The sequence below is a fragment of the Actinomadura terrae genome, assembly GCF_022751215.1.
GTDB lineage: Bacteria > Actinomycetota > Actinomycetes > Streptosporangiales > Streptosporangiaceae > Spirillospora > Spirillospora terrae.
The window spans coordinates 396,680-452,701 of sequence record NZ_JAICDG010000003.1 but is presented as its reverse complement, the minus strand read 5'-3'; the positions used below and the strand labels follow the sequence as shown (position 1 = coordinate 452,701).

At 70.9% G+C, this 56,022-nt stretch carries 55 protein-coding genes and 2 pseudogenes (2 of these 57 only partly in view); 34 read left to right on the top strand and 23 right to left on the bottom strand.

Annotated elements, in window-relative coordinates:
* Nucleotides 1-1,065, bottom strand: partial view of a sulfatase family protein gene (locus K2F47_RS21960; RefSeq protein WP_242906683.1) — the 5' portion only. 321 nt of this gene lie to the left of the window's left edge; the window shows 1,065 of its 1,386 coding nt (coding positions 1-1,065); the start codon lies at nt 1,063-1,065; the stop codon falls past the left edge of the window.
* A gap of 313 nt (nt 1,066-1,378) precedes the next feature.
* Between K2F47_RS21960 and K2F47_RS21955 the strand changes: the two genes are divergently transcribed.
* Nucleotides 1,379-3,313 (top strand): Xaa-Pro dipeptidyl-peptidase, encoded by a 1,935-nt coding sequence (locus K2F47_RS21955; RefSeq protein ID WP_242906682.1) that lies wholly within the window; start codon nt 1,379-1,381, stop codon nt 3,311-3,313.
* A 54-nt stretch (nt 3,314-3,367) separates the two neighbouring features.
* Here K2F47_RS21955 and K2F47_RS21950 read toward each other — a convergent pair whose 3' ends face one another.
* Nucleotides 3,368-4,450, bottom strand: a complete 1,083-nt coding sequence (locus K2F47_RS21950) for a DNA polymerase domain-containing protein (RefSeq protein ID WP_242906681.1) — start codon at nt 4,448-4,450, stop codon at nt 3,368-3,370.
* Between the two features lie 53 nt (nt 4,451-4,503).
* Between K2F47_RS21950 and msrB the strand changes: the two genes are divergently transcribed.
* Nucleotides 4,504-4,905: a peptide-methionine (R)-S-oxide reductase MsrB gene (msrB, locus tag K2F47_RS21945; RefSeq protein ID WP_242906680.1), complete on the top strand. Its 402-nt coding sequence runs from the start codon at nt 4,504-4,506 to the stop codon at nt 4,903-4,905.
* The gene (locus K2F47_RS21940) at nt 4,788-5,516 is read left to right on the top strand and encodes a TIGR04222 domain-containing membrane protein (protein ID WP_308198439.1); all 729 of its coding nucleotides are present in this window, start codon (nt 4,788-4,790) and stop codon (nt 5,514-5,516) included. The genes msrB and K2F47_RS21940 overlap by 118 nt, the downstream gene beginning before the upstream one ends.
* Before the next feature lie 312 nt (nt 5,517-5,828).
* Here the strand turns inward: K2F47_RS21940 and K2F47_RS21935 are convergent, their stop codons facing one another.
* The 4 genes from K2F47_RS21935 to hemE all read right to left on the bottom strand — a co-directional run bounded on the left by K2F47_RS21935 (nt 5,829) and on the right by hemE (nt 9,794).
* Complete coding sequence (locus K2F47_RS21935) at nt 5,829-6,440, bottom strand: hypothetical protein (RefSeq protein WP_242906678.1); 612 nt, start codon at nt 6,438-6,440, stop codon at nt 5,829-5,831.
* A gap of 31 nt (nt 6,441-6,471) precedes the next feature.
* Entirely contained in the window at nt 6,472-7,176 is a 705-nt protein-coding gene (hemQ, locus tag K2F47_RS21930; RefSeq protein WP_242906677.1) for a hydrogen peroxide-dependent heme synthase, read from the bottom strand.
* Complete coding sequence (gene hemG / locus K2F47_RS21925; protein WP_242906675.1) at nt 7,127-8,602, bottom strand: protoporphyrinogen oxidase; 1,476 nt, start codon at nt 8,600-8,602, stop codon at nt 7,127-7,129. The genes hemQ and hemG overlap by 50 nt, the downstream gene beginning before the upstream one ends.
* 103 nt (nt 8,603-8,705) lie before the next feature.
* Nucleotides 8,706-9,794, bottom strand: a complete 1,089-nt coding sequence (hemE, locus tag K2F47_RS21920; protein ID WP_272497288.1) for a uroporphyrinogen decarboxylase — start codon at nt 9,792-9,794, stop codon at nt 8,706-8,708.
* Between the two features lie 213 nt (nt 9,795-10,007).
* Here hemE and K2F47_RS21915 point away from each other — a divergent pair, with 213 nt between their 5' ends.
* From K2F47_RS21915 to efeU, 4 genes are all read left to right on the top strand, one after another.
* Complete coding sequence (locus tag K2F47_RS21915) at nt 10,008-10,268, top strand: hypothetical protein (RefSeq protein ID WP_242906673.1); 261 nt, start codon at nt 10,008-10,010, stop codon at nt 10,266-10,268.
* Nucleotides 10,269-10,401: 133 nt separating this feature from the next.
* A complete protein-coding gene (locus K2F47_RS21910) occupies nt 10,402-10,974 on the top strand; it encodes a DUF3000 domain-containing protein (protein WP_242906671.1) in 573 nt (190 codons plus the stop codon).
* Nucleotides 10,975-11,140: 166 nt separating this feature from the next.
* Nucleotides 11,141-12,391 (top strand): HRDC domain-containing protein, encoded by a 1,251-nt coding sequence (locus K2F47_RS21905; protein ID WP_242907520.1) that lies wholly within the window; start codon nt 11,141-11,143, stop codon nt 12,389-12,391.
* A 132-nt stretch (nt 12,392-12,523) separates the two neighbouring features.
* Nucleotides 12,524-13,384, top strand: a complete 861-nt coding sequence (gene efeU / locus K2F47_RS21900) for an iron uptake transporter permease EfeU (RefSeq protein ID WP_242906669.1) — start codon at nt 12,524-12,526, stop codon at nt 13,382-13,384.
* A gap of 16 nt (nt 13,385-13,400) precedes the next feature.
* Here the strand turns inward: efeU and K2F47_RS21895 are convergent, their stop codons facing one another.
* Genes K2F47_RS21895 through K2F47_RS21875 form a run of 5 tightly spaced genes read right to left on the bottom strand, consistent with a single transcriptional unit; the run spans nt 13,401 to nt 17,030 of the window.
* Complete coding sequence (locus K2F47_RS21895) at nt 13,401-13,763, bottom strand: hypothetical protein (RefSeq protein ID WP_242906667.1); 363 nt, start codon at nt 13,761-13,763, stop codon at nt 13,401-13,403.
* Nucleotides 13,764-13,823: 60 nt separating this feature from the next.
* Nucleotides 13,824-15,005: an ABC transporter permease gene (locus tag K2F47_RS21890; protein ID WP_242906665.1), complete on the bottom strand. Its 1,182-nt coding sequence runs from the start codon at nt 15,003-15,005 to the stop codon at nt 13,824-13,826.
* A complete protein-coding gene (locus K2F47_RS21885) occupies nt 15,002-15,679 on the bottom strand; it encodes an ABC transporter ATP-binding protein (RefSeq protein WP_242906663.1) in 678 nt (225 codons plus the stop codon). Before K2F47_RS21885 ends, K2F47_RS21890 begins: the two co-directional genes overlap by 4 nt.
* On the bottom strand, nt 15,676-16,704 hold the full coding sequence (locus K2F47_RS21880) for a peptidoglycan-binding protein (protein WP_242906661.1): 1,029 nt from the start codon (nt 16,702-16,704) through the stop codon (nt 15,676-15,678). Before K2F47_RS21880 ends, K2F47_RS21885 begins: the two co-directional genes overlap by 4 nt.
* Nucleotides 16,701-17,030 (bottom strand): hypothetical protein, encoded by a 330-nt coding sequence (locus tag K2F47_RS21875; protein ID WP_242906659.1) that lies wholly within the window; start codon nt 17,028-17,030, stop codon nt 16,701-16,703. Before K2F47_RS21875 ends, K2F47_RS21880 begins: the two co-directional genes overlap by 4 nt.
* 394 nt (nt 17,031-17,424) lie before the next feature.
* Here K2F47_RS21875 and K2F47_RS21870 point away from each other — a divergent pair, with 394 nt between their 5' ends.
* On the top strand, nt 17,425-18,585 hold the full coding sequence (locus K2F47_RS21870) for a hypothetical protein (RefSeq protein ID WP_242906658.1): 1,161 nt from the start codon (nt 17,425-17,427) through the stop codon (nt 18,583-18,585).
* Between the two features lie 26 nt (nt 18,586-18,611).
* Here K2F47_RS21870 and K2F47_RS21865 read toward each other — a convergent pair whose 3' ends face one another.
* Nucleotides 18,612-19,538, bottom strand: coding sequence for an AraC family transcriptional regulator (locus K2F47_RS21865; RefSeq protein WP_242906656.1), 927 nt, complete (start codon nt 19,536-19,538; stop codon nt 18,612-18,614).
* An 80-nt stretch (nt 19,539-19,618) separates the two neighbouring features.
* Here K2F47_RS21865 and K2F47_RS21860 point away from each other — a divergent pair, with 80 nt between their 5' ends.
* Nucleotides 19,619-20,461 carry an NAD(P)H-binding protein gene (locus K2F47_RS21860; RefSeq protein WP_242906654.1) on the top strand — a complete coding sequence of 281 codons (843 nt, stop codon included), beginning with the start codon at nt 19,619-19,621 and terminating at the stop codon, nt 20,459-20,461.
* On the opposite strand, the gene K2F47_RS41750 is transcribed toward K2F47_RS21860, so the two are convergent.
* Complete coding sequence (locus K2F47_RS41750; RefSeq protein ID WP_372490899.1) at nt 20,343-21,407, bottom strand: serine hydrolase domain-containing protein; 1,065 nt, start codon at nt 21,405-21,407, stop codon at nt 20,343-20,345. The genes K2F47_RS21860 and K2F47_RS41750 overlap by 119 nt on opposite strands.
* Before the next feature lie 218 nt (nt 21,408-21,625).
* Between K2F47_RS41750 and K2F47_RS21850 the strand changes: the two genes are divergently transcribed.
* The 8 genes from K2F47_RS21850 to K2F47_RS21815 all read left to right on the top strand — a co-directional run bounded on the left by K2F47_RS21850 (nt 21,626) and on the right by K2F47_RS21815 (nt 31,259).
* The gene (locus K2F47_RS21850) at nt 21,626-22,525 is read left to right on the top strand and encodes an SMP-30/gluconolactonase/LRE family protein (protein ID WP_242906650.1); all 900 of its coding nucleotides are present in this window, start codon (nt 21,626-21,628) and stop codon (nt 22,523-22,525) included.
* A 62-nt stretch (nt 22,526-22,587) separates the two neighbouring features.
* Entirely contained in the window at nt 22,588-23,247 is a 660-nt protein-coding gene (locus tag K2F47_RS21845; protein WP_242906648.1) for a response regulator transcription factor, read from the top strand.
* The gene (locus tag K2F47_RS21840; protein ID WP_242906646.1) at nt 23,247-24,470 is read left to right on the top strand and encodes a sensor histidine kinase; all 1,224 of its coding nucleotides are present in this window, start codon (nt 23,247-23,249) and stop codon (nt 24,468-24,470) included. Before K2F47_RS21845 ends, K2F47_RS21840 begins: the two co-directional genes overlap by 1 nt.
* Nucleotides 24,471-24,508: 38 nt before the next feature.
* Nucleotides 24,509-25,711, top strand: a complete 1,203-nt coding sequence (locus tag K2F47_RS21835) for a thiolase family protein (RefSeq protein ID WP_242906644.1) — start codon at nt 24,509-24,511, stop codon at nt 25,709-25,711.
* Entirely contained in the window at nt 25,708-27,765 is a 2,058-nt protein-coding gene (locus tag K2F47_RS21830; protein ID WP_242906642.1) for a 3-hydroxyacyl-CoA dehydrogenase NAD-binding domain-containing protein, read from the top strand. Before K2F47_RS21835 ends, K2F47_RS21830 begins: the two co-directional genes overlap by 4 nt.
* Before the next feature lie 97 nt (nt 27,766-27,862).
* Nucleotides 27,863-29,335, top strand: coding sequence for an amino acid permease (locus tag K2F47_RS21825; protein WP_242906640.1), 1,473 nt, complete (start codon nt 27,863-27,865; stop codon nt 29,333-29,335).
* 111 nt (nt 29,336-29,446) lie between these two features.
* Nucleotides 29,447-30,841, top strand: coding sequence for an FAD-dependent oxidoreductase (locus K2F47_RS21820; RefSeq protein ID WP_242906638.1), 1,395 nt, complete (start codon nt 29,447-29,449; stop codon nt 30,839-30,841).
* A 52-nt stretch (nt 30,842-30,893) separates the two neighbouring features.
* On the top strand, nt 30,894-31,259 hold the full coding sequence (locus K2F47_RS21815; RefSeq protein WP_242906636.1) for a hypothetical protein: 366 nt from the start codon (nt 30,894-30,896) through the stop codon (nt 31,257-31,259).
* A 19-nt stretch (nt 31,260-31,278) separates the two neighbouring features.
* Here K2F47_RS21815 and dxs read toward each other — a convergent pair whose 3' ends face one another.
* Nucleotides 31,279-33,195 (bottom strand): 1-deoxy-D-xylulose-5-phosphate synthase, encoded by a 1,917-nt coding sequence (dxs, locus tag K2F47_RS21810; RefSeq protein WP_242906634.1) that lies wholly within the window; start codon nt 33,193-33,195, stop codon nt 31,279-31,281.
* Between the two features lie 166 nt (nt 33,196-33,361).
* Between dxs and idi the strand changes: the two genes are divergently transcribed.
* The 5 genes from idi to K2F47_RS21785 all read left to right on the top strand — a co-directional run bounded on the left by idi (nt 33,362) and on the right by K2F47_RS21785 (nt 37,833).
* Nucleotides 33,362-33,955, top strand: a complete 594-nt coding sequence (gene idi, locus K2F47_RS21805; RefSeq protein WP_242906632.1) for an isopentenyl-diphosphate Delta-isomerase — start codon at nt 33,362-33,364, stop codon at nt 33,953-33,955.
* Between the two features lie 154 nt (nt 33,956-34,109).
* Nucleotides 34,110-35,423, top strand: a complete 1,314-nt coding sequence (locus K2F47_RS21800) for an ABC transporter substrate-binding protein (RefSeq protein ID WP_242906630.1) — start codon at nt 34,110-34,112, stop codon at nt 35,421-35,423.
* 8 nt (nt 35,424-35,431) lie between these two features.
* Nucleotides 35,432-36,346 carry a carbohydrate ABC transporter permease gene (locus K2F47_RS21795; RefSeq protein WP_242906628.1) on the top strand — a complete coding sequence of 305 codons (915 nt, stop codon included), beginning with the start codon at nt 35,432-35,434 and terminating at the stop codon, nt 36,344-36,346.
* Nucleotides 36,343-37,194 (top strand): carbohydrate ABC transporter permease, encoded by an 852-nt coding sequence (locus K2F47_RS21790; RefSeq protein ID WP_242906626.1) that lies wholly within the window; start codon nt 36,343-36,345, stop codon nt 37,192-37,194. The genes K2F47_RS21795 and K2F47_RS21790 overlap by 4 nt, the downstream gene beginning before the upstream one ends.
* A 180-nt stretch (nt 37,195-37,374) precedes the next feature.
* Entirely contained in the window at nt 37,375-37,833 is a 459-nt protein-coding gene (locus K2F47_RS21785; RefSeq protein WP_242906624.1) for an ASCH domain-containing protein, read from the top strand.
* A 3-nt stretch (nt 37,834-37,836) separates the two neighbouring features.
* Here the strand turns inward: K2F47_RS21785 and mug are convergent, their stop codons facing one another.
* Nucleotides 37,837-38,406: a G/U mismatch-specific DNA glycosylase gene (mug, locus tag K2F47_RS21780; RefSeq protein ID WP_242906622.1), complete on the bottom strand. Its 570-nt coding sequence runs from the start codon at nt 38,404-38,406 to the stop codon at nt 37,837-37,839.
* 113 nt (nt 38,407-38,519) lie between these two features.
* Here mug and K2F47_RS21775 point away from each other — a divergent pair, with 113 nt between their 5' ends.
* Nucleotides 38,520-39,131 carry a Uma2 family endonuclease gene (locus tag K2F47_RS21775; protein WP_242906621.1) on the top strand — a complete coding sequence of 204 codons (612 nt, stop codon included), beginning with the start codon at nt 38,520-38,522 and terminating at the stop codon, nt 39,129-39,131.
* 6 nt (nt 39,132-39,137) lie between these two features.
* Here the strand turns inward: K2F47_RS21775 and K2F47_RS21770 are convergent, their stop codons facing one another.
* Entirely contained in the window at nt 39,138-39,893 is a 756-nt protein-coding gene (locus K2F47_RS21770; protein ID WP_242906619.1) for a sulfite exporter TauE/SafE family protein, read from the bottom strand.
* A 24-nt stretch (nt 39,894-39,917) separates the two neighbouring features.
* On the opposite strand from K2F47_RS21770, the gene K2F47_RS21765 reads away from it, so the two are divergent.
* Nucleotides 39,918-40,541 (top strand): LysE family translocator, encoded by a 624-nt coding sequence (locus K2F47_RS21765; protein ID WP_242906617.1) that lies wholly within the window; start codon nt 39,918-39,920, stop codon nt 40,539-40,541.
* Here K2F47_RS21765 and K2F47_RS21760 read toward each other — a convergent pair.
* On the bottom strand, nt 40,538-41,128 hold the full coding sequence (locus K2F47_RS21760) for a TetR/AcrR family transcriptional regulator (RefSeq protein WP_242906615.1): 591 nt from the start codon (nt 41,126-41,128) through the stop codon (nt 40,538-40,540). The genes K2F47_RS21765 and K2F47_RS21760 overlap by 4 nt on opposite strands.
* A gap of 83 nt (nt 41,129-41,211) precedes the next feature.
* Here K2F47_RS21760 and K2F47_RS21755 point away from each other — a divergent pair, with 83 nt between their 5' ends.
* Nucleotides 41,212-41,931: an SDR family oxidoreductase gene (locus tag K2F47_RS21755; RefSeq protein ID WP_242906613.1), complete on the top strand. Its 720-nt coding sequence runs from the start codon at nt 41,212-41,214 to the stop codon at nt 41,929-41,931.
* Between the two features lie 57 nt (nt 41,932-41,988).
* Here K2F47_RS21755 and K2F47_RS21750 read toward each other — a convergent pair whose 3' ends face one another.
* The 3 genes from K2F47_RS21750 to K2F47_RS21740 form a co-directional block, all read right to left on the bottom strand.
* A complete protein-coding gene (locus K2F47_RS21750; RefSeq protein WP_308198438.1) occupies nt 41,989-44,754 on the bottom strand; it encodes an aconitate hydratase in 2,766 nt (921 codons plus the stop codon).
* Between the two features lie 241 nt (nt 44,755-44,995).
* A complete protein-coding gene (locus K2F47_RS21745; RefSeq protein ID WP_242906609.1) occupies nt 44,996-45,412 on the bottom strand; it encodes a hypothetical protein in 417 nt (138 codons plus the stop codon).
* On the bottom strand, nt 45,394-45,747 hold the full coding sequence (locus K2F47_RS21740; RefSeq protein WP_242906607.1) for an ATP-binding protein: 354 nt from the start codon (nt 45,745-45,747) through the stop codon (nt 45,394-45,396). Before K2F47_RS21740 ends, K2F47_RS21745 begins: the two co-directional genes overlap by 19 nt.
* Nucleotides 45,748-45,939: 192 nt before the next feature.
* Between K2F47_RS21740 and K2F47_RS21735 the strand changes: the two genes are divergently transcribed.
* The 4 genes from K2F47_RS21735 to K2F47_RS21720 all read left to right on the top strand — a co-directional run bounded on the left by K2F47_RS21735 (nt 45,940) and on the right by K2F47_RS21720 (nt 48,080).
* On the top strand, nt 45,940-46,728 hold the full coding sequence (locus K2F47_RS21735) for a helix-turn-helix domain-containing protein (protein WP_242906605.1): 789 nt from the start codon (nt 45,940-45,942) through the stop codon (nt 46,726-46,728).
* On the top strand, nt 46,709-46,891 hold the full coding sequence (locus tag K2F47_RS21730) for a DUF397 domain-containing protein (RefSeq protein WP_242906603.1): 183 nt from the start codon (nt 46,709-46,711) through the stop codon (nt 46,889-46,891). The genes K2F47_RS21735 and K2F47_RS21730 overlap by 20 nt, the downstream gene beginning before the upstream one ends.
* A gap of 201 nt (nt 46,892-47,092) precedes the next feature.
* Complete coding sequence (locus tag K2F47_RS21725) at nt 47,093-47,455, top strand: peptidase inhibitor family I36 protein (protein WP_242906601.1); 363 nt, start codon at nt 47,093-47,095, stop codon at nt 47,453-47,455.
* A 28-nt stretch (nt 47,456-47,483) separates the two neighbouring features.
* Nucleotides 47,484-48,080, top strand: coding sequence for a hypothetical protein (locus K2F47_RS21720; protein WP_242906599.1), 597 nt, complete (start codon nt 47,484-47,486; stop codon nt 48,078-48,080).
* Nucleotides 48,081-48,111: 31 nt separating this feature from the next.
* Here K2F47_RS21720 and K2F47_RS21715 read toward each other — a convergent pair whose 3' ends face one another.
* Nucleotides 48,112-48,849, bottom strand: a complete 738-nt coding sequence (locus K2F47_RS21715; RefSeq protein WP_242906597.1) for an MBL fold metallo-hydrolase — start codon at nt 48,847-48,849, stop codon at nt 48,112-48,114.
* A 146-nt stretch (nt 48,850-48,995) separates the two neighbouring features.
* On the opposite strand from K2F47_RS21715, the pseudogene K2F47_RS21710 reads away from it, so the two are divergent.
* The 4 genes and pseudogenes from K2F47_RS21710 to K2F47_RS21695 form a co-directional block, all read left to right on the top strand.
* Nucleotides 48,996-49,310: pseudogene (locus K2F47_RS21710) on the top strand (winged helix-turn-helix transcriptional regulator); the annotation flags it as partial.
* Nucleotides 49,311-50,361: 1,051 nt separating this feature from the next.
* Nucleotides 50,362-50,736 carry a hypothetical protein gene (locus K2F47_RS21705; protein ID WP_242906577.1) on the top strand — a complete coding sequence of 125 codons (375 nt, stop codon included), beginning with the start codon at nt 50,362-50,364 and terminating at the stop codon, nt 50,734-50,736.
* A 909-nt stretch (nt 50,737-51,645) separates the two neighbouring features.
* Nucleotides 51,646-52,522 (top strand): annotated as a pseudogene (locus K2F47_RS21700) (IS5 family transposase).
* 143 nt (nt 52,523-52,665) lie between these two features.
* Nucleotides 52,666-52,836, top strand: coding sequence for a hydrophobic protein (locus K2F47_RS21695; protein WP_242906575.1), 171 nt, complete (start codon nt 52,666-52,668; stop codon nt 52,834-52,836).
* A gap of 508 nt (nt 52,837-53,344) precedes the next feature.
* Here the strand turns inward: K2F47_RS21695 and K2F47_RS21690 are convergent.
* The gene (locus tag K2F47_RS21690) at nt 53,345-54,625 is read right to left on the bottom strand and encodes a PP2C family protein-serine/threonine phosphatase (RefSeq protein ID WP_242906573.1); all 1,281 of its coding nucleotides are present in this window, start codon (nt 54,623-54,625) and stop codon (nt 53,345-53,347) included.
* Complete coding sequence (locus tag K2F47_RS21685; RefSeq protein ID WP_242906571.1) at nt 54,625-55,443, bottom strand: alpha/beta fold hydrolase; 819 nt, start codon at nt 55,441-55,443, stop codon at nt 54,625-54,627. Before K2F47_RS21685 ends, K2F47_RS21690 begins: the two co-directional genes overlap by 1 nt.
* A gap of 164 nt (nt 55,444-55,607) precedes the next feature.
* Here K2F47_RS21685 and K2F47_RS21680 point away from each other — a divergent pair, with 164 nt between their 5' ends.
* Nucleotides 55,608-56,022 carry the start of an aminoglycoside phosphotransferase family protein gene (locus tag K2F47_RS21680; protein ID WP_242906569.1) on the top strand. 518 nt of this gene lie beyond the right edge of the window, so 415 of the gene's 933 nt are visible here — the first part of the coding sequence; its start codon is at nt 55,608-55,610; its stop codon lies off the right edge, out of view.

The window sequence follows — 56,022 nt, the reverse complement described above, 5'->3', positions numbered from 1 at the left end:
GTCCTGGGTGATCACGGGGACGCCGCTGACCTGGCGGGGCCGGATGCGGGCGGGCCAGCGCAGGATGTTCGGGACCCGGATGCCGCCCTCGTTGAGCCCGGCCTTGGCGCCGCTGAGCGGCCACTGGTAGGACCAGCGCTCCCCGCCGTTGTCGCTGGAGAACAGGACGAGCGTGTCACGTTCCTGGCCGGTCTCGCGCAGCGCCGCGAGGACGCGTCCGACGCCCGCGTCCAGCGCCTCGACCATCCGGCGGTAGGTGTCGAGGGAGCCGCCGTCGTCGTGCCAGAGCGCCCGGGAGTCGCCCGCCCTGATCCGCGCGGTGATCTCCGTGCTCACGGCCCGGTCGCCCGGCCCCTCCCAGGGCCAGTGCGGCGCGGTGAAGTTGAGGTTCAGCAGCCACGGCCCGCCGCGCGCCTCCCGGACGAACGCGGCGGCGCGGTCGGCGATCGTCTCGGTGTAGTAGCCGAGCGACTCGGTGGGGACCTCGCCCTCGTACAGGTCGCGGCCGTCGGCGGTCATCTTGGAGTAGTAGTCGACGGCGCCCGACAGGTTGCCGAAGAAGGTGTCCCAGCCCGACTTGAGCGGGCTGTACCAGGGCAGGAACCCGCAGTGCCACTTGCCGAACATGGCGGTGGCGTACCCGGCGCCCTTGAGCAGCGACGCGAGCGTCGGATGGCCCGGCGGGATGCCGTGCAGCTCGTCCGGGCGGGCGATCGGCTCCTCCAGGCCGCCGCGCAGCCGTCCGGGGTAGCGGCCGGTGTAGAGGCCGAAGCGGGTCGGTGAGCAGACGGCGGCGGCCGAGTAGGCGTCGGTGAAGCGGACGCCCTGCCGCGCGAGCCCGTCCAGGTGCGGGGTGCGGATGGCGGGCGAGCCGTAGCAGCCGAGGTCGGCCCAGCCGAGGTCGTCGCCGAGGATGACCAGGATGTTGGGCCGCCGCGCCGCCCGGGCCTCGGGGTCGGCGCGGAAGGGCCGCTCGTCGGCGCGGGCGGTGCCGGTCGCGAGGGGTCCGGCGGCCGCGGTGGCGACCATGGCGCCCATCGCGGCGGTGGCGCCCCGCCTGCTCATGTGTGGTTTGGACGCTTCGTCGTGCTTGGGCATGAGCAACCCACTTTCCCTACTGATTTAGTAAAACAAACCGAAATAGTAGGGAATGCTGATCGTCGGCGCAACGCTGCGAGACGAACCGGCGGCCGGACGGTGAGGGAGGACACGGACGCGGCGCCCGCAAGGGCAGCTTCTGCCCAAAACCGGCGCGAGATCGTCGAACCGCGACCTTTACCCCGCGCGTCAGTGCGAGGAACGTGTGCGCGAACGGAACCACCAGCAGCTTCGGAGGTGCGGATTGCCCAGGCGATCCCCGAGACGGACCCGACGGAGCATGACCGTCGCCGTACTGACGGGCGCGGCGCTCGTCGGCGCGGGCGGCGCGACGGCCGTCGCGCAGACGTCCCCCCACATCGTGGTCGAGGGCGGCGTGACCCAGCCGGTCTTCTCCTACAAGGACGCGATCCGCGAGCACGTGTACGTCGAGTCCAGCGTGGACAGCGACCGCGACGGCAAGCTCGACCGGGTCAACGTGGACATCATCCGGCCGAAGGAGACCGAGAGCGGTCTCAAGGTGCCGGTGATCATGGACGAGAGCCCGTACTACGACAACCTCGGCCGTGGCAACGAGAGCGAGCGCAAGACCTACGACGCGAACGGGAACCCGCTGAAGTTCCCGCTGTTCTACGACAACTACTTCGTCCCGCGCGGCTACGCGTTCCTCGCGGTCGACATGGTCGGCACGACCCGCTCGGACGGCTGCCCGGTCAGCGGCGGGCCGTCCGACGTGCTCGGCGGCAAGGCCGTCGTCGACTGGCTCAACGGGCGGGCCAAGGCCTACAAGCCCGACGGCACGCCCGCGCAGGCCACCTGGACCACCGGCCGCACCGGCATGATCGGCAAGTCCTACGACGGCACGCTCGCCAACGGCGTCGCCTCCACCGGCGTGCAGGGCCTGGAGACGATCGTCCCGATCGCGGCGATCAGCAGCTGGTACAACTACAGCCGCATGAACGGCGTCAAGTACTGGACCGACGAGCAGCCGGGCCTCGCCGACACCGTCGACACCGACCCGCCCGCCAAGTGCGCCGCCGTCAACGCCGACCTCGACAAGGGAGAGGACGACGCGACCGGCAACTACAACGCCTACTGGAAGGACGCCGACTACCGGCACGGGAACATCGGCCGCCTCGGCAACGTCCGCGCGAGCATCTTCGCCTACCACGGCGTCAACGACCTGAACGTCAAGGACGACCACTTCGCCGAGTGGTGGAAGGGCCTCGCCCAGCGCGGGATCACCCGCAAGGTGTGGCTGTCGCAGACCGGGCACGTCGACCCGTTCGACATCCGCCGCGACCTCTGGGTCGAGACCCTGCACAAGTGGTTCGACCACGAGCTCCAGAAGATCCCGAACGACGTCCTGGACGAGCCGCGCGCCGACATCCAGGTCGGCCCGGACAAATGGGTCACCCAGGACGACTGGCCCGCGCCCGACGCCAAGACCGTGACGCTGCGTCCCGGCGCGGACGGCTCGCTCGGCCTCTGGCACGCCCCCAAGGGCGAGACCGCGACCTACACCGACGCCGCCGGTTCCCGCAACCAGGGGTACCGCGAGTCGGAGCTGGTGGCCGACCCGACGACCGGCAAGCCGTTCCGGCTCGCCTACGTCACCGGGGAGCTGCCCGAGACGACGCGGCTGTCGGGCACGCCCGACGCGCGGCTGCGGATCAAGCTGGACAAGCCGACCTCGAACATCACGGCGCTGCTCGTCGACTACGGTGCCGACACCCGCGTCGACTACCTCGGCTCCGGGTCGGGCATCCAGACGCTGACCACCGAGGACTGCCACGGCGAGGCGACCGCGTCCGACGACGGCTGCTACAGGCAGACGAAGATCAAGACGGTGAACTCGCCGGTGAACGTCGTCGCGCGCGGCTGGCTGGACGCGCAGAACCGGTCGTCGCTGAGCGACCCGTCACCGCTGACGCCCGGCCAGTACTACGACGTCCGCTGGGACACGCTCAGCCAGGAGTACCTGCTGAAGAAGGGCCACCGGCTGGGGCTCGTCCTGGCCGGGACGGACGCCGACTACAACACCGAGACGCCCACCGGCGCCCAGGTGACGGTGGACCTGGCGGCGAGCTCGATCCGCTTCCCGGTCGTCGCGGCCGAGGGGGACGCGGAGGCACGGCTCGCCCCGCTGCCCGCCACCCCGTGGCGCGGCCCGACCGAGGTGTCGCTGCCGGTCCAGGAGCGGAAGTTCTCCTGATCCCCGAGTGACCGGCGAGGCCGCCGCCCCCTCCTGGAGGGGGCGGCGGTCTTCTCATTCGCGGTCGGTGTCCTTGCTGGGCTGGACGCGCTTGGGCTCGCCCGGCATCTTCGGGTAGTTGGGCGGATACGGCATGTCGCCCAGGCCGTGGTCGCGCTCGTCGCGGTCGGCGAGCTCCAGCAGGCCGTCCAGCGAGAACGCCTGGTCGTCGATGGTCGCGTGCAGGTCGCCGATCTTGGCGAAGCGCTCCGGCATCGTGCCGATCGTGAAGTCGTGCGGATCGGCGTCGGCCAGCTCGTCCCAGGTCAGCGGCGCCGAGACCGCCGCGTAGGGCACCGGGCGGACGCTGTAGGCCGACGCGATCGTGCGGTCGCGTGCGTTCTGGTTGAAGTCGACGAACACCTGCTCGCCGCGCTCCTCCTTCCACCAGCGGGTGGTGACCTCGTTCGGGACGCGGCGCTCCACCTCCCGCCCGAACGCGAGCGCGGCCCGGCGGACCTCGGTGAACGTCCAGCGCGGCTCGATCCGGACGTAGATGTGCACGCCGCCCTTGCCGGAGGTCTTCACGAAGCCGGTGAGGCCCAGCTCGTCCAGCAGGTCGCGGGCCGGGCCGAGCGCCACCCGGACCGCGTCGGAGAAGTCGGTGCCGGGCTGCGGGTCGAGGTCGATGCGCAGCTCGTCGGGATGGTCGACGTCACCGTCCCGGACGGGCCAGGGGTGGAAGGTCAGCGTGCCGAGGTTCGCCGCCCACGCGATCACCGCGACCTCGGTCGGGCGGACCTCGTCGGCCGAGCGCCCGCTCGGGAACTCGATCCGGGACGTGCGGACCCAGTCGGGCGCGCCCTTGGGCGCGCGCTTCTGGTAGAAGGCGTCGGACTTGCCCGCGCCCATGCCCGCCTGCCCGCGGGCGTAGTCCTCCCGGGTCGCCATCTTGGCGCCCTCGAAGACCCCGGCGGGCCAGCGCTCCAGGGTCGTCGGGCGGTCGCGGGTGGCGCGCAGGATGCCCTCGCCCACGGCGAGGTAGTACTCCACGAGCTGCCGCTTGGTGTAGCCGGGCTCGGGAAAGTAGACCTTGTCGGGGTTGGACACCTTGACGAGCCGATCCCCGACCGGGATCTCGATATACGGCGAGGCCATAACCAGCACGTTAACCCACGGGCCCGACACTCTCGCCGGGTACGGTCGACGGTATGGAGAAGATCCGGAAAAGCGAGGAAGAGTGGCGGGCGGTGCTGAACCCCGAGGAGTTCCGCGTGCTGCGCCAGGCGGGCACCGAGCGGCCCTACACCGGGGAGTACACCGACACCAAGACCGTCGGCGTGTACCGCTGCCGCGCCTGCGGCACCGAACTGTTCCGCTCGGAGACCAAGTTCGACAGCCACTGCGGCTGGCCGTCGTTCTACGCCCCGTCCGACTCGGACGCGGTCGTGCTGATCGAGGACCGCTCGGGGGGCATGGTCCGCACCGAGGTCAGGTGCGCGACCTGCGACTCCCACCTCGGCCACGTGTTCCACGGCGAGGGCTACGGCACCCCGACCGACGACCGCTACTGCATCAACAGCGTCAGCCTCAACCTGGAGCCCGCGGAGTAGGGCGGATCGGGCGCAACCATCGGCCCGCGCGGCGCGTCCGAAAGACGGGCGGCACGACGGGCGGAGGTCCGATGGGCGAGTTGAGCACCTACGAGATCGCGTTCCTGTGCGGCGGCCCCCTGCGGGTCGCCCAGACCGCCCTCCTCGGCCTGGCCGAGCGGCGCCGCGTCCGGATCTCCCGGGCGCACCGTGTGGAGGCCGTCCGCGAGGAGCCGGACGGCCCCGCGCCGGACGACCCCGTCCAGGCCGCGCTCCTGGAACGGGTCCCCGGCACCGGAACGCTGCTGGGCCCGCTGCTCGCCGCGGTGGCCGGTGCCCCCGAGGTGCTGGCCGTCGCGGACGCGCTGCGCGAACGCGGCCTCCTACGGCGCGGCCGGACGCCCCGTCCCACCCGCGAGGGCAGAGCGAAGGCGCGCGAACTCGCGGAAACCCCGGCCACGAGCGACATCGCCCGCCTCGCAGCACTCGGCCCGGCCGCCGTCGAGGACCCCAGAACCCGCGAGATCCTCACCACCGACGACCCGAAGCCGATCAAGCTGCCCCGCACCAAGCACCGTGGCGACAACCTGGACTCCAGCAACCTCTCGGACACCCAGTACGGCAGCTACTGAGCGGCCCGCCCGCCAACCTGCGGGCGGCACCGGTCGGGACCCCGACCCCAACCGCGAGCACGGCATCCGGCTCCGATTAGCACCTCGCGGCCAGCGTGGTCCTGGCCGAAAGCTCGCGGTCGGCACCGGTCGGGACCCCGCCACCGCCTCCCGGCCGAGTCGCTCATCCGGCCCCGGTCGGCACCTCGCGGCCGCGCAGCACCCGCCACGGACTCGGGGTCGACACCGGCTAGGGTTTCGCGATCGGCGACGTGCGCGACATCGTGGGGCCCGGGCGGGGGTCGAGGGGCTGGGCGGGGGTTTGGGGCGGGGTCAGCGGGTTTCGGGGACCTCGCAGTCGTCCTTGTCGCTCTGCTTGTTCGCGAGGACGACGCTGCCGTTGTCGCTGCTCTTGCCGTGGACGAAGACCCGGGGCTCGTCGTCGCCGCCGTCCTTGAGGAACTGCGTCGTCCACTCGCAGAGGGAGAGCGCGGGCTTGGAGTTCTCGTCGCTCTCCCCCAGGTCCGTGTAGACGCGGATGAAGTCGCCGCTGCGGCGGACGTCGGTGACGTGCCCGACGACCTTCTTCTCCGGGTCCCTGGTCTCGAAGTAGGGGACCGCCTCGGGGACCGCGTCCGGGTCCTCGACGGACTCGGGCCGCACGGCGGCCGCGGCCGGGGAGGGGCGGCCGGTGTGCGCGGCCACCTCGGCCCGGGGCGCCTCGGACCCGCCGCCCGGCAGCCCCGGCACCCCTCCGAACACGGCCAGCCCCGTCGCCAGCGCGAGGGACGCGGCGCCCGCGCCGGCGAGCGACGCCCGGCGCCGCGATCCGCCCGGCGACCGTCCGGCCAGCCTTCTCCAGCGGATCGACAGCGCGGACGGCGGTTTGGCGTGCCGGCCCCGGGAGTGCTGGGCCGGGTTCTGCTTGGCGGGAGAGTCGGTCACGGGGCGCACTTTACCGAGGGTTTGCCACCGACTAGGGCAGGTTGGCGACGAGTTCGCTGACGGCCTTGCGGCGCCCGGTGTAGAAGGGCACCTCCTCGCGGGTGTGCAGGCGTGCGCGCGCGCCCCGCAGATGGCGCATCAGGTCGACGATCCGGTGCAGCTCGTCGGCCTCGAACGCCAGCATCCACTCGTAGTCGCCGAGCGCGAACGAGGAGACGGTGTTGGCGCGGACGTCGGGGTAGGAGCGCGCCATCTTGCCGTGCTCGGCGAGCATCGCGCGGCGCTCCTCGTCCGGCAGCAGGTACCACTCGTAGGACCGGACGAACGGGTACACGCACACGAACGCGCGGGGCTCCTCGTCGGCGAGGAACGCCGGGATGTGGCTCTTGTTGAACTCCGCCGGGCGGTGCAGCGCCATCTGCGACCACACCGGCTCGCTGGCGCGGCCCACCGCCGTCCGGCGGAACCGGGTGTAGACCTCCTGGAGGTCCTCCGCCGTGGGGGCGTGCCACCAGAACATGTAGTCGGCGTCGGCCCGCAGCCCGGCCACGTCGTAGGCGCCGCGCGTGGTGACGTCCTTCTCGGCGGCCTGGTCGAGGAGGTCCTGGACCTCCGCCGCGTCCCGCTCGCCGACCGTGCCCGGGGCCGCGACCCGGAAGACCGACCACATCGTGTAGCGGATCACGTCATTGAGCTCGCGTGCCTTCGGCCTGCCCGCCGCTTCCGTCGCTGCCATCCTCTGCTCCTCTTCGACTGCGCACATGTTCGAGTATTCGCACCGCCGCCGCGCGCGCCGACGCGACGCACGCGGGGACTCCCAGCCCGTCGTAGGCCGCGCCCGCGACGGCCAGCCCGGGCTCCGCCGCGACGGCGGCGCGGATTCGCGCGACCCGCCGGACGTGGCCCACGTTGTACTGCGGGAGGCCGCCGCCCCAGCGGGTCACCCGCGTCTCGACGGGCGGGCCGGCCACCCCGCACGTCGCCGCCAGCTCCGCCGCCGCGGCCGCGACCAGCTCCTCGTCCGCCCTTTGCAGGGTATGTTCCTCGCCGAACCGGCCGATCGAGCAGCGCACCGCGATCAGCCCGGGGTCGTGGGCGCGCAGGTGCGGCCACTTCACCGAGCTGAACGTGACGGCCTTCACCTCGTGCGCGCTCTCCACGGCCGGGACGAGGTAGCCGCTGCCCTCGGGCAGCCTTGGGAACGCCGCCACCGGGTAGACGAGCGTGACGATCGCCATGCTCGCGTACTCGATCTGCGCCAGCTCGGTCGCTGCGGCGGGCACCTCGTCCCGCAGCAGCCGGGCCGCGGGCGCCGCCGGGACGGCGACCACCACGGCGTCGGCGTCGAGGTACTCGGGGTCGCGGGCCGGGCCGAGGGTGAGCCGCCAGCCGTCCTCGCGGCGGCGCAGCTCGCGGACCATGGCGTCGGTCCTGATCGTGCCGCCTGCGGCGGCGAGGTCGGCGGCGACCGCGGCCGGGAGGGTGCCGAGGCCGCCGGGCAGCGTCGCGAACACCGGGCCCGGGTCCTTCGGCGCGGCGCCCTGGACGCCCTGCGCGGCGGAGATCAGCGACCGGCGGCCGCGCGCGGCGGCGGCGAGCGAGGGCAGCGTCGCCTCGAACGACAGCAGTTCGGCGCGGCCCGCGTACACGCCGCCGAGCAGCGGCTCGACGAGCCGGTCGACGACCTCGCGGCCGACGCGGGCGCCGATGAGGCCCGCCACCGACACGTCCTCCTCGTGGGGCGTGCCGGGCAGGACGAGGTCGAGCGGGACGCGCGCCAGCCCCGCCGGGGACAGCACCTGCGAGGCCGCGAGCGCCCGCAGGTCGGACGGCACGCCCATCACCTGCCCGGACGGGATGCGCCGCAGCGCCCCCCGGCTCAGGATCGCCGAGGACGTCGTGCCCGGGTTCAGCAGCTCGCCGCCCCGGCCGAGGTCGCGGACCAGCTCCAAGCCCTCGGGACGGCGCACCAGCATCGCCTCGGCGCCCTCGTCCACGGGCAGCCCGGCGATCTCGCTCACCTGGAGCTTCCCGCCGGTTGCGGAGGAGCCCTCCAGCACGGTCACCCGGACGCCGGCGCGGGCCAGCTCGCGCGCGGCGGTGAGGCCCGCGATGCCGCCCCCGACGACGACGGCCTGGGCGGCGGAAGGCGAGGAGGTCATGGCTCCCAGCCTCCCAGACGCCCCGCGAAACCGCGCATCGGGGCGTGCGCTGTGGATAACCCCCCGCCGCCTCGCCGACCAGCCGCCTCGCCGACCGGCCCGGCTACTCCCCCGTGCTCGCCTCGTGGACGAGATCCGCGAGGCGGGCCAGCACGTCCGGATCGGTGGACGGGTGAACCCCGTGCCCCAGGTTGAACACGTGCCCCTCGGCGGTGCGGCCGCGGGCGAGCACGTCGCGCGCCCGGCGTTCCACCGTCTCCCACGGCGCGAACAGGACCGAGGGGTCGAGGTTGCCCTGCAACGCCTTGCCCGGCTCGACCCGGCGGACGGCCTCGTCCAGCGGGACGCGCCAGTCGACGCCGACGACGTCCGCGCCCGCCTCGCCCATCAGCCCGAGCAGCTCGCCCGTCCCGACGCCGAAGTGGATGCGCGGGACGCCGAGCCCCGCGATCTCGTCGAAGATCCGGCTCGTGTGCGGCAGCACCGACTCGCGGTAGTCCTGCGGCGCGACCGCGCCGACCCACGAGTCGAACACCTGGATCGCGCTCGCGCCCGCCGCGACCTGCACCTTCAGGAACGCGATCGTGAGATCGGCGAGGCGGCCCATGAGCGCGTCCCACAGGTCGGGCGCGCCGTACATCATGGCCTTGGTGCGCTCCTGGTTCTTGGACGGGCCGCCCTCGACCAGGTAGGAGGCGAGCGTGAACGGGGCGCCCGCGAAGCCGATCAGCGGCGTCGCGCCCAGCTCGCCGACCAGCCCTCCCACCGCCTCGGTGACGTAGGGGACGTCGTCCGGTTCGAGCGGGCGCAGCACGCCGAGCCCCGCCGCGTCCCGGATCGGATCGGCGATCACCGGGCCGACCCCGGGCTTGATGTCGAGGTCGACGCCGATCGCCTTCAGCGGCACCATGATGTCGCTGTAGAAGATCGCCGCGTCCACCGCGTAGCGGCGCACCGGCTGCGACGTGATCTCGACGATCATGTCGGGGCGGGTGCAGGACTCCAGCATCGGGACGCCCTCGCGCACCCGCAGGTACTCCGGCAGCGACCGCCCGGCCTGCCGCATGAACCACACCGGCGTGTGCGGCACCGGCTCGCGCCGGCACGCCCGCAGGAACGGGCTGTCACGCAGGGCCGGAGCGTGCGCGTTCGGAAAGGGGTCGTCGTGACCAACAACGTCGGGAACCACCATCCGATGGTCCCACGGATACCGCGGGCGGCCACACCGGCCCGGCGAGTCCCCGCCAGGGGCGCCGCGGAACACCGGAGAACGCGCAACACGCGAACGAAGTTCCGGACACGCCGAGCGAAGTCCCGCATTCTGTCACCGGCTCATGCGAACGTGATCCGTGTCATAGCCGAGGGAGGTTCCCCCTTGTACTGCTCCACCTGCGGTGATGAACGTATGTTCGAGCAGCCGCCCTGCCCCGACGGGCACGGCGAGGAGTGTCCCGAGCGGGCCTGCACCGAGTGCGGCACGGCCGTGCTGGTCGACACGGCCATGCTGATCGGCACCGCCCCGGCGCCGGACGCCACGTCCGACCGCACCCGACCAACTCGAAAACTGCCGACCCGGCACCAACCGGCCCGAGAAGACCAACCGGCCCGAGACCGGTCGGCTCACCCCCGCCCGTCCCGTGCCGGCTCCACGCGGACCGTCGCCTGACCGGCCCGGCCCCCGAAACGAAACCATCTGTGCTGTGCCTGTCTCTCCCCCGCATCCTCCCGTCGCGCGCGGCGGGAACCCGTCCCACCGTCACCGATCCGAGTCCCATCCCCCGCCCCAGGCCGGTCCGACCATGAACCCACCTGCCTTCCAGCGGGCCCTCGACACCCTGCGCGAGATCCTCGACGGGCCGGACGTCCGGCCCGAGCTCGACCTGGAGGACATGCCCGCCCCGCGGAACCTGGCCCCCTATGCCGCCGCGCTGTCGGGCAGCGTCTACCGCGACGACGACACCGAGATCGCGATGGGACGGCTGATCGTCCTGTACGACCCCGACGGCGCGCGGGAGAAGGACTGGGCGAACGGCTTCCGCGTCGTCGCCTACATCCGCGCCGACCTCGAACCCGAGATCGCCGCCGACGAGCTGATCGGCTCGGTCGCGTGGAGCTGGCTGCTGGAGGCGCTGGAGCCCGCCGGCTACGCGGGCGTGTCCGGGACGATCACCCGCGCGGTGTCGGAGAGCTTCGGGGACAAGGCCGACGAACCCTCCACCACCGAGCTCGAACTGCGCGCGTCCTGGTCCCCGACCGGCGACGACCTGGCGGGACACGTGGCGGCGTGGTGCGAGGTGATGTGCACGACGGCGGGTCTGCCGCCCACCGGCGTCGCGTCCCTGCCCGACCGTCCCGGCGGCACCGGCCGCTGAGCGACGTACGGTAGGGGGCGTGGGAAGCGAAGCGTCCGAAACCGAGGCGGCGGGGGAGAACACGGAAACAGTGGGAGTGTCCGAAACGCGCGCCACCGGTCCCGAGCGGGGCACCGGTGCGGAGAAGCAGTCCGCGGGAACCTCGCCGGAGCGGGACGCCGGCTCCCTGGAACAGGACGCCGGACCGGAACAGGACGCCGGGCCCCCTGCCGTCCCGCTGCTGGAGCCGCGTGAGGGCGTGCCGGACGTCGTCGCCGACGCCGCCGGTCTGGAACGTGTCATCGCCGCGTTCGCCGCGGGTACCGGGCCCGTCGCGGTCGACGCCGAGCGGGCCTCCGGCTACCGCTACGGGCAGCGCGCGTACCTGATCCAGCTCCGCCGCGCGGGCGCGGGCACCGCCCTGATCGACCCGGTCGGCTGCCCCGACCTGTCCGCGCTGGACGCCGCGCTCGCCGACGCGGAGCTCGTGCTGCACGCCGCCAACCAGGACCTCCCCTGCCTCGCGGAGGTCGGCCTGGTCCCCCGGCGGCTGTTCGACACCGAACTGGCCGGACGGCTGCTCGGCTACCCGCGCGTCGGCCTCGGCTCGATGGTCGAGAACGTCCTCGGCTTCCTGCTGGAGAAGGGGCACTCGGCGGCCGACTGGTCGACCCGTCCGCTGCCCGACGACTGGCTGCGCTACGCCGCGCTCGACGTCGAGCTGCTGGTCGAGCTGCGCGACGCGCTGGAGGCGGAGCTGGAGGCGGCGGGCAAGCTGGCCTGGGCGCTGGAGGAGTTCGCAGCGATCCTGGCCACACCGCCGAAGCCGCCCCGCGCCGACCCGTGGCGCCGCACGTCCGGGATTCACCGCGTCCGCAACCGGCGCGCGCTCGCGACCGTCCGCGAGGTGTGGGAGGCCCGCGACAAGATCGCCCGCGAGCGCGACCTGTCCCCCGGCCGGGTGCTCCAGGACGCGGCGATCGTCGAGCTGGCGCTCAAGGCCCCGAAGACCCCCGCCGAGCTGCAAGCGCTGCCCACCATGCGGGGCCGCGGCGCCCGCCGCCACCAGTCCGCCTGGCTGCGCGCGGTCTCCCGTGCCCGCGGCCTGTCCGACCGGGAGCTGCCCGAGGCCAACCTGCCCGGCGACGGCCCGCCGCCCGCGCACCGCTGGGCCGACCGCGACCCCGAGGCCGCCAAGCGGCTCACCGCGGCCCGCGCCGTCGTCGCCGCGCTGGCCGAGGAGCACGCGATGCCGTCGGAGAACCTGATGCAGCCCGACTCGGTGCGCCGACTCGCGTGGACGCCGCCGGACGAGGCGTCCGCGTCCGCCGTCGGCGCCGCGCTCACCGCCCTCGGCGCCCGCCGCTGGCAGGTGGAGCTGACCGCCCAGCCGCTGGCCAGGGCGTTCCTCCGGCTGGAGTACAAGGGGGAAGTGTAGGCGCCGGAACGTTCCCACCTCGACGCCGTCCCCTGCCAGGGGGGAAGTCGCCCTTGCGGGGGGCGCCGTCCGAGCACACACTTGTTTAGGTTAGCTTTGCCTAAAACGTGTGGTCGGTGGAGGTGCGTCGCGATGCTGTTGGGCAACTTCCTCATCGGGTTGCGCGAGGGGCTCGAGGCCGCGCTGGTCGTGAGCATCCTCATCGCGTACCTGGTGAAGACCGGCAACCGCCGCGCCCTGCTGCCCGTGTGGACGGGCATCGCGATCGCCATCGCGCTCAGCGTCGGGTTCGGGATCGCGCTGAGCGCCGCGTCCTCGGAGATGCAGTTCAAGACCCAGGAGCTGTTCGGCGGCGTGCTGTCGATCGTCGCGGTCGGGCTCGTGACCTGGATGGTCTTCTGGATGCGCAAGGCCGCCCGGTTCATGAAGGCCGAGCTTGAGGGCAAGCTCCAGGGCGCGCTGGACGTCGGTCCCGTGGCGCTCTCGGTCGTGGCGTTCCTCGCCGTCGGGCGCGAGGGCCTGGAGACCGCGCTGTTCCTGTGGACCAACATCAGCAACTCCTCCGAGGGCTCCACGCAGCCGATCACCGGCGCGCTGCTCGGCCTCGCGGTCGCGGTCGCGCTCGGCTACCTGCTCTACCGGGGCGGGCTGAAGATCAACCTGAAGCGCTTCTTCACCTGGACGGGCGCGGCGCTCATCGTGGTCGCGGCGGGCGTGTTCGGCTACGGCTTCCACGACCTCCAGGAGGCCGAGGTGTTCCCCGGCCTCCGGTCGGTCGCGCTGGAGCCGCACCTGTTCTTCGCCAAGTTCGGCACGCCGGGCGACTGGATGCAGACGATCTTCCAGGGCGTCCTCAACGTCACCCCGCAGATCACGTGGCTCCAGCTCGTCATGTGGGCGCTCTACCTGGTCCCGGTGATGGCGCTGTTCCTGCGCTCCTCGTCGCCGTCCAAGCCGCGCCCGGCCCCGGCGAACCAGCCCGCCACGTCCTGACCTCCCCGACACTGCCTCACAGGTCGGGCAGCGGGTCGCGCGGCAGGCTGTCGCGCGCGAAGATCTCGGTGTCGGCGGCGTTGACGACCGGGACGTACTCGTCGTCGATCTCGAACGCGGCCCCGGCGAACTCGAAGGACGCGCCGGCGCCGAGCTCCACCGGGCCGATCCGGGTGCCGCGCGGGTAGCTGCCCCAGATGCTCTTCGGGGTGCTGCGGCTCAGCGAACCGGTGGAGATCACGGCGACCTGGTCGTCGGTGACGACGAAGACGAACCCCGCTCCGCCGCCGTGGGCCATCGCGGGAAACAGGTAGCGGATCTCACCGTCGATCCCGAGGAACTCGCGGCAGCGCTCGCGGAGCGGACGTGGCACGGGCATGGCGGCGGGGGCACCTCCCCAGGTGGGACGTCATCGGCGTCCCAATCATGCACCGGTTCCTCAGACCGTGGCCAGCGCGGCCGTCGGCGACAGCCGCGCCGCCCGCGCCGCCGGGTAGAGTCCCGCCGCCGTCCCGATCGCGAGCGTCGCCGCGAGCGCGCCGCCGAGCGCCCACACCGGGACGACCGGCGGCCACCCCTTCGCGAGCGCGCACCCGGCCGTGACCCCCGTCCCGAGCACGACGCCCACCGCCCCACCGCACGCCGACAGCAGCAGCGACTCGGCGAGGAACTGCACGCGGACCTGCCCCCGCGTCGCGCCGAGGGACCGCCGCAGCCCGATCTCGCGGCGCCGCTCCAGCACCGAGATCACCATCGTGTTCGCGACGCCGACGCCGCCGACCAGCAACGCGACCGCGCCCAGGCCGAGCAGCAGACCGGTGAAGGCGCCCGCCGCCGCGGCCTTGGCCGCCAGCGCGTCCGAGGGGCGGCTCACCTTTACCTGCTCCGGGTGCTCGGGGTCGATCGTCCGCGCGAGGACGGCCCGGACGTCGCCGACCGACGCGTCCGCCGACCGCTCGTACACCGTCGTCGGGTGCCCGCCGAACCCGAGGTGGCGGCGCGCCGCGTCCCAGCCGACGAGCGCGGACCGGTCGATCTCCGGCGCCAGCTCCACCGGCGCCAGCACGCCGAGGACGGTGAACCGGCGCCCGCCGATCCACACCTGATCGCCGGGCCGGTCGAGGCCGAGCCGCCGCGCCGCCTCCGAGCCGAGGACGACGCCGGGGTAGCGTCCGGTCGCCGCGTCCAGCCAGCGGCCCGCCGCCGTCCGCGCGCCGAGAGTGCCGAGCAGGGCGGGCGTCGCGGCCTGCACCGCGATCCCCTGCGTGACCTCCTCCGGGACGCGGTCGGACCGGCGCGCGGTCGCGTCCGTCGCCCCGGTCGCGCCGACCGCCGTCACCGGCCCGATCCGGCGGACCATCTCCGGCGCCGCCTCCGGCAGCTCCGCCGCGTCCCCGAACAGCGTGTCGCCGGGCTCGGCCCGCAGCAGATTCGTGCCGAACCGGTCCAGCCGCCGCAGCAGTTCCGCCTTGCTGCTGGACGAGATCCCGATCACCGCGACCATCGTCGCGATCCCGATGGCGATCCCCAGCGCGGACATCACCACCCGTGCCGGACGCGCCCGCAGCCCGCCGAGCCCGACCCGCAGCACGTCCCCGGGCCCGAGCCGCGCGGGCCTCACCGCGCCCCCCGCTCGTCGGCGACGATCAAGCCGTCCCGCACCCGGACGCGGCGGGGCGCCGCGTCCGCCACCTCCGTGTCGTGCGTGATGATCGCGACCGTGGTGCCCGCCGCGTGCAGCTCGGCGAGCAGCGCCAGCACCTCCGCGCCCGCCGCCGAGTCGAGGTTGCCGGTCGGCTCGTCCGCCAGCAGCAGGTCGGGCTCCCCCGCCACGGCCCGCGCCACCGCGACCCGCTGCTGCTCGCCGCCCGACAGCTCGTGCGGCCGGTGCCGCGTCCGGTGCCCGAGCCCGACCCGCTCCAGCGCGGCCCGCGCCCGCTCCCGCCGCTCCCGCACCCCCACGCCGCGGTAGAGGAGCCCGTCCGCGACGTTGTCGAGCGCGCTCACCCCCGCCGCGAGATGGAACTGCTGGAACACGAACCCGATGTGCCGCGCCCGCAGCGCCGACAGCTCCCGGTCCGACAGCCGCGCGACGTCGTACCCGGCCACCCGCACCCGTCCCGCCGTCGGCCGGTCCAACGTGCCGATCATGTGCAGCAACGTGGACTTGCCCGACCCGGACGGCCCGGCGATCGCGACCATCTCCCCCGTCTCGACGGCCAGCTCGACGCCCCGCAGCGCCACGACCCCGCCCGCGTACTCCTTGGTCACCGCGTCCAACCTGACGATCGTCACCGCTCCGGCACCCCGACCTTCACACCCTCCGCGACCCCGCTGACCTCGACCCGTCCTCCACCGAACGCACCGATCCGCACCGGGACGAGCCTGCCCGTCCCATCGGCGACCTCGACCGCGAAGCCGCCCTCCCGCGTCGCCAGCAGCGCCTCGACCGGCACCGACAGCACGTTCCGCCGCCGCTCGCTCTCCAGCTCGACGGTCACGGGAGCCTCGTCCAGCCGTCCGGTGGGCCCTTTAACCGCGATGTCGACCCCCACCGTGGTCTTCTTGTCCTGCCCACTCCCGGTGCTCACCGCGACGTCGCCGACCTCGGTGACCGTCCCCGAAACGGCCTTCCCACCGGGCAGCTCCACCGAGACCTTTGCACCTTTCCGCGCGAGATCCTGCTTGTCGGCGTCCAGATCCACGTGGACGGCCCGCCGCGTCCCCGACACCTCCATCACGGGCTGCCCCGGAACGGCCTGCCTTCCCTCCGGCGCCCGCACCTTCCGCACCCGCACCGCCCCACCGAGAAAGACGACCTGCCCAGGATCAACGGCCCCCGTCACCTCAAGCCCCCGATCGTCCTGCCATTCCTTGACGGCGGCCTCCGTGGCCCCGGTGAACCGCTTATCGACCGTCAAACCCGAGTACCCGAGCGCCACGAGATTCCTCTCAAGCTGCCGCACGTCCCCACCCGATCCCCCCACCTTGAGCACCCGATACATGGGACTCCCCCCATACATCAACGTGACGACCTTCCCCGCGACACCCAACAACGCCCCGCCCCGCCGAACGGTCGCCCCTTCTTTCGGCGCCCACGTCACAATCCCGGACGCCCCGGTCCACACGTCCCGCGCCCCGACATAGGTGAGCCTCCCGTCCACCTTCTCGGTGTCCACGAGATCCCCCCGGCTCACCACCGCCGTCCCGAGCCGCACCCCACGCCGGGCCTCCGCCTCGTCCCCGCCCCAACTAAGAACGACCGCACCCACCCCGACCCCCACGACAACGACACCGCCCACCACCAGCGCCCACTTCATTTCCCGCTCCCCGGCAAAACCCCCCGGCAAGCGTTCCGCGCCTTCTCGACCGCCTCAGGACTGCTACCACTGGGAACCTCAATGGCCCCACCCGGTTTGGGATCCTTCACGTCGACCCCGTGCTCCCGCATGCACTGCGCGAACTTCACATAAAGATCCCGCACCGCCGGATCATTGAGATCGGGCATCTTCCCCCCAGCCTGCAACCACGACTGGCACTTCTTGAAGGCCGCCTGAACCTTCTCCCGATCATCTCCCTTCCCCAGCCGCAACGCCTTCTGATTCCCACTCCCCGGATCAGGAACGTCCACCCCGTTCTCCCGCATGCACCGAGCGAACCCGAGCTGAGCATCCTCCGCCGAAACCGACTTCCGAGGCGAACCCGAACCCCCCGCACTGACAACCCCACCCGACCCCCCACCACACCCCGAAAGCCCCACCAAAACCACAACCACAAGCCCGAACCCGCGAGACCCCATACCGTCCTCTCCGCCAGAACCCACGTCCCAGCCCCCCAAGAAGACCACCCCAGGGGTTAAACCAGCATCAGCCAACTCTGGCGCTTGATCGGACCGAGCCTTCACTGTCGAGCCCTCCCCCAACCGGCCACAGGCGGTCAGGCGGAACCGCCAGAAGGGGCCGCCGTCATCCACGGCAGCGGCTACGCTCCGGACCCACGGGTCGAGAAGGTACTTGCCTGGACAGGGGCGGCGGTTGGCGATGGCACATGAACAACCCCACAGGAACGAGGCTTCCGGGCACGCCAACAATGTTGTGCAGTTCAGGGACATCATCGGCGATATTCATTTCCATGAGGCCAGCCCCGTGTTCCGCGTCGCCAAGAGCGTCACCGAACTCACGAAAGTCCAGCACACCCCGCCGAAATGGCGCGGGAAGTTGCAGCCTATAAATCTCGACCAGCGGGTGATCCTCTGGGGAGCTCCAGGAAGCGGGAAAACATGCTACCTGGCGTCCCTTAATGCCGCCATTTCCCTTCTGGAGAGGCAGTGGTTCCTCACCGGGGCCGACGTCGAGTCCACCGATTTCATTACCATGCAGACCGCCACCCTGATCGGCCGTCGCACATTTCCTGAAGCCACTTACTTCGTCCATGAATTCAGCTGGATCATGGCGTCGGAGATCGAGGTCGAAATGCGCCAACACTGGCGTCGCGCCAGTGGGAGAATCCCCATCCAGCTTCACATCGAGGTCGTCGACCCACCGGGTGGACTGTATGCGGAAGCTACTCCTCCTCCCACACTGGGACTGTTCGTCGAGGACGAGAACGGCTTCGAGGGAAAGGCGATCGAGAAGGATCGGCTCTTGAACGCCTTGGCGACAAGTGACTGCATCATCTATTTCTTCGATCCCCTGCGCGAGCGGCACTATGGTGACTCGTGGGAGTACTTTCAGAGCACCCTTGCACTGCTTGAGCACAGACTTCATCAGAGCGGCAGGCTGATCGGCTCGCGCCTCCCGCTCAACATAGCCGTGTGCATCACCAAGTACGATCACCCCGAGATCCTCGATTTCGCACGCAAGGGGGGTCACCTCTGGGTCGATCCCGCCGATTCCACTCTGACGCCGCAGGTTTCGGCGGATCGCGCTGAAGATTTTTTCGACCACCTGTGCAGGTCGTCTCCCACCGGCGGCGCCAGCCTGGTCCGCCACGCCATCAAGCGATACTTTTCCCCGGAACGCGTCCGCTACTTCGCAACTTCTTCCATTGGGTTTCACCTGAACGACTCAAAGCGCTTCGATCCCGCCGACCACTACAACATCGGGGCCGGTAGTGACGGGACACTGTTCCTTCGAGGAAATATCACACCGATCAACATCGTGGAGCCCTTGCTTTGGCTGCAAGGGGCGGGTGGCCGCTGAGAGGGCCACAGGACGCGACTCGGAACCTACGCTGGGGGCCAGGGGTGCGTAGTGGTGGTTCGGTGGGTTGTGGGGCGGGTTCCTTTTAGGCGTTTGAAGGCCACGCTCAGGGCGAAGGCGTTGGCGTAGCCTACTTTTCTGGCGATTGCGGAGACGGTTTCGTCGGTTTCCTTTAGGAGGTCGGCGGCGAGGGCTATTCGCCAGCTGGTCAGGTAGGACATTGGGGGTTCGCCTACCTGGGTGGTGAAGCGGCGGGCCAGGGCTGCTCTTGACACTCCGGTCTTGGCGGCCAGGTCTGCGACCGTCCAAGGGTGGGCGGGAGATTCGTGCAGGAGGCGCAGTGCGGTGCCCACTATCGGGTCGTCCAGTGCGCGGCACCAGGCCGGGGCGGTTGAGTTCGGGGTGTCGAACCATGTGCGGAGGGCGGAGACGAGCATGAGGTCCAGGAGGCGGTCCAGGACCAGTTGCTGGCCTGGGCGGTCTTTGGCGATCTCCGCGGCTATCAGTTCTGGGGACGGGTACGCGCCATCCTCGGCCGGGACCACCAGGACGGGTGGGAGGGCGCGGAGGAGGCGTTCGCTCAACTCTCCTCGGCGTTCGAAGGCGCCGCTTAGGAGGACGGGGGCTTCGTCGGCGGGGTCTCCGCAGGTGCGGGGGGTGTGGCCCGGGCCGGGGCAGTAGTCGGCGGTGGTTATCTGCTGGGTCGGTTTCGTTGTCGGGGCGTCGGCCACCGTGTAGGGGGCGTCGCCGGGGACCACCGCTATGTCGCCTGGGCCTATGCGTACCGGGTCGTGGCCCTCGGGGACGATCCAGGCGTGGCCGTCCAGCATCGTCGCCAGGGTCAGGGAGGCGCCGCTGGTCATGCGGAGGGCCCAGGGTGGGCGCATGATCGTCCGGCGGAAGACGGCGCCGCGAGCGCGTACGCCTGCCAGGAGTTCCGATACGGCGTCCATCCGGCCAGGTTAGACGGTCAGACATCAGGTGGAGCTTTTCAGGCATGGATCGTCTCAGCAGCGCGGGGTTGGCTGGGGGCATGAGACATCAGGTTCTTGTTACCGGGGCGACCGGCAAGTCCGGCAGGCGCGTGGCTCGGCGGCTGCGGGAGGAGGGGGTGGCGGTTCGTGCGGCGGCACGGGGCGGGGAACACTTCTTCGACTGGACGGATCGCTCCACCTGGGACGCCGCCCTGGAGGGCGTGCAAGCCGTCTACATCGTCCCGCTGGACGGGACGGCGCTCGTGCGGCCGTTCGTCGAGCGGGCGGTGCGGCTCGGGGTGCGGCGGGTCGTGCTGGCCTCGGGGCGCGGGATCGACGTGCCCGGTTACGCCAAGGACGCCGGCGGGATGCTGGAGGGTCTCGTCGACGGTGAGACCGCCGTCCGGGAGAGCGGGCTGGAGTGGACGATCAGCAGGCCCGGGTGGTTCGCGCAGAACTTCAGTGAGGGGTTCTTCGCCGACGCGGTCAGGGCCGGGGAGCTGCGGCTGCCCGGTGGGGCTGGGGCCGCGTCGTTCGTCGACGCCGAGGACATCGCGGCGGTGGTGGTCGCCGCGCTGACCGGGGGCGGGCACTCCGGCCAGGTCTACGAGCTGTCCGGGCCCCGGGCCGTGACGCTGGACGAGGCGGCCGCCGCGATCTCCGAGGCGGCCGGGCGCGACGTCCGCTATGTGCCGTTGTCGGTCGAGGAGTATGTCGCCGAGCTCGTCGGGCAGGGGTGGTCGCCCGCGGATGCGGCGGCGTTCGCGGATCTCATCGAGCCGCTCAGGGAGGGGAAGGACGAGCACGTCTCGGACGGGGTGCCGCGTGCCCTGGGGCGGCCGCCGCGCAGCTTCGCCGAGTTCGCCGCGTCCACCGCCGCCGAGGGCGGTTGGGCGGTATGAGGGGGGGCGGCCACCCCTGGACGGGGTGGCCGCCGTTTTCAGCAGAGGGCGTCCTCGATCGTCTTCTCGACCGCCTTCTCCTGGGCCTCCGGGGCGTCGACACGCTGACCGTGACGCTGCGGCGGCCGTCGGGGGGCGACGCCCTCGCGGGTCGCGTGGCCGAGGGTGTCGCCTCCGTGCGCCCAGTTGTGGGCGAAGTCGGTGACGTCCCTGAGGGGGCCTCCGGGGGCGAACTGGTTGTAGCCCTGCGCGTGTGGACGGGGTACTCGCGGCCCCGGGCGAAGCCGGTGTGCCGGAGGCCGAGCGGGCGGACGATCCTGAGGGTGGCCTCCCGCTCCCAGGAGTGCCCGGCCACCCGTTCGATGAGCATTCCCGCGAGGACGTATCCGGTGTTGGAGTATTTCCATTTCGACGTGCCGTCGGGATTGCGCTCTCCCGGCTGGGAGCCTGGGCGGTGCCGCATCGCCAACGCGACCAGCTCGGCGGGAGAATAATGATCGAACCGGTGCTTCGCGAATCCTTCCTCCGTGAAGAAGTCCAGGTCGTTGGCGTAGTCATAGAGGCCGCCGGTGTGCTGCAACAACTGCCGAATCGTGATCTTGCTGCCGCGGTTGCCGTTGCCCTCGACGACGCCGGGCAGCCATTCGCCGATCGTGTCGTCCAGGCCGAGCCGTCCTTCACCAGCGAGTTGCAGGATCGTGGTCGCGACGTAGGTCTTGGTGTTGCTGCCCCGCGGAAGTAGGCGCCGTACAAGATCGGACGGTTCGTCCGCAGGTCGGCGACAGTGGCGCGGGACCGCGCCGTCTCCGCCGGGGTGTTGGTCTCCGCTTGTGTGCCGACTGCGCCGGATCGCCTCGGCGTCCCGCTGGAGCGTCGTCCCGCCCGCGGCCCCCGGTGCCGCCGACGCCGTTCCCGTCGTGGCGGTGAGCACCGCGATACCGATCATCCCCGTCGCGCCGAACCGAATCATCGTCTGCTCCATTCTTCGTTGATCTTGAACGCTCGGCATTAACGCTGGGGATTTCGCCGCACCGGCTCGACGAGGGCTGCCGGTGCATCGGGGTAGAGAAAAGCCCACCCGCGGCACCGGGGACGGCACGCATCGCACAGCGGATGACGCGGATCGCGATGGTGCGGACGGGGGAACCGGTGAATGTTGGCGGCATGTTGTATCGAACTCTCGTCATCGCACTGACCGCCGGTCTCGTCCTGCCGATCGGAGGAACCGCCCTCGGCGACACCGAGCCGCCGCCCGACACCATTCCGCTCCCCAACGGCTTCCAGCCGGAGGGCATCACGGCGAGCCCGCGGGGCGAGGCGTTCCTCGGCTCGCGGTCCACCGGCGCCATCTACCGCGTGGACCTGCGCACCGGGAAGGGCGAGGTGATCAGCCCGGGGGCGGGCAAGCCCTCACTCGGGATGAAGACCGTCGACGGACGCCTGTACGTGGCGGGCGGACGAAGCGGGACGGGCCGCGTCTACGACACGCGCACCGGGGCGCTGCTCAAGTCCTACGACCTGAACACGATCCCGTCCTTCATCAACGACGTCGTGCTGACCGACGACGCCGCCTGGTTCAGCGACTCGACCAACCCGGTTCTGTACAAGGTGCCGCTCGAAGGCGACGGCGAGGCGGTGAAGGTGCCGCTGACCGGCGACATCGTCTTCCAGCCCGGGTTCAACGGGAACGGCATCGCGACCAGCCCGGACCACAAGTCCCTCGTGCTCCTCCAGTCCAACGCCGGAAAGCTGTTCAAGGTCGATCCCGCGACGGGCGTGACGAAGGCGGTGGACCTGCACGGCGAGGTCCTCACCAGCGGCGACGGCGTGCTGCGCGACGGCCGCACCCTGTACGCGGTGCAGAACGCGCTGAACACCGTGGCCGTCATCGAGTTGAGCAGGGACGGCGGCGAGGGGAAGGTCACGAAGAAGCTGACCGACAAGCGCTTCGACGTCCCGACCAGCGTCACGCGCTGGGGCAAGCGGCTCTACCTGCCGAACGCCCGGTTCAGCACGCCGCCCGGGCCCGACACCACCTACGAGGTCAACGCCGTCCAGCCCTGACCCGCGGACAGCCCTGAGCAGGACTTACCAGGGTTTAACCACCGGTCCGCCATGCTCGCCGCATGCGCGTTTTGATCGTCGAGGACGAGCGTGTGCTGGCGGACGCGATCGCGGAGGGGCTGCGGGAGCAGGCCATCGCGGTCGACGTGGTCTACGACGGGGACGAGGCGCTGGAGCGCGCGTCCCGCAACGAGTACGACGTGGTGGTGCTCGACCGGGACCTTCCGGCCGTCCACGGTGACGAGGTGTGCCGGGAGCTGGCCGGGCGCCGGCACGCCGCACGGATCCTGATGCTGACGGCGGCCGGCGGCGTCGGCGACCGGGTGGACGGGCTGATGCTGGGCGCGGACGACTACCTGCCGAAGCCGTTCGTGTTCGGGGAGCTGGTCGCGCGGGTGCGGGCGCTGGCGCGGCGGTCGCGGACGCCCGTCCCGCCGGTGCTGGAGCGGCGGGGCGTCCGGCTGGACCCGCACCGCCGCAGGGTGCAGCGGGACGGGCGGGAGCTGCGGCTCACCAACAAGGAGTTCGCCGTCCTGGAGGAGCTGCTGCGCGCGGACGGCGGGGTGGTGAGCGCCGAGCGGCTGCTGGAGCGGGCCTGGGACGAGAACATCGACCCGTTCAGCAACATCGTCCGGGTGACGATGGCGACGCTGCGCCGCAAGCTCGGGGAGCCGGGCGTGATCGAGACGGTCACCGGGTCCGGCTACCGGCTGGAGGCGTGATGCCGAGGCTGAGCGTCCGGGCGCGGTTGACGCTGGTGTACGGGTCGCTGTTCATGGCGATGTCGGCGGTGCTGGTCGCGGTGACGTACCTGCTGACGGCGCGGATGATCGAGCGGCGCTACCCGACGGCGGGGACGTCGGTCGTGCGGCTCCGGGGCCTCCAGGACGTGGCGACGGCGCAGCGGCTGGAGGAGCTGAAGGCCGAGGTGAACCGTGAGGCCACCCGGCAGAAGCACGACATGCTGGAGCAGCTTCTCCAGAGTTCGCTGGTCACGATGTTCGTGGTCGGCGTGCTCGCGGTGGTGATCGGCTACGTGGTGGCGGGCCGGATGCTGCGGCCGCTGCACCGGGTGACGGCGACGGCGCGGCGGCTGTCGGAGAGCAACCTGTACGAGCGGATCGCGCTGGACGGCCCGCAGGACGAGATCAAGGACCTGGCCGACACCTTCGACGGCATGCTCGACCGGCTGCACCGCGCGTTCGACACGCAGCGGCGGTTCGTCGCGAACGCCTCGCACGAGCTGCGGACGCCGCTGACCATCAACCGGACCGTGCTGGAGGTCGCGCTGGCGAGCGGCAAGAGCCCGCCGGAGACCAAGGTCCTCGCGGACGTGCTGCTCGGCAACACCGCGCGGCACGAGCGGCTGATCGAGGGGCTGCTGCTGCTCGCGCGGTCCGAGCACGAGCTCGGCACGCGCACGGGCACTCCGCTGCCGGACGTCGTGCGCAGCGCCCTCGACCAGCTCGACGTCCGCGACGACGTGGACGTGGAGACGCGGCTCGGCCCGGCGGTGGTGGACGGGGACCCCGTCCTGCTGGAGCGGTGCGCGGTCAACCTGCTGGAGAACGCGCTGAAGTACAACGTGCCCGCCGGACGGATCTGGGTGCGCACAGGAACCACGGGAAACGACGTGTTCCTCCAGGTCGTGAACACCGGGCGGCCCGTCCCGTCCTACGAGGTGGGGTCGATCTTCGAGCCGTTCCGGCGGCTGCGCGCGGACGGCGGGGCACGGGCGCGGACCGGGTCGGCGGACGGCGCGGGCCTCGGCCTGTCGATCGTGCGGGCGGTGGTCGGCGCGCACGGCGGGACGATCGAGACGGTCCCGCGCGCCGAGGGCGGCCTGTCGATCACCCTGCGGCTGCCCGCCGCGGACCGCGCCGTGCCCCCACCGCGTGCGCACGCGCTTACCGACGAGTACGATGGTCCGGTTACCGACGAGTAATCTCGTCGCCGACCCACCAGCGCAGGGAGGACGACACCGTGCCTCGCACCGCACGCGACGTCGTGTTCGTCGACGGCGTCCGCACGCCGTTCGGCAAGGCCGGCCCGAAGGGCCTGTACGCGCAGACGCGCGCAGACGACCTGGTCGTCCGCGCGATCCGGGAGCTGCTGCGCCGCAACCCGTCCCTGCCGCCCGAGCGGGTGGACGAGGTCGCGATCGCCGCCACGACGCAGACGGGCGACCAGGGCCTGACGATCGGACGGTCCGCCGCCGTCCTCGCCGGGCTGCCGAAGAGCGTGCCCGGCTACGCGATCGACCGGATGTGCGCGGGCGCGATGACGGCGGTGACGACGTCCGGCGCGGGGATCGCGTTCGGCTCCTACGACGTCGTGATCGCGGGCGGCGTCGAGCACATGGGCCGGCACCCGATGGGCGAGGGCGTCGACCCGAACCCGCGCTTCCTCGCCGACCGGCTCGTGGACCCGTCCGCGCTGGTCATGGGGTCGACGGCGGAGAACCTGCACGACCGGTTCCCGGGCATCACCAAGCGGCGCGCGGACGCCTACGCGGCGCGCAGCCAGGCGAAGGTCGCCGAGGCGTACGCGGCCGGGCGCGTGCAGCCCGACCTCGTCCCGACGGCGGTGCGCTCGGTGGAGCAGGGCTGGGGCCTCGCCACCGAGGACGAGCCGCCGCGCCCCGGCACTACCGTCGAAGACCTCGCGAAGCTGAAGACGCCGTTCCGCCCGCACGGCAACGTCACGGCCGGGAACGCGGCCGGGCTCAACGACGGCGCGACCGCGTGCCTGCTGGCCGCCGAGGACGTCGCTGCCGACCTCGGCCTCGCCCCGCGGATGCGGCTGGTCGACTTCTCCTTCGCCGGCGTGGAGCCGGAGGTGATGGGCGTCGGACCGGTCCCGGCGACCGAGCGGCTGCTCGCCCGCAACGCGCTGACCATGGACGACATCGGCCTCATCGAGATCAACGAGGCGTTCGCCGTGCAGGTGCTGGCGTTCCTGGAGCACTTCAAGATCGCCGACGACGACGCGCGGGTGAACCCGTGGGGCGGCGCGATCGCGCTCGGCCACCCGCTGGCCGCGTCCGGTGTCCGGCTGATGAACCAGCTCTCGCGGCTGTTCGAGGAGCGGACGGACGTCCGGTACGGCATCACGACGATGTGCGTCGGCATGGGGATGGGCGGCACCGTCCTCTGGGAGAACGTGAACTGGGAGGGCGGCAAGTGAACCCCGACATCTTCGCCGACGAGGTCGTGACCCACGCGCTGGTGCGCGACGTGGCGCTCCCGTACGGCGCCGGGACGCTCGCGCTGATCACGCTCGACAACGGGCACGACCACACCCGGCCGAGCACGTTCGGCCCGCGCGGCCTCACCGAACTGGGCGCGGCGCTCGACACCGTGGCCGGACGGGACGACATCGTCGCCGTCGGCGTCACCGGCAAGCCGTTCATCTTCGCGGTCGGCGCCGACCTCAAGGGCGTCCCGCTGATCGCCGACCGGGCGGACGCGGCGGCCGTCGGCAAACTGGGCCACGACGTGTTCCGGCGGCTCGGCGAGCTGCACGTCCCGTCGTTCGCCTACTACAACGGCGCGGCGATGGGCGGCGGCGTCGAGATCGGCCTGCACTGCTCGTACCGGACGGTCTCCACCGGCGTCACGGCGTTCGCGCTGCCCGAGGCGTTCCTCGGCCTCGTCCCCGGCTGGGGCGGGACGTACCTGCTCCCCCGCCTGATCGGCGCGGAGAAGGCGCTCAAGGTCATCATCGACAACCCGCTCGCGCAGAACCGGATGCTCAAGGGCCCGCAGGCGCACGAGCTGGGCATCGCCGACGCGATCTTCGACTCGGCCGACTTCCTGGAGGAGTCCCTCGCCTGGACGGCCCGCGTCCTGAAGGGCGAGATCGTCGTCGAGCGTCCCGAGGTCGACACCGGCAAGGCGTGGGACGACGCGGTCGCGCTCGCCCGCTGGAACGTGGACGGACGGCTGCACGGCGCCGCCCCGTCCTACGTGAAGGCCGTCGACCTGGTCGCCGCCGCCAAGGACCGCACCCGCGACGAGGGCTTCGCCGCCGAGGACGAGGCGCTCGCCGACCTCATCATGAGCGACGAGCTGCGCGCCGGGCTGTACGCGTTCGACCTCACGCAGAAGCGTGCGAAGAAGCCCGCCGGGGCGCCGGACGCCGCGCTCGCCCGTCCCGTCACCAAGGTCGGCGTCGTCGGCGCGGGCCTGATGGCCTCGCAGCTCGCGCTGCTGTTCGCGCGCCGCCTGGAGGTGCCGGTCGTCATGACCGACCTCGACCAGGAGCGCCTGGACAGGGGCGTCGGCCACGCGCACGCCGAGATCGACAAGCTGCTCGCCAAGGGACGGATCACCGCCGACAAGGCGAACCGCCTCAAGGCGCTCGTCACCGGCTCGCTCACCAAGGACGCGTTCGCGGGCGCCGACCTCGTCATCGAGGCGGTCTTCGAGGAGATGTCGGTCAAGCGCGCGGTGTTCGCCGAGGTCGAGGAGCACGTGTCGGCCGAGTGCGTGCTGGCGACCAACACCTCGTCGCTGTCGGTGACCGAGATGGCCGCGGGGCTGCGGCACCCCGAGCGCGTCGTCGGATTCCACTTCTTCAACCCGGTCGCGGTGCTGCCGCTGCTGGAGGTCGTCCGGGGCGAGCGGACCGACGACGCGACGCTGGCCACCGCGTTCGCGACGGGCAAGGCGCTGAAGAAGTCGTGCGTGCTTGTCAAGGACGCCCCGGCGTTCGTGGTGAACCGCGTCCTGCTGCGGCTGCTCGCCGAGATCGTCGCGGCGGTGGACGAGGGCACGCCGATCGAGGTCGCCGAGCGCGCGGCGGGGCCGCTCGGGCTGCCGATGCCGCCGTTCGTGCTGATGGGGCTGGTCGGTCCCGCGATCGCGCTGCACGTCAACGAGACGCTGCACGCCGCGTTCCCCGACCGCTTCCCGCTGTCGGACAACCTCGCCAAGCTCGTCGCGTCCGGCAAGCCCGGCGTGTACCGGCCCGACCTCACCCTCGACCCCGAGGCGGTGGAGATCTTCGCGGGCGGGGCGCGCCCGTCCACCGAGGAGCAGGTGCTCGACCGCGCGCTCGCCGCGCTCGCCGACGAGGTCCGTCTCATGCTGGACGAGAAGGTCGTCGCGGCCCCCGAGGACGTCGACCTCTGCATGCTCCTCGGCGCCGGTTGGCCGTTCCACCTGGGAGGAATCACCCCGTACCTGGACCGCACCGGCATCTCCGAGAAGGTGACCGGACGCCGATTCCGCGACTGACACGCCGATCCGTACGCCTGAGGCCCCCTTAACGCGGGCCCAGACGGGCATAGGGGTGACGGACATGTGGTCACCCCACCGCTAGGAGTTCCCGAGCATGAACCTGCTGCGCACGAAGTCGGTCGAGCAGTCGATCCGCGACACCGAGTCGCCGGAGCATCGGCTCAACCGATCCCTCTCCGCGTTGGACCTCGTGGTGTTCGGGGTCGGCATCATCATCGGAACCGGGATCTTCGTGCTGACCGGGCAGGTCGCCAGGGACAAGGCCGGCCCCGCGGTCGCGATCTCGTTCGTGCTCGCGGCGGTCGTCTGCGGGCTCGCGGCGCTGTGCTACGCCGAGTTCGCCTCGACGATCCCGGTCGCGGGGTCGGCCTACACCTTCTCCTACGCCACGCTCGGCGAGTTCCCAGCCTGGATCATCGGCTGGGACCTCATCCTGGAGCTGGCGCTCGCCTCCGCCGTCGTCTCGGTCGGCTGGTCGGGATACGCGGTCTCGCTGCTGGACGACGCGGGCGTCACACTGCCGGCGGAACTCGTCCATCCGCCGGGTGAGGCGGGCGGCGTCGTGAACGTCCCGGCGGTCCTGCTCGTGCTGGCCGTGACCGTGCTGCTCGTCCTCGGGATCAAGGTGTCCGCACGCTTCACCCTGGCGGTCGTCGCCGTCAAGTTGACGGTGGTGCTGCTGGTGATCGTCGCGGGGCTGTTCTTCGTCAAGGGCGCCAACTACCACCCGTTCATCCCGCCGTCGGAGGCGACGCCGACGGTCGAGGGCGGGTCGGCGCCGCTGATGCAGGTGCTGTTCGGGATCAAGCCCGCGACCTTCGGCTGGCTCGGCATCTTCGCGGCCGTCTCGGTCGTCTTCTTCGCCTACATCGGCTTCGATGTCGTCGCCACCGCCGCCGAGGAGGCCCGGCGGCCGCAGCGCGACCTCCCGATCGGGCTCATCGGCTCGCTCGTCATCACCGCGATCCTGTACGCGGTGGTGTCGATCGTCGTCACCGGCATGCAGAACTACAAGGACCTGAGCACGGCGGCGCCGCTCGCCGACGCGTTCAAGGCCGTCGGGCACCCCGCGTTCGCCACCGTGATCAGCTTCGGCGCCGTGGTCGGGCTGACGACCGTCGTGCTGATCCTGCTGCTCGGCCAGAGCCGGGTGTTCTTCGCGATGAGCCGCGACGGCCTGCTGCCCCCGTGGCTGTCGACCGTCCACCCCCGCTTCGGCACCCCCTACCGGTCCACCGTGATCATGGGGGTGATCGTCGCGGCGATCGCCGGGCTCATCCCGCTCGCCAAGCTCGCCGAGCTCGTCAACATCGGCACGCTGTTCGCGTTCCTCGTCGTCTCGATCGGGGTCGTGGTGCTGCGCCGGACGCGGCCGGAGCTGCCCCGCGCGTTCCGCACGCCGCTGGTGCCGCTCGTGCCCATTCTGTCGGTGCTGGCCTGCCTTTTCGTGATGATCAACCTGCCGGTGGACACCTGGCTCCGGTTCCTCGGCTGGCTCGTGATCGGCGTCGTCATCTACTTCGCCTACGGGCAGCGGCGCAGCCGCCTGGCGGCCGAGGAGGGTTGATCAAGGCTGTTCCGGGGGGCGTGGGGGGTCGTCCCCCCACAAAGACAGGGGGGCCGTGATCGGCGCCTGTGATCGGAAAGCGCCTGTCCTTTGTCGGTGCCGTGGGCGAGAATGGCGGCCATGGCAGACCCTGTGCGCGTCGCCGTCGTCGGGTCCGGTCCCGCCGGGCTCTACGCGGCCGAGGCCCTCGTCAAGCAGACCGCCGGTGCCGCGCGCGTCGACGTCCTGGACCGGCTGCCCACGCCCTACGGCCTCGTCCGCTACGGGGTCGCGCCCGACCACACCTCGATCAAGGCGATCGCCCGGTACCTCCAGAAGGTGCTGGAGGGCGAGGGCGTCCGGTTCTTCGGCTGCCTGGAGCTCGGCCGCGACCTCACCCGCGCCGACCTGCTCGGCTGCTACGACGCGGTGATCTACGCGACCGGCGCGATGGTCGACCGGCACCTGGGGATTCCCGGCGAGGACCTGCCCGGCAGCGTCGCCGCCACCGACTTCGTCAACTGGTACTGCGGCCACCCCGACGCCGCCGACCACGAGTTCGACCTGTCGGTGGCGGAGGTCGCGGTGATCGGCGTCGGGAACGTCGCCGTCGACGTCGTCCGCATCCTCGCCAAGACCGCCGAGGAGCTGCGCGCGACCGACGCCCCCGAGCAGGTGATCGAGGCGCTGTCGCGCAGCCGGGTCCGCCGCGTCCACATGGTCGGGCGGCGCGGCCCGGCGCAGGCCAAGTTCACCACGAAGGAGGCCCGCGAGCTGGGCGAGCTGGGCAACGCCGGCATCCACGTCCGCCCCGAGGACATGGACCTCGACCCGGCGAGCGCCGAGCTGGCCGAGAGCGACCGGCACGTCCGCGCGAACGTCAAGGTGTTGAACGGCTGGACGGGCGAGCCCGCCGCGCGGCCCCGCCGCATCGACGTCCGCTTCTGGCGGGCGCCGGTCGAGATCCTCGGCACGACCCGCGTGGAGGGCCTCCGGCTGGAGCGGACCCGGTTGGACGAGTCGGGCCGCGTCACCGGCACCGGCGAGTTCGAGACGCTCCCGGTCGGCATGGTGCTGCGCTCGGTCGGCTACCAGAGCGTGCCGCTGGAGGGCGTCCCGTTCGACGAGCGCTCCTACGTCGTCCCGAACGACGGCGGCCGGATCCTCGCCCCGGACGGCTCCCCCGTCCCCCGCGAGTACGTCGCGGGCTGGATCAAGCGGGGCCCGACCGGTGTCGTCGGCACCAACAAGTCCGACGCCGCCGAGACCGTCCGCCACCTGCTGGAGGACCTGCCCGCCGACCGGACGCCGCCCGCCCGCACGCTTGAGGAGCTTCTGGAGTCGCGCGGCCTGGCCGCCGTCACCTACGCCGACTGGCTGGGCCTCGACGCCGCAGAGATCTCCCTCGCCCGCTCCCTCGGCCGCGGCGAGCGCGTGAAGCTGGCCCGCTGGGAGGACATGACGAAGGCGTGCCGCACCGCCATCGATGGACCTCCCGCGCCCCCCGAAGGACCCCGCTCGCAATAAACCGCTCGCCAGGTAGTGACGAAAGCGTGACGGGGACGCTACCGTGCGGCGTGTGACCGGCGGTCCCGAACTGTACGGGTTCCCCCCACCCGCGACACTGCCCGATCTGCGGTGGCTGGGCCCGGATTATGTCTCCGTGCTGGTGTACGACCTGACCCGGGGGCTGCGCTGCCAGGACCCCCGGACGGTCGTCATGGGCGTGCGTTGCGAGGGCGAGCCCGACCTGCGCCCCTCGGTCGACACGGCGGGCGTCATCCGCGCGCACGACGCGTGCTTCCCGCTCCAGGTCTACGTCCAGGACGGCGCCGGACGGCCCTGGCGGCTGCGCGGCCGGTGGACCTACTCCGGCCGCGAGCTGGGCACGTCCGCCGCGTCCGTCACGCACTTCTGGCACCTGGTGTCGGCCGAGGGGGTCTAGCCGGGCGTCAGTCGGGCGTTCAGTCGGACGTGGCGGGCTCGTGGGTCTCGGACGCGGTGATCCGCGCGACGTACTCCGTCACGTCGCGGGCGAGGGCCTGCGGGGTGAGGCCGATGTCGGCCAGGATCTCGCCGCGCCCGGCGTGGTCGAGGAACTCCTGCGGGATGCCGAACGTGCGGACCGGCGTGTCGACCTCGGCGTCGCGCAGCAGCCGGGCGACGGCGTCGCCGACGGCGCCGGTGCGGCCGTTGTCCTCGGCGACGGCGACGAGCGCGTGGTCGCGGGCGAGGCCGGGCAGCGCCGCGTCCAGCGGCTTGACCCAGCGGGGGTCGACGACGGTGACGCCGATGCCCTGCGCGGCGATGAGCCCGGCGGCCTCCACGGCGGGCGCGGCCATCGACCCGGCCGCCACCAGCAGGACGCGGGTGCCGTTGGAGCCGTCGTGCCGGGCGAGGACGTCCATGCCCCCGGCCTGGCCGATCGCCTCGATGTCGTCGGCGGCGGGGCCCTTCGGGTAGCGGATCGCGGTCGGCCCGTCGGAGACGGCGACGCACTCGCGCAGCAGCTCGCGCAGCCGGGCGCCGTCGCGCGGCACGGCGACGCGCAGCCCCGGGACGACCTGGAGGATCGACAGGTCCCACATGCCGTTGTGGCTGGCGCCGTCGTTGCCGGTGACGCCGGACCGGTCGAGCGCGAACGTGACGGGCTGGCGGTGCAGCGCCGCGTCCATCAGCACCTGGTCGAACGCGCGGTTGAGGAACGTGGCGTAGAGCGCGACGACCGGGTGCATGCCGCCCATGGCGAGGCCGGTCGCGGAGGTGACGGCGTGCTGCTCGGCGATCCCGACGTCGTAGACGCGGTCGGGGAACGCCTCGGCGAACGGCGCGAGCCCGACCGGATGCAGCATCGCGGCGGTGATGGCGACCACGTCGCGGCGCTCGCGGCCGATCGCGACCATCTCGTCGCCGAAGTGCTTCGTCCAGGTGGGAGCGGCCTTCTTGGCCGGAAGCGCGCCGGTGGCGGGGTCGAACGCGCCGGGGCCGTGCATGCAGTCCTCGGTGTCGTTCTCGGCGGGCGCGTAGCCGCGTCCCTTGGTCGTGATGCAGTGCACGATGACGGGGCGGCCGAAGCCGTGGGCGCGGCGCAGGGCACGTTCCACGGCCTCGGTGTCGTGGCCGTCGATCGGCCCGACGTACTTCATGCCGAGGTCCTCGAACATCGCCTGGGGCTGGAGGACGTCCTTGATGCCCTTCTTGATGCCGTGCAGCGCCTCGTAGGCGACGGTGCCGACGACCGGGGCGCGCGGCACCGTCTTCTTGATGAGGTCGAGCGCGTGCTCGTAGCCCTGGGTGACGCGCAGGTCGGCGAGGTGGCCGGCGAGCCCGCCGATCGTCGGCGAGTAGGAGCGGCCGTTGTCGTTGACGACGATGATGACCGGCCGGTCGACGCCCGCCGCGATGTTGTTCAGCGCCTCCCAGCACATGCCGCCGGTGAGCGCGCCGTCGCCGACGACCGCGACGACGGCGCGGTCGTCCTCGCCGCGCAGCTGGAACGCCTTGGCCAGCCCGTCGGCGTAGGACAGGGCGGTGGAGGCGTGCGAGTTCTCGATGATGTCGTGCTCGGACTCGGCGCGGCTCGGGTAGCCCGACAGCCCGCCGCGCTGGCGCAGCAGGCCGAAGTCGCGCCGTCCGGTGAGGATCTTGTGGACGTAGGCCTGGTGGCCGGTGTCGAACAGGATCTTGTCGTGCGGCGAGTCGAAGACGCGGTGCAGCGCGATCGTGAGTTCGACCGCGCCGAGGTTGGGGCCGATGTGCCCGCCGGTCTTGGACACCGCGTCGACGAGGAAGTCACGTATCTCCCGGGCGAGGCGGGGCAGCTGCCCGGCGTCCAGTCGCTTGAGGTCGTCCGGACCCGTGATCGACTCCAGCAGGCTCACGCGTGTCAACTCCTCCGTCGGGGACGTCGCTCCCCGCTCCCGGGGCTCCCCTGGTCTCGGGCCGTTCCGAGTTTAATCCCGGTTCGCCCGCGACGCGCCGGACCCCTCCCGCCACGGGGGTGGGAAACGGGTGACCGGCGTGGGCCCCATGGGGTAGGAAATGAGCATGGGCGTCGAAGAGATCGTGCTGCTCAACGCGGCCGACGAAGCCGTCGGTACCGCTCCGAAAGCGGAGAGCCACCACCGGGATACCCCGTATCACCTGGCCTTTTCCTGTTATGTCGTGGATACGGACGGTCGCGTGCTGATCACCCAGCGCGCGCTGTCGAAGCGGACCTTCCCCGGCGTCTGGACGGGAAGCTGCTGCGGCCACCCCGGGCCCGGCGAGGGGCTGCGCGGCGCGGTGGTCCGGCGATTGCAGGACGAACTGGGCATACCGGACGAGTCGCTCGCGGTCATGGCCCTGTCCCCCGTCCTGCCCGCGTTCCAGTACCGCGCCGTCGCCGAGGACGGGACGGTCGAGCACGAGCGCTGCCCGGTCGTGCGCGCGACGGTGCCGGCCGGGACGCCGGTCACGGTCAACCCCGACGAGGTCGAGGAGGCCGCGTGGTGGACCTGGCGCCAGTGCCTCGACCTGGCCGGACGTCCCGAGTCCTCGCCCTGGTACCGGCTCCAGCTCGCCGAGCTGGCCCCGCTGGGCGCCCCGCTCGACTGGCCGGACGCGGGCCCCACCCGGTTGCCCCCCGCGCTGATCTGGTGACCGGCCGCTCCGATCCGGTGGTCGCCTGCGCCGATCCGGCGATCGGGGGCCGCCGATAACCGGGAGATCACTTTTCGACACGCGGTGTTGACCATCGCCCCGTCCGCCCGGACGCTGTGTTTGTTCTCCCGGGCAACGAAAGGACGGGGCGACGATGCGACGACAGGCTTTCCACCGCTCTCTCGGGAGCCGCCTCGCGGGCGTCGCCGCCGTGGCGGTGACCGGCGCGCTCGCCGTGTCGGGCTGCGGCGGCGGGTCCAAGGGCTCCAACGACACCTCCGAGGTCGAGGTCTTCTCGTGGTGGACCGGAGCGGGCGAGGCCGACGGGCTCGCCGCGATGAAGGCCGACTTCGAGAAGCGCAACCCCGGCACGAAGTTCACCAACGCGGCCATCGCCGGAGGCTCGGGCACGCAGGCGCAGGCGGTGCTGGCCAGCCGCCTCCAGAACCGCAAGCCGCCGGACTCCTTCCAGGGCCACGCGGGCGCCGAGCTGCTCGACTACATCAAGGCGGGGCAGATCGAGCCGCTCGACTCCTTCTACGACGAGAACCGGCTGAGGTCCGCCTACCCCGAGCAGCTCCTCCAGCAGATCACCTACCAGGGCAAGATCTACTCGGTGCCGGTGAACATCCACCGCTCGAACGTGCTCTGGTACAACCCGGGCGTCCTGAAGGACGCCGGGATCTCCGCCCCGCCGAAGTCGATCGCCGAGTTCATCGCCGACCTGAAGGCCGTCAAAGAGAAGACGAGGAAGGTGCCGCTGTCGCTCGGCGCGCAGTGGACGGCCGACCACCTGCTGGAGAACGTCCTGCTCGGCGACCTCGGCACCGATGCCTACAACGCGCTGTGGAAGCCGGGCGCCGACTGGGGCACCCCGGCCGTCGGCAAGGCCCTCGGCGACTTCGGCGAGATCATGAAGTACACGACGCTGGAGGCCGCCTCGACCGACTGGCAGGGCGCCGCGAAGGCGGTCGTGGACGGCCGCGCCGCGTTCAACATCATGGGCGACTGGGCCTACGGCTACTTCACGGGCGGCGCCCCGAACGGCCTCGGCAAGAAACTCGACACCGATTTCAAATACGCCCCGTCCCCGGGAACCGACGGTACGTACATGTGGTTGTCGGACTCCTTCACCCTTCCCCGGAACGCCCCGCACCGCGGCGGCGCGATCGCGTGGCTGAAGGAGGCGTCCAGCAAGGAGGGGCAGGACCTCTTCAACCCGAAGAAGGGCTCGATCCCCGCGCGCAAGGACGCCGACAGGACCCTCTACAAGGGCTACCTCGAATACGCGTTCAACGAATGGAACAAGCCCGGCATCAAGCTCGCGGGGTCGTTCTGGCACGGCGTGAACGCCGGTAAGAAGCAGCACACCGACATCGACACGGCGGTGGGCCTGTTCTTGCAGAACAAGGACGTCGCGAAACTCCAGGCCGGGCTGGTGAGCGCGGCGAAGAACAGCGGCCAGTGACGCCCCGGATGACGCCCCGGAAGACGCGCCGGGTGCCGCGCCGGGTCCGGAACTGGCTGCCCGGCCTGCTGCTGGTCTCGCCGTCCATCCTGGCGGTCGGCCTGTTCGTGTACGGGCTGATCTTCTGGAACACGCGGGAGGCGGTGAGCGGCAAGCACGACGAGATCTCGCCCTACCGGTTCGACAAGGGCAAGAACTTCGTGGACCTGTGGGACCAGCCGAGCTGGCCCGGCGCGGTCAGGCACGCGCTGCTGTTCACGGCCGTGTTCGTCGTCGGCGCCCTGCTGCTCGGCGCGTTCCTGGCGTTCCTGATGGACAAGGGCATCCGCGGCGAGGCGTCGTTCCGGGTCGTCTACCTGTTCCCCATGGCGATCTCGTTCATCGCCAGCGGCGTGGTGTGGCGGTGGCTGATGAACCCGGCGCCGCCCGAGCGCGCCGTCGGGCTGAACCAGCTGTTCGGCGAGCTGCACCTCGGGTCGCTCGCGAACCGCTGGTGGCAGGACCCGGACTGGGGCATGGCCGCGATGGCGCTCCCAGCAATCTGGCAGATGTCCGGATATGTCATGGCGCTGTATCTGGCCGGGTTCCGCGGCGTCCCCGAGGAGCTGCGCGAGGCCGCCCGGGTGGACGGCGCGTCCGAGTGGAAGGTCTACCGCCACGTGGTGTTCCCGCAGCTCCGCCCGGTGACGCTGTCGGCGCTCATCATCCTCGGGCACATCTCCCTGAAGGTGTTCGACCTGATCATGGCGATCGCGGGCAAGCAGATCATCACCTACGTCCCGGCGATCGCGACGTACGTGGAGGTGTTCGACCGGCACGACCCGGCCAACGGCGCCACGATCGCCACCTACCTGCTGCTCGCCGTCGCGCTGCTGGTGATCCCCTACCTGGTCTGGTCGGTGCGCTCGGAGCGGACCCGATGACGGCCCCGGTGCGGGCCCCCGCCACCGCCGGGAGGACGCTGCGGATCGTCCGCCCCGCGATCCTGCTGCTGTTCGTCGTGCTGTTCCTGATGCCGGTGTACGTCCTGGTCGTCACGAGCTTCAAGCCGCTGGACGAGGCCGACCCGGGCAGCGCGTGGAACCTGCCCGGCCACTGGAGCACGTCGGGCTGGCGCGCGGCGTGGGACACGCTGCGCCCCGGCCTGGAGAACAGCGTCAAGATCGCGGTCTCCGGCTCGCTGATCTCGGCGGTGCTCGGCTCGCTGAACGGCTACGTCCTGTCGAAGTGGCGCTTCCCCGGCGCCGACGCGGTGTTCGCGCTGTTCCTGTTCGGCATGTTCATCCCCTACCAGGCCATCATGATCCCGCTCGCGGGCCTGCTGACCGACCTGGAGCTGGTCGGCACGATCCGCGGGCTGGTGCTCGCCCACGTCGTCTACGGCATCCCGATCTGCACGCTGATCTTCCGCAACTACTACGTCACGATCCCCGACCAGCTCATCGAGGCCGCCCGGGTGGACGGCGCCGGGATGCTCCGCACCTACTGGTCGATCGTGCTGCCCGTCTCCGCGCCCGCGTTCGCGGTGACGATCATCTGGCAGTTCACCTCGATGTGGAACGACTTCCTGTTCGCGGTGTTCCTCGGCGCGCCCGACAGCTGGCCGGTCACCGTCATGCTGAACAACACCGCGGGTTCGGGGGCCGTCGCCGTCCAGTACAACCAGCAGATGGCCGCGGCCCTTCTCGCCTCACTCCCGACACTTCTCGTCTACCTCCTCCTGGGACGCTTCTTCATGCGCGGACTCATGGCCGGCGCACTGAAGGGCTGACGTCACATGTATCCCGGCACCCACGGTGAGCGCGTCAACCCCATGAGAATTTCGCGCGTCCCATATCTGATCAATGTCGATACACACTCGCCCGCTCCGTTGGCATATTCGCCGGGATGCGCCTACTCTCACGGCATCGTCCCGCGCCACCGGGGCCGGTCGAGCACTGGAGGTGACCGCGTGCAGGCGATCAGTGTTCAGCAACCCTGGGCGTTCGCGATCGCGCGAGGCGGCAAGACCGTCTCGAACCAGGGCCTGCCGACCGCCTACCGCGGCCCGCTGCTGGTGCACGCCTCGATGCGCGTCGACCTGAAGGCGTGCGACTCGCCGCTCATCCAGGCCGCCGGCTGGGACCCCCGCGACCCGCTGGCCACGATCGGCGCCGTCATCGCCGTCGCCGACCTCGCGCACGTCTGCTCGGCGGGCGCGCCCGGCGGCCCCTGCGACTGCGGCCCCTGGGCCGACCGCGGCGCGCACCACTACCACCTGGCGAACGTCCGCGCGCTGCCGCGTCCGATCGTCGCGCTCGGACGTCCCGGGGTCTGGGAGCCGAAACCCGGCCTGGTCACCGAGGTCAACGCGATGTTCGCCGCCGCGACCGCCGCGAAGGCGACGGCCACCGCGAACCAGGCCCGCTGACGCTCACGCCTCCGCCGCGCCCGCCGCCTCCGCCGCCTCGCGCAGCCGCGCGAACTCCCCGGCCATCCGCTCCAGCGTCCAGTGCGCGTTGAGCCCGCTCGGGTTGGGCAGCACCCACAGCCGCGCGGGCCCGAACGCCTCGTCCTGCGGCCCGATCTTGGTGTGCGGCCGGGCGAACGCCGTCCGGTACGCGGTCACCCCGGCGACCGCCAGGAACCTCGGCCGGTGCCGCTCGACGAGTTCGGCGAGCCGCCGCCCGCCCTCGCGCAGTTCCTCCTCGGTCAACTCGTCCGCGCGGGCGGTCGTCCGGTGCGCGAGGTTCGTGATGCCGAGCCCGAACCCGGGCAGCAATCCCTGCTCGGACGGGCTCAGCAGCCGGTCGGTGAACCCCGACCGGTACAGCGCGGGCCAGAACCGGTTCCCCGGCCGCGCGAAGTGATGCCCGGTCGCCCCCGAGTACAGCCCAGGGTTGATCCCGCAGAACAGCACCCGGAACACCTCGCCCACCGGCGGCAGGACGTCCGGAATGACCAGATCCCGAGCAGCCTCAAGCTCGGCTTTTGTAGGACGCACCGCCCCACCCTACGAGCCCGGGCACACCCCCGAGCCTCCGATACGACAAACCGCCCACCGACGCGTAAGCATCCAACTACACTGCGTGCTGACGCTGGAGATGGGAGCACGCAGTGAACGTCACCCAAGGCCATGACGGCTCCGGTCCCTATACAGCAGGAGACCTGCACGCCCGAGAGGACGAAGGCAGAGGCCTGGAACTTGAGGACGGGTGGCCGACCGAGGTGTCCTACGGCACAGCACACAACGTCGCGTGCCGGAGGGTCCACGAGTTCGTGGAGGCCGCCACGAAGGAGGCGGGGGCAGCCGTCTACACCGCGGGGGGCGGAAGCTGGCAGATCGGCACGCCCGCGGGCGTCCGCAGACCCGATGTCTTCGTCGTTCCGACCCGCGTCATCCGCGACTCTTTCGCGGACCCGAGCTGGATCCTCATCCCCGGCCGCGAACTACTCCTGGTCGTCGAGGTGGTGCTGCCCGGCACCGGCAGTGAGCGGACCGACAGGGTGCGCAAGGTGGAGGAGTACGCTGCCCTCGGCATTCCCCAGTACTGGATCGTGGACTACACCCCCGTTCCCAAAGTCCAGGTATTCCTCCTGGACGATCTCTCGGCCTACCGGCTTGAGCGTGTGGTCACCGCCGGGGAGGTTCTGGAGGTCGAGGCCGAGGCCGAGGCCGACAAGCCCTTCACCGTCCGGTTCGACCCGCAGGCGCTCACCGAGTTCTGACCCGGGTCACAGGAGGCTTCGGGTTATCAGGGTCAGGGCGGACGCGGCGATGACGGTCAGCAGCGCGGCGCGCATGCGGGGGCCCTTGAGGTGGCGGCGGAGCGGGCCCGCGGCCACGAAGCCCACGAGGACGAACGGGGTGAGCGCGAGCCCGGCGGTGATCTGCGAGGCCGGGAGGCGTCCGGCGGCGGCGAGCATGACCAGCGACAGCAGCGCGCCGAGGGCGAAGAAGGCCGCGAGCGTCGCGCGGACGCGGGGGCCGCTCTCGCGCTGGTAGAGCAGCGCGATCGGGGGGCCGCTGATCGCGGTCGCGGTGCCGGTGGCGCCGCCGACCACCCCCGCGGCGGTGAGCGTGGCGGGATTGCGCGGGACCTTGGCCGACCAGGTGGTGACGCCGACCGCGGCGAGGACGAGGCCGCCGACCGCGACGCCGAGGACGCGGGCGGGGACGGCGGCGACGATCAGCACGCCGAACGGCGTCCCGGCGAGGCGTCCGCCGCATGCCCAGCCGAGTCCGCGCAGGTCGGCGTGCCGTATCTCGCGGGACAGGGTCGCGAGCGGCAGGATCGCGCCGACGACCAGGATCGAGCCGGGCATGGCGGACGGGAACAGCATCGTCACGACCGGCGTCGCGACCAGCCCGACGCCGAGGCCGACGCTGCCCTGGACGATGGCGCCGAGCAGCGCGGCGAGCCCGGCGACGAGGACGAAGTCGAAGTGCGGCACCGCCTGGACGTTACCGGCCATTTCGGACCGACTCACGTGGATTTTTGGCAAGATGTCGGCATGCTTGCCGCCTGTCTCGCCTTCGCGCTGGTCGCCGCACTGATCACGATTACTCCCGGTCTGGACACCATGCTCGTCGTGCGCACCACCGTCACCAGCGGGCGCCGGACGGGCCTGCTCACGGCGGCCGGGGTCGCGTCCGGGTGCCTGGCGTGGGCGATGGCGAGCGCGGCGGGGCTGACCGCGCTGCTCGCCGCGTCCCGGATCGCGTTCGACGTGCTGCGCGTCGCGGGCGCCTGCTACCTGCTGTGGCTCGGCGCGCAGGCGCTCTGGCGGACGCGCCGCGGCGGGTCGGCGGGCCCGGAGGAGACCCCCGACGCGGCGCTCGGCGGGCTCGCCGCGTGGCGCACCGGGTTCGTCACGAACGCGCTGAACCCGAAGGTCGGCGTGTTCTACATGAGCCTGCTGCCGCAGTTCTACCCGCAGGGCGCGCCGGTGTTCGGGACGAGCGCGCTGTTCGCGGCGATCCACGTCACCGAGTCGCTGCTGTGGCTGTCGGTCGTGGTGGGCGCGGCCGGTGCCGCGCGGCGGGTGCTGTCGCGTCCGGCGGTGAAGCGGCGGCTCCAGCAGGTGACCGGGATCGCGTTCATCGGCTTCGGCCTGCGCCTCGCCACCGAACGCTAACCGGCGGCCTGCGCGGCGAGGGCGCGCGCGAGCTCGACGGCCTGCGCGTCGTCCAGCGGGGCGTGCCCGATGAGGATGCGGTACCACAGGACGCCGTACGCCTGGTCGACCACGAGGTCGAGGTCGGTGCCGCCTGAGATCTCGCCGCGTTCGCGGGCCCGTTCGAGGATGCCCCGCAGGACGCGGCGCCGCGTCTCGATGAGCGCGCGCATCCGCTCGTGGGCGTGCTGGTCGCGCTGCGCCTCGGCCATCGAGTGCCGCAGGACGGTGGCGGTGAGCCGCTCCCCGGCCGCGCGGAAGGTCGCGGTGAGGAACGCCTCCAGGTCGCCGCGCAGCGTGCCGGTGTCGGGCACCGGTATCGCGGTCCCGGCGTGCTCGGCCATCGCCTCCAGCAGCACCGCCCCCTTGGACGGCCACCAGCGGTAGATCGTCTGCTTGCCCACCCCGGCGGCGGCGGCGATGGTGTCGATCGTCACGGGCGTGTCGCCGGGACGTCCGAGCAGGTCGACGGCCACGTCGAGGATCGCGCGGCGCGCGGCCTCGTTGCGGCGCCGTCCGGTGTGCGGACGGCGGGCGTCCCCGGTCATGGCCGCCACCCTACAAGGTTTGACGAGACCGTGAGTCTCGATGAATACTTGTCGAGACGATTAGTCTCGATAAAGGAGCGGACATGGCAGAGCGGGTTCTGGTGTGCGGCGGAAGCTCGGGCATCGGCGCGGCGACGGCGGCCCTGTTCGCCGGACGCGGCGCCGACGTGGTGATCACCGGACGGAGCGAGGAGCGCCTCGCCAAGACCGCCGCGAACTCGGGCGGGAACGTGACAGCGCGGCGCATGGACGCCGCGTCCGCCCAGGAGGTCGCGGACTTCTTCGCCGCCGACGCGTCCTATGACCACCTGGTCTTGGCGTTGAGCGGCGCGGCGGGCGCGGGCGCCTTCGCCACGCTTGACCTCGGCGACCTGCGCAACGGTTTCGAGGCCAAGTTCTGGCTGCACCTGCGGCTGGTGCAGGCGGCGCTGCCGCACCTCGCCGAGGGCGGTTCGGTCACGTTCATCACGGCCTCGTCGGCGCGCGCGGCGCTGCCCGGAACGGCCGGGCTCGCGGCGATCAACGGCGCGCTGGAGGCGATGGTCCGGCCGCTGGCGATCGAGCTCGCGCCCCGCCGGGTGAACGCGGTCTCCCCCGGCGTCATCGAGACGCCCTGGTGGGACGCGCTCCCCGAGGCGCAGCGCAGGGCCGTGTTCGCCGAGCACGCGGCGGCGCTGCCGGTCGGACGCGTGGGCCGTCCGGAAGAGGTCGCCGAAGCGGTGGTCCTCGCCGCGACCAACGGCTTCATCACCGGCCAGGTCATCGAGTGCAACGGCGGCCTGACCCTGCCCGCCGGCCGCTGACGCGGCAACGAGAACGGGCCGCCCTCATGCGGAAGGGCGGCCCGTCAGCTTTTGCGCCTACTTGCGCAGCAGGTTCCGCAGCACGTACTGCATGATGCCCCCGTTGCGGTAGTAGTCCGCCTCACCCGGGGTGTCGATGCGGACGACGGCGGAGAACTCCTTGCCGTCGGCCTTCACCGTCACCTCGTCCGGGATGCCGCCCTCGTTCAGCGCGGTCACGCCGGTGATGTCGAAGGTCTCGGTGCCGGTGAGGCCGTGCGACTCCGCGGACTCGCCGCCCTTGAACTGGAGCGGCAGCACGCCCATGCCGATGAGGTTCGAGCGGTGGATGCGCTCGTAGGACTCGGCGATGACGGCGCGGACGCCGAGGAGCGCGGTGCCCTTGGCGGCCCAGTCGCGCGACGAGCCCGACCCGTACTCCTTGCCCGCGATCACGACGAGCGGCGTGCCCTGCGCGGCGTAGTTCTGCGCGGCGTCGTAGATGTAGGACTGCGGCGCGCCCTCCTGCGTGAAGTCGCGGGTGAAGCCGCCCTCGACGTCGTCCAGCAGCTGGTTGCGGAGCCGGATGTTGGCGAACGTCCCGCGGATCATCACCTCGTGGTTGCCGCGCCGCGAGCCGTAGGAGTTGAAGTCCCTGACCTCCACGCCGTGCTCCTGGAGGTACTGCGCGGCGGGCGTGCCGACCTTGATCGACCCGGCCGGGGAGATGTGGTCGGTGGTGACCGAGTCGCCGAGCCGCGCGAGGACGCGGGCGCCGTGGATGTCGGTGACCGGCTCCGGCTCGGCGCCCATCCCGTCGAAGTAGGGAGCCTTGCGGACGTACGTGGACGAGGGGTCCCACTCGAAGAGGTCGCCGGTCGGGATGTCGAGGCCGCGCCAGCGCTCGTCGCCCTTGAACACGTCCGCGTAGTCCTTGACGAACATCTCCTGGCCGATGGACGACTCGACGATCGAGGCGACCTCCTCCGGCTCGGGCCAGATGTCGCGCAGGTAGACCGGGCCGTCGGTGCCGTCGGCGATCGGGTCGTTGAGGATGTCGATGTCCATCGTCCCGGCCAGCGCGTAGGCGATGACCAGCGGCGGCGAGGCGAGGTAGTTCATCTTCACGTCGGGGCTGATGCGGCCCTCGAAGTTGCGGTTGCCCGACAGGACGGCGGTGACCGCCAGGTCGTTGTCGTTGACGGCCTTGGAGATCTCCGGCTGGAGCGGCCCGGTGTTGCCGATGCAGGTGGTGCACCCGTACCCGACCAGGTTGAAGCCGATCTTGTCGAGGTAGGGGGTGAGCCCGGCGCGCTCATAGTAGTCGGTGACGACCTGCGACCCCGGCGCGAGCGAGGTCTTCACCCACGGCTTGCGGGTCAGGCCCTTCTCGACGGCGTTCTTGGCCAGCAGCGCCGCGCCGATCATCACGTACGGGTTCGAGGTGTTGGTGCAGGACGTGATCGCCGCGACCGCGACGTGCCCGTGGTCCAACTCGAACCGCGTCCCGTCCTCCAGCGTGACCGGGACGCGCTTGTGCGGACGGCTCGACCCGTCCGGGTCCACCTCGCGCGGCTTGTCGCCGTTGCCGCTGTGGCTGATCGCCGGGGAGTCGGACGCGGGGAAGCTCTCGTCGGACGCCTCGTCCGCCGGGCCCCGCACGCTCGTGACGTAGTTCTGCACGTCCCGGCGCCAGGTGCCCTTGGCGGCCGACAGCGAGATCCGGTCCTGCGGGCGCTTCGGGCCCGCCAGCGACGGGACGACGGTCGAAAGGTCCAGCTCCAGGTACTCGGAGAACTCCGGCTCGACCGAGGGGTCGAGCCACATGCCCTGCTCCTTGGCGTACGCCTCGACCAGCGCGATCTGCTCGTCGGAGCGTCCGGTGAGGCGCAGGTACTTCAGCGTCTCGTCGTCGATCGGGAAGATCGCGCAGGTGGAGCCGAACTCGGGGCTCATGTTGCCGATCGTGGCGCGGTTGGCCAGCGGCAGCGCCTGCACGCCCTCGCCGTAGAACTCCACGAACTTGCCGACGACGCCGTGCTTGCGCAGCATCTCGGTAATCGTCAGGACGAGGTCGGTCGCCGTCGTGCCCGCCGGAAGCTCGCCGGTCAGCTTGAAGCCGACGACGCGCGGGATCAGCATCGAGATCGGCTGGCCGAGCATCGCGGCCTCGGCCTCGATGCCGCCGACGCCCCAGCCGAGCACGCCGATGCCGTTCTCCATCGTCGTGTGCGAGTCGGTGCCGACGCAGGTGTCGGGGTAGGCGACGCCGTCGCGGTCGAACACCACGCGCGCCAGGTGCTCGATGTTCACCTGGTGCACGATGCCCGTCCCCGGCGGGACGACCTTGAACTCGTCGAACGCCGTCTGCCCCCAGCGCAGGAACTGGTAGCGCTCCTTGTTGCGCTCGTACTCGACCTGGACGTTGCGCTCGAACGCGTCCGGCGAGCCGAAGTAGTCGACGATGACCGAGTGGTCGATGACCATCTCGGCGGGCGCCAGCGGGTTGATCCGCGTCGCGTCGCCGCCGAGGTCCCGGACGGCCTCGCGCATCGTCGCGAGGTCCACCACGCACGGCACGCCGGTGAAGTCCTGCATGATCACACGGGCGGGCGTGAACTGGATCTCCTTGCTCGGCTGGGCCTGCGAGTCCCACCCGGCGAGCGCGCGGATGTGGTCGGCGGTGACGTTCGCGCCGTCCTCGGTGCGCAGCAGGTTCTCCAAGAGGACCTTCAGGCTGTACGGGAGACGGGCCGAACCCTCGACCGCGTCCAGCCGGTAGATGTCGTACGCCTTGCCGCCCACCTGGAGCTTGTTCAGGCTGCCGAAGCTGTTCGCGGACACGGACTCCTCCTCCGTCTTCGCCGCGCGCTCGGTCCGAAACATGGCTGCGCGGCGCTGCTCAACTCGATTCTCATGACCGTCCGCGCGCGCTCACTCGGCGACGGGACGAATGCTCATCTCTCTCCTGATCCTGCCCTAGTCAGGCGCCCGGCCGAGAATCAGGGCCCCCTAACTTCGACAGGATTTCTCTTGATGTCAAGCTACCTTCATTTTATCTCGACATCAAGCTACCTGCCCCCCCTCACCGCCGGGCCTCGGCCTGCCGCCGCACCATCCGGTCCCTCAGGAACCACTCCACCATCCGCGCCATCTCCCCGCCGTCCCCGCCGCAGTGGCACAGGAACCCACTCCGCCCCCGGGGCGCCTCGCACACGCCCCACCGTCCGCCCGGCACGGCCAGGACGGACAGCATCGTCGGAACGCCCTCGTCGTCGTACACCCGCAGCAACGGCGTCCGGACCACGATCACCTCCGGCCGGTACGTCCGCGCGCACCGCCACCCGCGCGCCTCCAACGCGTCCGCGAGCATGTCCAGGTACCGGATAGCGGTCTCGCGCTGCCCCTCGGTCCGCCAGGCCAACCAGCGCGCCCGGACGACCCGCCGCACGCGCTTCTTCCAGCGCCTCCACCGTGCCCGCGTCAGTACAGCGCGGCCCATACGATCTTGCCTCCCTCGTTCAGCGGCCGGACGCCCCACGCCCGCACCATCTCCGCCATCAGCGCCAATCCGCGCCCCGCCTCCGCCCCCCGCTCCTCGGGCCGGACGACCGGACGCCCTTCTCCGCCGTCCCAGACCTCGATCACCGGCTGCCTCTTCCGCTCGTCCCGGTACACCCGCACGACGATCGGCCCGGACCCGTGCAACAGGCTGTTGGTCACCAGTTCGGACACCACCAGCCGTCCCACGTGGTCGTCTGCTATCCCCCACTCCGCGAACCGCGCCCCCACAAACCGCCGCGCCATCCGGGGCGCCCGGTCATTCGGATCAAGCACAAGCGTCGGAATCTCCGGAGCGAGCGTTGCGCCCATGACACGACCTCGAGTGAGAGGGAATGTGAGTGAAACAACACACAGAGTCACGGAGGGCGGCTACCTTGACATGTGTACGCAGCGCACTCGGAACAACACGAGAAGCGAGGGCCCCCGCCCATGGCCACGAACCCATCCCCCGATCCCAAGGACGGCATGTGGGCGTTCATCGCCTACTACTTGCGTTTCTGCCGCACCCAGCGAGGGCTGTCCGGCGAGGCCGTAGGCCGACTCATCAACGCGAGCAAGGCCACGGTTTCGCGCATCGAGAACGGCGTCGAGCGCCTGGACGGAAAGCGCGCGGCCCTCCTCGACAAGGCATGGGAGACCGGTGGGGTCTTCTCCCTTCTGGTCCGCTACGCCAGCATTGGTCACGATCCGCAGTGGCTCGCGCGGCTCTCGACCTTCGAGCAGCGAGCGCGCATCATCCGGATCTTCGACCCGCTCCTGATCTCGGGCCTGCTCCAGATCGAGGACTACGCCCGCGCACTCCTGACCGGCGGAGGAATGCCCGACCCTGAGCCGTTCGTCGTCGAGCGAATGGCACGACAGGGCGTCCTCGATCGGGCGTTCGTCATGGTGCTACTGAGCGAGGCGACGTTGCGCTGGCCGGTCGGAAGCCCGCGCATCATGCGTGAACAGCTCGCACACGTCCTCGAAGTGGCGGAACGTCCGAACGTCGTCGTCCATGTGATCCCGCAGACCTTCGACACCGGCGCATACCCCGGCCTGGATGGTGGCGTCAAGCTCGTCACCGGTGACGACTTCGGGGAGGTCGCTTACACCGAGTCGCTCGGCGGCGGGCGGCTCATATCGTCTCCCACAGAGGTCGCGGAGTACGCGATCCTGTTCGGGCGGATCAGTGCGAAGGCCCTCCCCGAGCACCGATCCAGGGACCTGATCACGAAGGCGATGGAGGAGTTCAGTGGCGACGAAGTGGCGTAAGAGCACCCACAGCGGAACTCAGGGCGGCAGTGACTGCGTGGAGGTCGGTCGCTTTCCCCAGACAGTCGCCTTCCGCGACAGCAAGGACCCCGGGGGCCCCAAGCTCGTCCTCAGCCAGGACGCATTTGCGGCGCTGGTGTCCGAACTCAAGCAGAGCACATGACCGGGTGGCCCCTACCGAGATCCGGACGGGCCGAAGCTGATCATCAGGCGGGGCATTTTTTCGGCATCCCATCTCTGATCTGAAGCGTTAAAGGTGGGGCGCGGTGTCCGGTTTCGGCAACCTTCGTCCAACTTATGGACGGTCGCGGGGCTCGCCGTAACTGTGTTCGGCATGAGAATCCGCAGAGGGAGCACCTCCACGGTGCGGGTGCTGGGCCGTATCTCGCTGGCCGTGTCGGCGGCGGCGTCGGTGGCCGTGCTGCCGACGTCGCCCGCTTCCGCGACGACGTCCGGCGGGATCGGTGATTGCCCCATCGCCTCGTTGTGCGGCTGGTCGCAACCCGGTTTCCAGGGACAGATGGTGACCTTCCGCGCGGGCGGCGGATGCCAGGAGTCGCCGATTCCGCTCCGCTCGGTCGCCAACACCCACAGAAGCGCCATCGATGTCGTCATGACCGTGTACTCGGGCGAGGAATGCTCGGGCAAGGACCTCGGCACGGTGGGACGCGAAAGAAGCCTGTCGACCCTGCCCTCCGCAGGCTTCAGCGTGTCATCGGCGTGGTGAGCCGTAACCCATCAATGAGGCGGACGGCATGGCGCGGCGAACCCTGATCGGCGCCTGCTGCCTGGCGCTCATCACATTGACTTGCGGATGCTCGGATTCGGACGGAACGGCGTCACCGAAGAGTCCGACCTCTCCCTCGGAATCCGCGCCGGGGAAAGCGAAACCGGCCGCCACCGACCTGAACGTCTGGGCCATCAAGTTCTGCTTGGCCGTGCGCTCACTCGGCAACGTCTACATCATCGACCCGCCCATCGACCCGGACGCGGCCGACGAAGCGAAACTGCGCAAGCTCTTCGGGACGTCCCGCGACGCACTCGACATCGCGACGAAGACCGCCGCGCAGATCGGCCCCACCGGTGTCTCCGAGGCCGACCGCCTGACCGACCAGCTACGCCGGAGCCTGAACACCACCGGCCCACGCCTGACCGCCGAACTCGACGCGGGCAGCAAAGCCGAAGGCGCAAAGCCGAGCGCCAGCGTGGGCAAGGCGAACAAGCTCCTTGGCACCATCCACCCGAACTCCAACGACCTCTTCGAGGCTGCCCAGACACAAACCGAGATCGGCTCAGTAATCAAAACCACAATGGGCTGCCCCACCCAGATAATCCCGCTCCCCACCGACTGACCTGCGCACAAGCCGTCCGACGGTGCGGCGGTCAATCACTGATGCGGGCGAATTCCCAGGGGTCGTGCGCACTGAAAACGGTGACCTGATCCCCATGGTCACGGCGAAGGGCGCGCAGCCGATCCCGGGTGTTCACCCGCGCCTCGACGTCGGTCTGCGCCCCGTCCTGAACCAGGTCAAGAATGGGATGAGACAAGGGCGGAGTCTCCTCGATCTCACCGTGGTACATATAAGCGTCGCCTGCATGCAGCAACCACCGCCCAACACCGTCACGCACGGCGACACCCGAATGCCCCGCCGAATGCCCCGGCAACGGCACCAGCACCAACTCGCATTCCATCCCCTGCGGCCGCGCGACCCCTTGAATACCAAACCAACTCTCACGCTCGTCAGCAGAAACAGGCGTCAACAACGGACCATGCGCCCGATGCGCCGCCATGAACCGCTCAAGACTCTCCCGATGGTGCGGGGCCGCCGAATCAGTCACGGCCCTGTACTCAACATCCCCCACATGCACCTTCGCGCCCGGAAAATCCGGCAGCCCCCCGGTATGGTCGCGGTGCAGATGGGTGAGCACGATGTGCCGAACGTCCTGCGGCGCGTAGCCGAGGCCGATGACCTGCTGGAACGCGCTCACCGCCACGTCCCGCCCAGGCTCGGCGAAGGCCACCCACTCCGCACCCAACCTCTCCTCAGGATCGCGCAGGTCAGCCATACCAAGGCCCGTATCGACCAGAACCAGCCCATCCGAATCCGTCTCGATGAGCAAGCAGTGACACACGGCGGCCAGCTCACCACCCCCACCGACCGGGGGTATCTTACGAAGAGAAGCACAGTTCAGATGATGAATACGCACGAGGGCCTCCGGATAAGAAGCGGGCGGACTGTTCACCGAAAACCCTAGAAAGAGCTCCCGTGACTCACCAAACGGTTGGACACGAACGCGGCCCGCTAGCGGACTGCCCCGACAGCGCCCTAGTCCCGCCCGACCGCGCCCCCCACTGCCCCATAGACATCACCCTCGCCGCCCTGGCCGGCCGCTGGACCCCCCTCGTCCTCCGCGAGTTCCTGCGCCGCGGCGAAGCAACATACTCAGAACTGTCCGCCGCCCTCCCCACCCTCTCGGACAAGGTCCTCTCCGACCGCCTGACCCAGCTGACCAACGCAGGCGTGATCGAACGCCACCGCACCCCCGGCTGGCCCCCACGCGTCCGCTACACCCTCACCCCCCACGGTCAAGCCCTCGAACCGGTAATGCAAACCATGTGGACCTGGGGCACCAGAACCAACAACCCCATCCCCCAGGCACCGCCCCCCGACAAACCCCAGTGATCCCCGCACCCCGTCGCACCTGACCAGAGCCTCACCCCACCCGATGCCGCCCCCCAGCCACCCCGCATGAATGCCCCCTCCACGTCACAGCAACAATCCCAGTAGGACGCTGAGGAAATTCGCGCCAAATGACACGGCCATGCGTCTCGGTTGGTGGCGCACCCTTCCAGGGGCGATGAGGTCCCGACCACTACTACAGCCCCACCGATCACGGCGCCGTGTTACGAACCCTCGCAGGGGCAATGAGGACACGAGGTAGGCCGCATGCCTCGCGCGCTGCTCGCGTTGCGAACCCTCGCAGGGGTGCTGAGGACGTGGGCAGCCGTGCGCCGCGCGGGTAGTAGCCGGTGGGTTGCGAACCCTCGCAGGGGTGACGAGGACACGACGAGGAGATGGTTATTGGGCCGGTAGAGCGGTTGCGAACCCTCGCAGGGGTGATGAGGACGCCCCACGGTAAAGCTGCATGTGCGCGAAGGGAAGAGGGGACCGCTTGGAGCGGATTTTTCAGCGAGCCACCGGTCGTGCTGTTGAGCCCGGCGTGTCGCTGAAGAACGTCGCCTACCTCCACGCCCCCCAAGAACCCGGCAAGCAGTCCAGCTGACCCCAGGCCATGGCTCCTGCACACCTCCTGCGTGGCGACGGGACCTCAGGTTGAGGGTTGAAGCTAGCGGAACGCGGCGGTGCGGGGTCTGTGTGACCGAGAAGCCCAGGGCTCGCAGCTGCTCATGAAGAGCACTGAGGCCAGCGGTTGCCCAGTACGGTCCGCCTAGGACAGCCAGTCGGCGTCGGGGTTGGTCGCGCGTTCCCGTTGGCGCAGTCGGGGGTCAGCCCAAGGGACGTCGCGGAGACAGTGTTGTGCCGGATGCAGTACGGCACACGTCCCGACCCCCATCCCAAGATGTAGGAGGAAGCGCCACTCGCGTTCGGCAGACGAGAACGGAGCCCTGACGTGGACGGCAGGAGTGCAGCCCACCGCCTGCGCCGAGGCGGCATGGTGGCGTGGGAGAGATATCGCGCCTGGGTTACCACCGCGAACGTCACCGAGGCCGACTTGACCAAAGAGGTGGTCGATGACCTGGTGGAACAGGCGTCGTCCACGCCACCCGACCCTGATCATCCGGTCGAGCTGACCCCGACCGGGCACCAGATAGAAGCGGCCCGCACGCGGAAGCAGTGGACACGGGCCGTGGGCAGCGGCCTGGCGGCATTCGTCGTGGTAGGCAGCATCGCGCAACTCGCCGTGGACGCCCCGCTCCTCTTGGCGGCCGCAATACTAGGCACCGCCGGATGGCTATGGCACCTGGGGCGCGACGAACCCAAGTAGTGCGATTAGGCCCGCTGACGTGCGGTGCCCTCCGATGGCAAAGCCACCCGTTCTGCCCCCTCTCAAGACGATGAGGACACGCTGCGGAGACGATCCTTGTCCAGGCACTCCGGTTGCAAACCCTCTCAGGGGCGATGAGCACGTGCCCAGATGGCGTAGGGGTCGTCGAACAGCAGGATGTTGCGAACCCTCGCAGGGGTGATGAGCCCAGAGTAGAGCGCAGGTGCGTGAAGGTAAGAGAAGGTCGCCCGGAGCGGATTTTTCAGCGAGCCGCCGGTCGTGCTGTCGAGCCTGGCGTGTCGCTGAAGAAGGTCGCCTACCTCCACACCGCCCTACGAACCAAGCGAACAGCCCAACTGGCACCGGCCTCTGGCTCGTGCACGCCTCCACACCCCCGCTGCTCGCACGGTCCCCGCCGACCACCGCGACAATCCACCACGGGCAACGTCGCATGCCGCCATCTATTGCGAGCCCCCGGTTGCGAGGAGGGCACCCGCAATGGAGTCGCCGTCCAGGCGCCAAAGCGATACGGAGCCCTTATCACACCAGTCCGGGCCGGGCCGATCTGCACGCTCGATGGTGGCCTGCCCTATGTCGTGGACAAGTGGGACAGCACGGGAAAGGTGTCCTTCACGACCAGTTGGAGTTGCGACCCGGCCGCGGCGGTCGCCACTCAGCAAAGGAACCCAGGCGGCGGTTACAGCGCCGTGAAAGTGGGGCTGACCAGAAGGGGCCGACTTCGGTGAGACGACCTCGTCCTGTCCCTGCTTCGAGATCAGTTTGGCGCCCTGGCGCGGGGCGCGTACCACCGCCTCGGATCATCACCCCTTGGGGGCCAGACGTCGGCCCCTAGGTCCTGTCCGGTGGATCTGGGTGTTTGGCTGAGGCTGATTTGTGTCCTGGGTTGTGATGGTGGGCATGGTGCGTCGTCATGAGCTCACCGATGCCGCTTGGCGCGGATCGAGCCGTTGTTGCCCGTCCAGGCTGCTCGGGGTGGCCGGTGGTTGGATCACCGGACGGTGCTGAACGGGATCTTGTGGAAGTTGGCGACCGGTGCGCCGTGGCGGGACCTGCCCGAGCGGTACGGCAACTGGAAGACCGACTATGAGCGGTATCGGCGGTGGGCAGCCGATGGCACCTTCGATGCGGTCTTGAGCCACGTGCAGGTGCATGACGATGCGGTCGGCGGTATCGACTGGACGGTCAGTGTCGATTCCACCATCCTGCGCGCCCACCAGCACGCCGCCGGGGGCCGCAAAAAGGGGAACCGGGCGGGACGAACAGGGCAGCGGCAGCCGGGCAGGCACTGGGGCGCTCCCGGGGAGGGCTGTCCACCAAGGTCCACCCGAGCGTGGACGGACGCGGCCTGCCGCTGTCGATCGTGCTCACACCCGGGAACGTCAACGACTGCACCGCCTTCACCCAGGTCCTGGCGGCGATCGCCGTGCCGCGGCCTGGTCGGGGTCGCCCCCGCCGCCGGCCCGACCGGGTGATCGCCGACAAGGCCTACAGCTCGGCCGCGATCCGCCGGTCACTGCGCGCACGAGGGATCGCCGCGACCATCCCCGAACGCGTCGACCAGCAGGCCGGACGCCTGCGCCGCGGCTCACACGGCGGACGCCCACCGGTCTTCGACCCAGCCCTCTCCAACCGCCGCAACGTGGTCGAACGCTGCATCGGACGCCTCAAGCAATGGCGCGGCATCGCCACCCGCTACGACACACTCGCCCGCAACTACCGCGCAGCGATCGTCCTGGTCACAGCACTGCTCTGGATCAACACATGATCCACCGGACACGCCCTAGGGGTTACTGGGGAGCATTACCGGGGAGGCGCGGCTCGGCGGCCCCGGTCGTCGCGGCGGCGGGCGGCGAGTTCCCGGAATACATTGGCGACGGCGGGGCATATCGGCGCCGGGAGGTAAGACGCATGGTTCCGCTGCTACTGGTTCTGCTGCTCATTCTCATCCTGTTCGGCGCCGGTTTCGCGCTGAAAATCCTCTGGTGGCTCGCGATCGCGGTTCTCTTGATCTGGCTGATCGGCTTTGTCGTTCGCCCCTCCGGCACCGGTGGGCGACGCGGCCGCTGGTACCGATGGTGACCACCTGATACACCCTCCACAAATGGACCCGAACCCCGATGCGAGAGGCACGCCGCCAACGGCGTTCCTCTGCCTCTGTTCCTTGAGGATTACTCGCCCATCTGAGACGAAGGACATCAGCGACGCGGCGTACTCTGGCTTCTCAACGGTGCAGAGCCAGGCATTCAAGGACCTCCTGGCACGTCCCCTCAAATGCCCGGGAACTCACAAAAATACTCAGCCAGTCCGTCGGCCGGGCGGAGGCGGCGGAGAAAGTCGGGTGCAGAGTTGGGACCCGGTCCAGCCCCACGGCGCAGAGGACGCGCCGGATACGGTCCGGAACGGTGGTGAGGCCCAGCGCGGCGTGGGTGAGGTCGCGCGCGGCGATGAAGGGATCCCGCTGGAGCCGCAGAGGGTCACCCCGCCCAGATCGAGGATGAGCTGCTGATCTGGCCTCACGCGGCGGACGGTCGGCTGAACCGACGTCCAGGTGACAGGACGGGCCCGGTCCCGGTGACGCTGAGGGGGTTCACCGGACCGCCCCGGCCGCCTGACCGCTCGGGACCGAGAGGGCGAGGATGGCGGTGTCGTCATCCAGACCGTCCCCGAAGCCGGCGAGCAGTTCGATCGCGGCCGCGACGAACTCGGCCGCGGTGGTGGGCGCGAGGCTCGCGGCGAAGTCCAGCAGGGCCTGGTCTCCATAGCGGCCCTCGGAGGCATCGCCGGAATCACCGCCGGCGATGATCTGGGCTTCGGTCAGGCCGTCGGTGTACAGGACCAGGGTGTCGCCGGGCCGCAGGGCGATCGTGGTCGCGGTGAACGGCGCATCGTCCATGATCCCGACCAGCATTCCGTCCGGGCTGTACTGGTATCGGGCGCTACCGTCGCCACCGATCAGCAGTGCGGCGGGATGCCCGCCGCTGGCGAGCGTCGCGGTGAAGCCGTCACCGCGACGTTCCAGGACCCCGTAGATGACGGTGCAGAAGCGCGGACCATCCCCGTGGTACTGGGCGTGGACGGCGGCGTTGAGGGTGCTCAGAACGTCGCGAGGGTCGGTGTCATACTGCGCGGCGGCGCGAAGGGTGTAGCGGATGAGGGAGGTCGCCGTGGCGGCTCCGGCCCCTTTGCCGCACACATCACCCAGGAAGAACCCCCACCGGCCCCCGGGCAGTGGGAACAGGTCGTAGAAGTCGCCGCCGACCTGGTCGATCGAGGCGATGTGGTAGTGCGCGGCCACGTCCAGGCCGGGGACGACCGGCAGTGCGGGCGGCAGCAGCGTCCGTTGCAGGGTGGCGACCAGTTGGTGAAGCCGCCGACGCTCCAGGTCCGTCTCGGCGCGTGCCTGCTCGGCTTCGCGCCGGGCCCGCAGCAGCTCCTGCTCGTAGGCGCGGCGGTCCCGGGCGTCGAAGACGGTCGTGCGGATCAACTGCGGTTCACCGTCGTGGCCGGTCTTGACCGTGGAGGTGACCATGACCGGGAGCCGGGTACCGTCGGCGGCCCTCAACTCCAGCGCGATGCCGCCGATCTCGCCCTGCATGCGCAGCAGCGGCGCGAAATGGGTCTCATGGTAGAGGCGGCCGCCGACGGTGAGCAGGTCGGCGAAGCTCCGGCGCCCGACCAGGTCCTCGCGCCGGTAGCCCAGCCAGTCCAGCAGGGTGCGGTTGATCTTGGCGATCCGGCCGTCCGGCAGGGTCGACAGGTAGCCGCAGGGCGCGTTCTCGTAAAGGTCCTCGGCGCTGTCCTCCAGCAGCGAGGAGATCCTCGCGTGCTCTGAGTCGGCGGGTTCGCCGCCGCGCCGGGGCCGGTCCATCACCGCGGTCTGCCGGCAAAGTCCGCGATGGCGTGGGCGGTGGCCGCCGGCGCGCTCAACTGGGGACAGTGGCCGGTAGCCGGCAGAGTGACCTGGGCGCTGCCGGGGATCTGCGCGGTGACGTACCGGCCGACCTCAGGCGGCGCGATGGCATCCTGGACGCAGTCCACCACCAGGGTCGGCACGGTGACGCCCGGCAGATCCGCCCGGTGATCGGACAGGAACGTCGCCCGGGCGAAGGATCGGGCGATGACCGGGTCGGTCCGGCAGAAGCTGTTGGTCAGTTCCTCGCCCAACTCCGGACGCTCGGGATTCCCCATGATCACCGGAGCCATCGCCGCCGACCACCCCAGATAGTTGCTGTCCAGCGAGTCCAGCAGCTCGGCGATGTCGTCCCGGCTGAACCCGCCCCGGTAGTCGCCGTCATCGATGTAGCACGGGGAGGGCACCAGCAGCACCAGCCCGGCGAACCGCTCCGGTTCGCGGAGCGCGGCCAGCACACCGATCATGGATGCCACCGAGTGCCCTACGAACGTCACCTCGGTCAGTTCCAACTCCTGGCAGATCTCCAGCACGTCCCCGGCGTATCCGTCCAGGCCCTCGTACCGGTCGCGATCCCACGCCGACAGATCCGAACGCCCCGCGCCCACGTGATCGAACAGCACCACCCGGAACCGCTCGGCCAGTTCGGGGACCACCAGCCGCCATAGGTTCTGATCGCACCCGAACCCGTGCGCGAGCATCACCACCGGACCATCCTCATGCCCGGTGACCGTGATGTTGTTGCGGCGCACCACCTCCAGCCCCATATCACCCATACTCGCACCCCCGCCCCCCACCACCGACACCCGGACCAGGAGACGGTCCCCGATCCGGGCGTCGCCCTACGCGTCCGGCGGTGATCGGCCGCCGGGAGCTCAGGGGACCAGGGGGTTGTCACATCCCGTCGGCGATCTACCGCCCGCTCTGCCAGGGTTGGGGGATGTCGCCGATTCTTCCCAGTCCGCTCCCCTCCGTCCTGATCGAGAACGCCGTCGAGGTCTGGGGGGACGACGGACGCCGCTGGCTGGGGCGGCTGCCCGCGCTGGTCTCGGAGATCGCCCGCGAGTGGCGGCTGGAGGTCGAGACCGCCGGGTACGAGTTGAGCTACCACTGGGTCGCGCCCGTCCGGCGGGAGGACGGGACGAAGGCGGTCCTGAAGCTCGGCCCGCCCGGACCGGGCCATCTGGCCGTCGAGGCGGCGGCCCTGGAGACCTACGGCGGCGAGGGCGCGGTCAGGCTGCTGGAACACGATCCCGCCAGGGGCGCGCTGCTGTTGGAACGTGCCGAGCCGGGGGTGACGCTGAGCGAGCTCGTCCCCGGGAAGGACGAGGAGGCCACCGCCGTGTTCGTCGACG

Coding starts and splice junctions, on each gene's coding strand:
- K2F47_RS21955 (WP_242906682.1), top strand. CDS start 1,379: ATGACCGTCGCCGTACTGACGGGCGCGGCGCTCGTCGGCGCGGGCGGC.
- K2F47_RS21950 (WP_242906681.1), bottom strand. CDS start 4,450: ATGGCCTCGCCGTATATCGAGATCCCGGTCGGGGATCGGCTCGTCAAG.
- msrB (WP_242906680.1), top strand. CDS start 4,504: ATGGAGAAGATCCGGAAAAGCGAGGAAGAGTGGCGGGCGGTGCTGAAC.
- hemQ (WP_242906677.1), bottom strand. CDS start 7,176: ATGGCAGCGACGGAAGCGGCGGGCAGGCCGAAGGCACGCGAGCTCAAT.
- hemG (WP_242906675.1), bottom strand. CDS start 8,602: ATGACCTCCTCGCCTTCCGCCGCCCAGGCCGTCGTCGTCGGGGGCGGC.
- hemE (WP_272497288.1), bottom strand. CDS start 9,794: ATGGTGGTTCCCGACGTTGTTGGTCACGACGACCCCTTTCCGAACGCG.
- K2F47_RS21915 (WP_242906673.1), top strand. CDS start 10,008: ATGTTCGAGCAGCCGCCCTGCCCCGACGGGCACGGCGAGGAGTGTCCC.
- K2F47_RS21910 (WP_242906671.1), top strand. CDS start 10,402: ATGAACCCACCTGCCTTCCAGCGGGCCCTCGACACCCTGCGCGAGATC.
- efeU (WP_242906669.1), top strand. CDS start 12,524: ATGCTGTTGGGCAACTTCCTCATCGGGTTGCGCGAGGGGCTCGAGGCC.
- K2F47_RS21895 (WP_242906667.1), bottom strand. CDS start 13,763: ATGCCCGTGCCACGTCCGCTCCGCGAGCGCTGCCGCGAGTTCCTCGGG.
- K2F47_RS21880 (WP_242906661.1), bottom strand. CDS start 16,704: ATGAAGTGGGCGCTGGTGGTGGGCGGTGTCGTTGTCGTGGGGGTCGGG.
- K2F47_RS21875 (WP_242906659.1), bottom strand. CDS start 17,030: ATGCGGGAGAACGGGGTGGACGTTCCTGATCCGGGGAGTGGGAATCAG.
- K2F47_RS21870 (WP_242906658.1), top strand. CDS start 17,425: ATGGCACATGAACAACCCCACAGGAACGAGGCTTCCGGGCACGCCAAC.
- K2F47_RS21865 (WP_242906656.1), bottom strand. CDS start 19,538: ATGGACGCCGTATCGGAACTCCTGGCAGGCGTACGCGCTCGCGGCGCC.
- K2F47_RS21860 (WP_242906654.1), top strand. CDS start 19,619: ATGAGACATCAGGTTCTTGTTACCGGGGCGACCGGCAAGTCCGGCAGG.
- K2F47_RS41750 (WP_372490899.1), bottom strand. CDS start 21,407: ATGATCGGTATCGCGGTGCTCACCGCCACGACGGGAACGGCGTCGGCG.
- K2F47_RS21850 (WP_242906650.1), top strand. CDS start 21,626: ATGTTGTATCGAACTCTCGTCATCGCACTGACCGCCGGTCTCGTCCTG.
- K2F47_RS21845 (WP_242906648.1), top strand. CDS start 22,588: ATGCGCGTTTTGATCGTCGAGGACGAGCGTGTGCTGGCGGACGCGATC.
- K2F47_RS21840 (WP_242906646.1), top strand. CDS start 23,247: ATGCCGAGGCTGAGCGTCCGGGCGCGGTTGACGCTGGTGTACGGGTCG.
- K2F47_RS21825 (WP_242906640.1), top strand. CDS start 27,863: ATGAACCTGCTGCGCACGAAGTCGGTCGAGCAGTCGATCCGCGACACC.
- K2F47_RS21820 (WP_242906638.1), top strand. CDS start 29,447: ATGGCGGCCATGGCAGACCCTGTGCGCGTCGCCGTCGTCGGGTCCGGT.
- idi (WP_242906632.1), top strand. CDS start 33,362: ATGGGCGTCGAAGAGATCGTGCTGCTCAACGCGGCCGACGAAGCCGTC.
- K2F47_RS21800 (WP_242906630.1), top strand. CDS start 34,110: ATGCGACGACAGGCTTTCCACCGCTCTCTCGGGAGCCGCCTCGCGGGC.
- K2F47_RS21795 (WP_242906628.1), top strand. CDS start 35,432: ATGACGCCCCGGAAGACGCGCCGGGTGCCGCGCCGGGTCCGGAACTGG.
- K2F47_RS21790 (WP_242906626.1), top strand. CDS start 36,343: ATGACGGCCCCGGTGCGGGCCCCCGCCACCGCCGGGAGGACGCTGCGG.
- K2F47_RS21765 (WP_242906617.1), top strand. CDS start 39,918: ATGCTTGCCGCCTGTCTCGCCTTCGCGCTGGTCGCCGCACTGATCACG.
- K2F47_RS21760 (WP_242906615.1), bottom strand. CDS start 41,128: ATGACCGGGGACGCCCGCCGTCCGCACACCGGACGGCGCCGCAACGAG.
- K2F47_RS21755 (WP_242906613.1), top strand. CDS start 41,212: ATGGCAGAGCGGGTTCTGGTGTGCGGCGGAAGCTCGGGCATCGGCGCG.
- K2F47_RS21745 (WP_242906609.1), bottom strand. CDS start 45,412: ATGGGCCGCGCTGTACTGACGCGGGCACGGTGGAGGCGCTGGAAGAAG.
- K2F47_RS21735 (WP_242906605.1), top strand. CDS start 45,940: ATGTGGGCGTTCATCGCCTACTACTTGCGTTTCTGCCGCACCCAGCGA.
- K2F47_RS21720 (WP_242906599.1), top strand. CDS start 47,484: ATGGCGCGGCGAACCCTGATCGGCGCCTGCTGCCTGGCGCTCATCACA.
- K2F47_RS21695 (WP_242906575.1), top strand. CDS start 52,666: ATGGTTCCGCTGCTACTGGTTCTGCTGCTCATTCTCATCCTGTTCGGC.
- K2F47_RS21690 (WP_242906573.1), bottom strand. CDS start 54,625: ATGGACCGGCCCCGGCGCGGCGGCGAACCCGCCGACTCAGAGCACGCG.
- K2F47_RS21685 (WP_242906571.1), bottom strand. CDS start 55,443: ATGGGTGATATGGGGCTGGAGGTGGTGCGCCGCAACAACATCACGGTC.